The sequence below is a fragment of the Collinsella sp. LCP21S3_C7 genome (assembly GCF_052118485.1).
In the GTDB taxonomy this organism is placed as follows: domain Bacteria; phylum Actinomycetota; class Coriobacteriia; order Coriobacteriales; family Coriobacteriaceae; genus Collinsella.
The window spans coordinates 1-54,120 of sequence record NZ_JBQKHC010000015.1 but is presented as its reverse complement, the minus strand read 5'-3'; the positions used below and the strand labels follow the sequence as shown (position 1 = coordinate 54,120).

General features: G+C 58.9%; 47 protein-coding genes. 21 read left to right on the top strand and 26 right to left on the bottom strand.

Annotated features, from left to right (window positions below):
- Positions 1-34: 34 nt before the first annotated feature.
- The gene (locus ACTQ1E_RS06670; protein WP_441048561.1) at positions 35-112 is read left to right on the top strand and encodes an agmatine deiminase family protein; all 78 of its coding nucleotides are present in this window, start codon (positions 35-37) and stop codon (positions 110-112) included.
- A gap of 456 nt (positions 113-568) precedes the next feature.
- Here the strand turns inward: ACTQ1E_RS06670 and ACTQ1E_RS06665 are convergent, their stop codons facing one another.
- The 5 genes from ACTQ1E_RS06665 to ACTQ1E_RS06645 all read right to left on the bottom strand — a co-directional run bounded on the left by ACTQ1E_RS06665 (position 569) and on the right by ACTQ1E_RS06645 (position 12,030).
- Entirely contained in the window at positions 569-988 is a 420-nt protein-coding gene (locus tag ACTQ1E_RS06665; RefSeq protein WP_427796066.1) for a YjdF family protein, read from the bottom strand.
- Positions 989-1,964: 976 nt separating this feature from the next.
- Positions 1,965-4,205, bottom strand: coding sequence for a DNA gyrase subunit A (locus ACTQ1E_RS06660; protein ID WP_441565434.1), 2,241 nt, complete (start codon positions 4,203-4,205; stop codon positions 1,965-1,967).
- A 45-nt stretch (positions 4,206-4,250) separates the two neighbouring features.
- Positions 4,251-6,248 carry a DNA gyrase/topoisomerase IV subunit B gene (locus ACTQ1E_RS06655; protein ID WP_441565432.1) on the bottom strand — a complete coding sequence of 666 codons (1,998 nt, stop codon included), beginning with the start codon at positions 6,246-6,248 and terminating at the stop codon, positions 4,251-4,253.
- A gap of 254 nt (positions 6,249-6,502) precedes the next feature.
- The gene (locus ACTQ1E_RS06650; RefSeq protein ID WP_441565430.1) at positions 6,503-10,870 is read right to left on the bottom strand and encodes a hypothetical protein; all 4,368 of its coding nucleotides are present in this window, start codon (positions 10,868-10,870) and stop codon (positions 6,503-6,505) included.
- A 155-nt stretch (positions 10,871-11,025) separates the two neighbouring features.
- Positions 11,026-12,030, bottom strand: coding sequence for a helix-turn-helix transcriptional regulator (locus tag ACTQ1E_RS06645; RefSeq protein WP_154516919.1), 1,005 nt, complete (start codon positions 12,028-12,030; stop codon positions 11,026-11,028).
- Between the two features lie 297 nt (positions 12,031-12,327).
- On the opposite strand from ACTQ1E_RS06645, the gene guaA reads away from it, so the two are divergent.
- From guaA to ACTQ1E_RS06630, 3 genes are all read left to right on the top strand, one after another.
- Positions 12,328-13,308: a glutamine-hydrolyzing GMP synthase gene (guaA, locus tag ACTQ1E_RS06640; RefSeq protein ID WP_427794284.1), complete on the top strand. Its 981-nt coding sequence runs from the start codon at positions 12,328-12,330 to the stop codon at positions 13,306-13,308.
- A 279-nt stretch (positions 13,309-13,587) separates the two neighbouring features.
- Complete coding sequence (locus tag ACTQ1E_RS06635; RefSeq protein WP_441056330.1) at positions 13,588-14,172, top strand: DUF5714 domain-containing protein; 585 nt, start codon at positions 13,588-13,590, stop codon at positions 14,170-14,172.
- Between the two features lie 242 nt (positions 14,173-14,414).
- Positions 14,415-17,669, top strand: a complete 3,255-nt coding sequence (locus ACTQ1E_RS06630) for an ABC transporter ATP-binding protein/permease (protein ID WP_441565427.1) — start codon at positions 14,415-14,417, stop codon at positions 17,667-17,669.
- Positions 17,670-18,107: 438 nt separating this feature from the next.
- Here ACTQ1E_RS06630 and ACTQ1E_RS06625 read toward each other — a convergent pair whose 3' ends face one another.
- Positions 18,108-18,767, bottom strand: a complete 660-nt coding sequence (locus ACTQ1E_RS06625) for a hypothetical protein (protein ID WP_441565425.1) — start codon at positions 18,765-18,767, stop codon at positions 18,108-18,110.
- A gap of 348 nt (positions 18,768-19,115) precedes the next feature.
- Between ACTQ1E_RS06625 and ACTQ1E_RS06620 the strand changes: the two genes are divergently transcribed.
- Positions 19,116-20,069 (top strand): tRNA dihydrouridine synthase, encoded by a 954-nt coding sequence (locus ACTQ1E_RS06620; protein ID WP_441538520.1) that lies wholly within the window; start codon positions 19,116-19,118, stop codon positions 20,067-20,069.
- A 144-nt stretch (positions 20,070-20,213) separates the two neighbouring features.
- Here the strand turns inward: ACTQ1E_RS06620 and ACTQ1E_RS06615 are convergent, their stop codons facing one another.
- The 5 genes from ACTQ1E_RS06615 to ACTQ1E_RS06595 all read right to left on the bottom strand — a co-directional run bounded on the left by ACTQ1E_RS06615 (position 20,214) and on the right by ACTQ1E_RS06595 (position 23,517).
- Complete coding sequence (locus ACTQ1E_RS06615; protein WP_154516940.1) at positions 20,214-20,480, bottom strand: ribbon-helix-helix protein, CopG family; 267 nt, start codon at positions 20,478-20,480, stop codon at positions 20,214-20,216.
- Between the two features lie 8 nt (positions 20,481-20,488).
- On the bottom strand, positions 20,489-20,755 hold the full coding sequence (locus ACTQ1E_RS06610; protein WP_441565423.1) for a hypothetical protein: 267 nt from the start codon (positions 20,753-20,755) through the stop codon (positions 20,489-20,491).
- Between the two features lie 57 nt (positions 20,756-20,812).
- Positions 20,813-22,099 (bottom strand): hypothetical protein, encoded by a 1,287-nt coding sequence (locus ACTQ1E_RS06605; protein WP_441016494.1) that lies wholly within the window; start codon positions 22,097-22,099, stop codon positions 20,813-20,815.
- 293 nt (positions 22,100-22,392) lie between these two features.
- The gene (locus ACTQ1E_RS06600) at positions 22,393-22,638 is read right to left on the bottom strand and encodes a glutaredoxin family protein (protein ID WP_441565421.1); all 246 of its coding nucleotides are present in this window, start codon (positions 22,636-22,638) and stop codon (positions 22,393-22,395) included.
- Positions 22,639-22,689: 51 nt separating this feature from the next.
- On the bottom strand, positions 22,690-23,517 hold the full coding sequence (locus tag ACTQ1E_RS06595) for a TipAS antibiotic-recognition domain-containing protein (protein WP_441565419.1): 828 nt from the start codon (positions 23,515-23,517) through the stop codon (positions 22,690-22,692).
- A gap of 141 nt (positions 23,518-23,658) precedes the next feature.
- On the opposite strand from ACTQ1E_RS06595, the gene ACTQ1E_RS06590 reads away from it, so the two are divergent.
- Both ACTQ1E_RS06590 and ACTQ1E_RS06585 read left to right on the top strand, forming a co-directional pair.
- Positions 23,659-24,396 (top strand): TrmO family methyltransferase domain-containing protein, encoded by a 738-nt coding sequence (locus tag ACTQ1E_RS06590; RefSeq protein ID WP_441565417.1) that lies wholly within the window; start codon positions 23,659-23,661, stop codon positions 24,394-24,396.
- A 112-nt stretch (positions 24,397-24,508) separates the two neighbouring features.
- The gene (locus ACTQ1E_RS06585) at positions 24,509-25,720 is read left to right on the top strand and encodes a MalY/PatB family protein (RefSeq protein ID WP_441565415.1); all 1,212 of its coding nucleotides are present in this window, start codon (positions 24,509-24,511) and stop codon (positions 25,718-25,720) included.
- A 96-nt stretch (positions 25,721-25,816) separates the two neighbouring features.
- Here ACTQ1E_RS06585 and ACTQ1E_RS06580 read toward each other — a convergent pair whose 3' ends face one another.
- On the bottom strand, positions 25,817-26,296 hold the full coding sequence (locus ACTQ1E_RS06580) for a pyridoxamine 5'-phosphate oxidase family protein (protein WP_154516961.1): 480 nt from the start codon (positions 26,294-26,296) through the stop codon (positions 25,817-25,819).
- Positions 26,297-26,551: 255 nt separating this feature from the next.
- Between ACTQ1E_RS06580 and ACTQ1E_RS06575 the strand changes: the two genes are divergently transcribed.
- The 3 genes from ACTQ1E_RS06575 to ACTQ1E_RS06565 all read left to right on the top strand — a co-directional run bounded on the left by ACTQ1E_RS06575 (position 26,552) and on the right by ACTQ1E_RS06565 (position 28,977).
- Positions 26,552-26,977 (top strand): potassium channel family protein, encoded by a 426-nt coding sequence (locus ACTQ1E_RS06575; protein ID WP_441565413.1) that lies wholly within the window; start codon positions 26,552-26,554, stop codon positions 26,975-26,977.
- A 36-nt stretch (positions 26,978-27,013) separates the two neighbouring features.
- Positions 27,014-27,547 (top strand): TIGR00730 family Rossman fold protein, encoded by a 534-nt coding sequence (locus tag ACTQ1E_RS06570; RefSeq protein WP_427719368.1) that lies wholly within the window; start codon positions 27,014-27,016, stop codon positions 27,545-27,547.
- 125 nt (positions 27,548-27,672) lie between these two features.
- Positions 27,673-28,977, top strand: a complete 1,305-nt coding sequence (locus ACTQ1E_RS06565) for a chloride channel protein (protein ID WP_441565411.1) — start codon at positions 27,673-27,675, stop codon at positions 28,975-28,977.
- 83 nt (positions 28,978-29,060) lie between these two features.
- Here the strand turns inward: ACTQ1E_RS06565 and ACTQ1E_RS06560 are convergent, their stop codons facing one another.
- From ACTQ1E_RS06560 to ACTQ1E_RS06540, 5 genes are all read right to left on the bottom strand, one after another.
- Entirely contained in the window at positions 29,061-29,798 is a 738-nt protein-coding gene (locus ACTQ1E_RS06560; protein WP_427747524.1) for an SAM-dependent methyltransferase, read from the bottom strand.
- 257 nt (positions 29,799-30,055) lie between these two features.
- Complete coding sequence (locus ACTQ1E_RS06555; RefSeq protein ID WP_441565409.1) at positions 30,056-30,931, bottom strand: EamA family transporter; 876 nt, start codon at positions 30,929-30,931, stop codon at positions 30,056-30,058.
- A 450-nt stretch (positions 30,932-31,381) separates the two neighbouring features.
- Positions 31,382-32,080, bottom strand: coding sequence for an ABC-2 transporter permease (locus ACTQ1E_RS06550; RefSeq protein WP_441565407.1), 699 nt, complete (start codon positions 32,078-32,080; stop codon positions 31,382-31,384).
- Positions 32,077-32,958 (bottom strand): ABC transporter ATP-binding protein, encoded by an 882-nt coding sequence (locus tag ACTQ1E_RS06545; RefSeq protein WP_441565405.1) that lies wholly within the window; start codon positions 32,956-32,958, stop codon positions 32,077-32,079. Before ACTQ1E_RS06545 ends, ACTQ1E_RS06550 begins: the two co-directional genes overlap by 4 nt.
- 23 nt (positions 32,959-32,981) lie before the next feature.
- On the bottom strand, positions 32,982-33,362 hold the full coding sequence (locus ACTQ1E_RS06540) for a GntR family transcriptional regulator (protein ID WP_370450620.1): 381 nt from the start codon (positions 33,360-33,362) through the stop codon (positions 32,982-32,984).
- A 471-nt stretch (positions 33,363-33,833) separates the two neighbouring features.
- Here ACTQ1E_RS06540 and ACTQ1E_RS06535 point away from each other — a divergent pair, with 471 nt between their 5' ends.
- The 3 genes from ACTQ1E_RS06535 to ACTQ1E_RS06525 all read left to right on the top strand — a co-directional run bounded on the left by ACTQ1E_RS06535 (position 33,834) and on the right by ACTQ1E_RS06525 (position 37,016).
- Positions 33,834-35,447, top strand: coding sequence for a peptide chain release factor 3 (locus ACTQ1E_RS06535; protein WP_441565403.1), 1,614 nt, complete (start codon positions 33,834-33,836; stop codon positions 35,445-35,447).
- Positions 35,448-35,603: 156 nt separating this feature from the next.
- Entirely contained in the window at positions 35,604-36,326 is a 723-nt protein-coding gene (locus ACTQ1E_RS06530) for a VUT family protein (RefSeq protein WP_441547913.1), read from the top strand.
- A gap of 9 nt (positions 36,327-36,335) precedes the next feature.
- Positions 36,336-37,016, top strand: coding sequence for an SDR family NAD(P)-dependent oxidoreductase (locus ACTQ1E_RS06525; RefSeq protein ID WP_441565401.1), 681 nt, complete (start codon positions 36,336-36,338; stop codon positions 37,014-37,016).
- Between the two features lie 50 nt (positions 37,017-37,066).
- Here the strand turns inward: ACTQ1E_RS06525 and ACTQ1E_RS06520 are convergent, their stop codons facing one another.
- Positions 37,067-37,792 (bottom strand): uracil-DNA glycosylase, encoded by a 726-nt coding sequence (locus ACTQ1E_RS06520; protein WP_154516983.1) that lies wholly within the window; start codon positions 37,790-37,792, stop codon positions 37,067-37,069.
- 11 nt (positions 37,793-37,803) lie between these two features.
- On the opposite strand from ACTQ1E_RS06520, the gene ACTQ1E_RS06515 reads away from it, so the two are divergent.
- On the top strand, positions 37,804-38,097 hold the full coding sequence (locus ACTQ1E_RS06515) for a LysR family transcriptional regulator substrate-binding protein (protein ID WP_441537611.1): 294 nt from the start codon (positions 37,804-37,806) through the stop codon (positions 38,095-38,097).
- Positions 38,098-38,124: 27 nt separating this feature from the next.
- Here the strand turns inward: ACTQ1E_RS06515 and ACTQ1E_RS06510 are convergent, their stop codons facing one another.
- Positions 38,125-39,507, bottom strand: a complete 1,383-nt coding sequence (locus ACTQ1E_RS06510; protein ID WP_441547910.1) for an MATE family efflux transporter — start codon at positions 39,505-39,507, stop codon at positions 38,125-38,127.
- Positions 39,508-39,685: 178 nt separating this feature from the next.
- Between ACTQ1E_RS06510 and ACTQ1E_RS06505 the strand changes: the two genes are divergently transcribed.
- Positions 39,686-40,501 (top strand): putative RNA methyltransferase, encoded by an 816-nt coding sequence (locus ACTQ1E_RS06505; RefSeq protein ID WP_441565399.1) that lies wholly within the window; start codon positions 39,686-39,688, stop codon positions 40,499-40,501.
- 129 nt (positions 40,502-40,630) lie between these two features.
- Here the strand turns inward: ACTQ1E_RS06505 and ACTQ1E_RS06500 are convergent, their stop codons facing one another.
- Positions 40,631-41,032, bottom strand: a complete 402-nt coding sequence (locus ACTQ1E_RS06500) for a hypothetical protein (RefSeq protein WP_154516995.1) — start codon at positions 41,030-41,032, stop codon at positions 40,631-40,633.
- 440 nt (positions 41,033-41,472) lie between these two features.
- Here ACTQ1E_RS06500 and ACTQ1E_RS06495 point away from each other — a divergent pair, with 440 nt between their 5' ends.
- A complete protein-coding gene (locus ACTQ1E_RS06495; protein ID WP_427794261.1) occupies positions 41,473-42,177 on the top strand; it encodes a class I SAM-dependent methyltransferase in 705 nt (234 codons plus the stop codon).
- A 48-nt stretch (positions 42,178-42,225) separates the two neighbouring features.
- On the opposite strand, the gene ACTQ1E_RS06490 is transcribed toward ACTQ1E_RS06495, so the two are convergent.
- Complete coding sequence (locus ACTQ1E_RS06490; RefSeq protein ID WP_427747514.1) at positions 42,226-42,522, bottom strand: hypothetical protein; 297 nt, start codon at positions 42,520-42,522, stop codon at positions 42,226-42,228.
- Between the two features lie 77 nt (positions 42,523-42,599).
- On the opposite strand from ACTQ1E_RS06490, the gene ACTQ1E_RS06485 reads away from it, so the two are divergent.
- Positions 42,600-43,088: an N-acetyltransferase gene (locus tag ACTQ1E_RS06485; RefSeq protein ID WP_154517003.1), complete on the top strand. Its 489-nt coding sequence runs from the start codon at positions 42,600-42,602 to the stop codon at positions 43,086-43,088.
- Positions 43,089-43,206: 118 nt separating this feature from the next.
- Here the strand turns inward: ACTQ1E_RS06485 and mscL are convergent, their stop codons facing one another.
- Positions 43,207-43,632 (bottom strand): large conductance mechanosensitive channel protein MscL, encoded by a 426-nt coding sequence (mscL, locus tag ACTQ1E_RS06480; RefSeq protein WP_154517006.1) that lies wholly within the window; start codon positions 43,630-43,632, stop codon positions 43,207-43,209.
- 245 nt (positions 43,633-43,877) lie between these two features.
- Between mscL and ACTQ1E_RS06475 the strand changes: the two genes are divergently transcribed.
- The 3 genes from ACTQ1E_RS06475 (at position 43,878) to ACTQ1E_RS06465 (ending at position 49,599) form a co-directional block, all read left to right on the top strand.
- Entirely contained in the window at positions 43,878-45,881 is a 2,004-nt protein-coding gene (locus ACTQ1E_RS06475; RefSeq protein ID WP_441565397.1) for a GTP-binding protein, read from the top strand.
- A 93-nt stretch (positions 45,882-45,974) separates the two neighbouring features.
- Positions 45,975-47,093, top strand: a complete 1,119-nt coding sequence (locus tag ACTQ1E_RS06470; RefSeq protein WP_441565395.1) for an AAA family ATPase — start codon at positions 45,975-45,977, stop codon at positions 47,091-47,093.
- A 10-nt stretch (positions 47,094-47,103) separates the two neighbouring features.
- The gene (locus ACTQ1E_RS06465) at positions 47,104-49,599 is read left to right on the top strand and encodes an excinuclease ABC subunit UvrA (RefSeq protein WP_441565393.1); all 2,496 of its coding nucleotides are present in this window, start codon (positions 47,104-47,106) and stop codon (positions 49,597-49,599) included.
- Between the two features lie 111 nt (positions 49,600-49,710).
- Here ACTQ1E_RS06465 and ACTQ1E_RS06460 read toward each other — a convergent pair whose 3' ends face one another.
- The 4 genes from ACTQ1E_RS06460 to ACTQ1E_RS06445 all read right to left on the bottom strand — a co-directional run bounded on the left by ACTQ1E_RS06460 (position 49,711) and on the right by ACTQ1E_RS06445 (position 52,775).
- A complete protein-coding gene (locus ACTQ1E_RS06460; protein ID WP_427719338.1) occupies positions 49,711-50,310 on the bottom strand; it encodes a tRNA (cytidine(34)-2'-O)-methyltransferase in 600 nt (199 codons plus the stop codon).
- Positions 50,311-50,408: 98 nt separating this feature from the next.
- Positions 50,409-51,539, bottom strand: coding sequence for a GTP-binding protein (locus ACTQ1E_RS06455; RefSeq protein ID WP_441016553.1), 1,131 nt, complete (start codon positions 51,537-51,539; stop codon positions 50,409-50,411).
- Positions 51,540-51,625: 86 nt separating this feature from the next.
- Positions 51,626-51,967, bottom strand: coding sequence for an arsenate reductase family protein (locus tag ACTQ1E_RS06450; RefSeq protein WP_055252194.1), 342 nt, complete (start codon positions 51,965-51,967; stop codon positions 51,626-51,628).
- 184 nt (positions 51,968-52,151) lie between these two features.
- Positions 52,152-52,775 carry a flavodoxin family protein gene (locus tag ACTQ1E_RS06445; protein ID WP_427728306.1) on the bottom strand — a complete coding sequence of 208 codons (624 nt, stop codon included), beginning with the start codon at positions 52,773-52,775 and terminating at the stop codon, positions 52,152-52,154.
- 258 nt (positions 52,776-53,033) lie between these two features.
- Here ACTQ1E_RS06445 and ACTQ1E_RS06440 point away from each other — a divergent pair, with 258 nt between their 5' ends.
- Positions 53,034-53,903, top strand: a complete 870-nt coding sequence (locus ACTQ1E_RS06440; protein WP_441016556.1) for a patatin-like phospholipase family protein — start codon at positions 53,034-53,036, stop codon at positions 53,901-53,903.
- Positions 53,904-54,120: the final 217 nt, after the last annotated feature.

Genomic DNA, 54,120 nt, shown 5'->3' with positions numbered 1-54,120 from the left:
CGACGAGGTCTGGGGCGAGGGCGTCTACAAGTGCGTGGGCGTCAAGTCCGACCAGGTCGTCTACGGCGGCGGCAACATCCACTGCATCACGCAGCAGGAGCCGTCCGCCTAATAGCCCGGCTTGCCGGGGCGCGGCGCCCCTCCTTCACGGGAGTCCGCCGCACCCCGGAGGCCCGGCCGGCCGGGCGAACGGGGCCGACTGGCCGGCCGGCCGGGCTTTCCCCGGGCGCTCCGCTGCCTCCACACCGGAGCGCCCCTCCCCTTCGATTGGATACCCGCCTGGCCTGGGACCTATCGCGGGTTAGGCCTATTGTTCGCTTGGATATCCCAGGTCAGGCGCGTATCCAATTGCCGAAAGTTCCCGGTCGCGAGCGCGGCCGTCTTGATCGGAGTATCTATGTACCAGCGTATTTAATTACTGCGCTGGAATAGAACGCGTGTTTGATAAATTAATTTAGCATCAGACAGCGGGCGCAGTTTCAGTCGAATCTGTGCCCGCTGCTGTATGTGTGAGCAGTGTGAATAGGGGACGTAGCCCTGTTCACGCCTGGACCGATGTCGGCACCGGTTAATGCCCACGATGCTTCTGCTTACGCTTCAACTTCCGCTGCTCGAAGCGCGCCTCCGCCTCATCCGCGCGACGCTGACTTCTTGCTTGAGCCGACTCCCGCTTCATCGCTTCCCGCTGTGCCGCGAGCGCCTGTTGTGCCTTGGTGCTCACCGCGGGCCGTTTAAGGGCTTTTGCTGCCTCGCGAGCGCGCCGCTTGGGGTTCTTCGCGGGCTTGCTTGTCTCAGTGGCCTTGTCGCCGAAGAACGAGAGCTTCTCCCATTTGCCGACAACGAATTGCAGGATCTCCTCATCGGACGGCTCTGCGCCGAAGACGATGCGGGCGACGCCGTATCTGCCGTCCTCGACATGCTCCGCCAGCCCGACCCAGAATTGGCCGTCATGATATACGGTCAGGGTGGACGACACGCTGATCTGCATGGTTGGTTCCTCCTTTATGTAGATGACCATGCAGAGAAGGGACAACCAAGGAGGCAGGTTACTGATGCGGACCCCCGCACGCCCACGACTACCCGACGGGGACTGTGTTTTTATCTCTGGTAGTTGGATTGTAGCACGCGCAGACGCGCCCTTCATCGCTGGCGACATGACATGGCTGGGGCTTACCACCCGACGCGCCCTTGCGCATATCGTCTTCTCATTTTCGAAACTTTAAAAGACCTTGAGTTTCGAAACCGCGAAGGAGAGTTTAAGCAAGAGACGACGTTAGCTCTGAGTCGACGCACGAGAAGGGGCTCTCGTCGCTTCTGTCCATCAGGGATGCATTCACGAAGGTCTTCATCGCCCGCACGAGGCGCGGGCCTTATACCCGGGAGGGCGTTCTCGTGCTGGATCTCGCGAGGTGACTGCTCGGCGAGCAGGAGTTCTGAGCGTCATACGGGGATATCGCTCGATAGGGCACGCAGGGCCGTTTGTGCTCGCACGGGAAACGTCGTCGCCGTATGGGCGGCCAGTCGCATCCGATTAGTCTTTTGTTAAACAGACCTTTCGAGTGCGCACGAAGTGATTGCGCCAACAACAAAGCCCCAACCTGCTCGCTAACTCATGGGCAAGCCACCTGAGACTACTCATTTCCCCTACTAGCAATGAAGGCCTGCGACCTGCAGTTTTGCAAACTGCTTGAAAGGCGCCTGCGTTGATTCGCTTCCTATTGCAGCTGGCGGCTCGCACACGAAAAGGCACTTGAGTTTCAAAGCGGGCGTTTTCGTCGATATCGAACCTCTAAAGGCTGTCCGCCGTGCCCTTTGGAATGAATGATGGGCTTATGTCTGTTCCACTTTATGCGACATTTTGTCTATAGGGATGATACTGCTGTAATGCATGGGGCCCGGAGCGCGGCATTTACTGCGCTCCGGGCCCCACTGTTCTGAGGGTTTATGGCGGCTCTGCCGTCGTCCTAGTCAAACAAACTCGGCATGTCGTTTTCTTTCATGAGGGCACCGGCGGAGGGGAGGCTCTGCGCGGTGAACTTCTCGGCCGAGACGCCGGCGCCAAGGATCTCCACGGTTGTGCCGACGGTGGTGACCGAGCGACCCTTCTTGGCGGTAAAGGCCTGGACGCCCTGCGTGTTGGTGGTCGTCTTGGTCTTGAGCAGCGACGTGTTGAAGTTCATCAGGCGGTAGTCGCTCGAGACCAGCGCGATGTCGCGGTCTTCCTTGAGCACCTGTGCATACAGCAGTTTGCTGCCACCGTAGATGGCGTTCTTGAGGCGCTTGCGGTTGGTCTTGGTAACGTATCCGGCAAGTGCGACGCGCACCACACGACCGTTCTCAAAGATAAACAGCACGTCGGCCTTGTAGTCCTCGGGGTCGATGACCCAGATGACACTCTCGTCGGGTTCCATCTCGAGGTCGGTGGGCAAGTACGAGCCCAGCTGGGCCGACTTGGTGTCCTCAAACGCCGCAACCTTGCACTTGTATACCTGGCTCTTGTTGGTAAAGACCAGCAGCTCGTGGGTGTTGGAGGACGGGAACTCGATAAAGGGTTTGTCGCCGTCTTTGTACTTGAGCGTGGCCGCCTTCTTGAGCACGCGGTCGGTCATCTTTTTGAGATAGCCCTCGCGCGAGAGCATGATGGTAACCGGATATTCCTCGACCTCGGGCTCCAGGCTTACCTCGATAACCTCATGGGGCTCAATCCTGCCCGTGCGGCGCGGCATCACGTACTTCTTGTTGACCGCAGCCAGCTCGTCGCTGATGACCTTCTTGATGTTCTCTTCGCTGGAGAGGATTTCCTCAAGCTCGGCAATCTCACCCTCGAGCTTAGCGATGTCCTTGGTACGGTTGAGGATGTACTCCTTGTTGATGTTGCGGAGCTTAAGCTCGGCAACAAACTCGGCCTGGGTCTCGTCGATGTCGAAACCCTTCATAAGGTTGGGCACGACCTCAGCCTCGAGCTTGGTGCCACGGATGATGGCGATGGCCTTGTCGATGTCGAGCAGAATCGCCTCGAGGCCGTGCAGCAGGTGCAGGCGCTCGGACTTTTTGCCCAAGTCAAAGTTAATGCGGCGACGCGTGGACTCAATACGCCACTTGACCCACTCGTGCAGGATCTGGCGTACGCCCATAACGCGGGGATAGCCGTCGACCAGCACGTTAAAGTTGCATGAGAACGAATCCTGCAGCGTAGTCGAGCGATAAAGCTTCGCCATGAGCTTGTCGGGGTCAACACCGCGCTTAAGATCGATGGCGATACGCAGGCCCGAGAGGTCGGTCTCGTCACGGATGTCAGCGATCTCCTTGACCTTGCCCTCTTTGGAGAGCTTGACGATGCGATCGATGATGACATCGGTCTTGGTGGTGTAGGGGATCTCGTAGACCTCGATGATGCGCTCTTCGGGAATCCAGCGCCAGCGGGAGCGGATCTGGAAGCTGCCAAGGCCGGTCTCGATAATCTTTTCCATCTCCTCGCGGCGGTAGATAATCTCACCGCCGGTCGAGAAGTCGGGCATGGGCATGTACTCGAGCAGATCGCAGTTGGGATCCTGCAGATAGTGCATGGTGGCGGTGCAGACCTCGTTGAGGTTGAAGCCGCAGATGTCAGACGCCATGGCGACGCCGATGCCCTTGTTGGCCGAGACAAGGATGTTGGGGAACGTGGTGGGCAGCAAACGCGGCTCCTTCATGGCGCCGTCGTAGCTGTCGACAAAGTCGACCGGGTCCTTGTCGATGTCTTTGAAGATCTCGGCACTGATGGGGGAGAGCTTGGCCTCGGTGTAACGCGAGGCGGCGTAGCTCAGGTCACCCGAATAGTACTTGCCAAAGTTGCCCTTCGACTCCACGAAGGGGGCGAGCAGCGCCTCGTTGCCGGTGGCCAAGCGCACCATCGTCTCGTAGATTGCGGCGTCGCCGTGCGGGTTGAGCTTCATGGTTTGGCCCACGATGTTGGCGCTCTTCTGGCGCTCACCTTTGAGCAAGCCCATCTTGTACATGGTGTAGAGCAGCTTGCGGTGCGAGGGCTTAAAACCGTCGATCTCGGGGAACGCACGCGAAACGTTGACGCTCATGGCGTAGGGCATGTAGTTGACCTCGAGCGTCTGCGTGATCGGCTGATTGGTGACCTCGGAGTGCAGGCCGATGACGTTCTCGGCGTTGACCTGCTTTTTCTTTGGCTGGTTCTTCGTCTTCTTCTTTGCCACGATTTCCTCTTGAACTTCTTATGGGCCGTCGTTATCGATTTGCTGCTACTGCAGGTCCAGCTGGTCCAGGTATTCCTTGCCGTGCTCCGAGATATGGCGCTTGCGGCCCGCCTCGTCGCTGCCCAGCAGAAGGTTGAACATGGTCTCCATCTTGGCGACGTCTTCGGACTCCACCTTGATCAGACGACGCGTCTCGGGGTTCATGGTGGTGAGCCACATCATGTCCGGGTCGTTCTCACCAAGACCCTTGGAGCGGTTGATGGAGCACTTCTGGTCGCCGATCTCCTTAAGAATGCCGTTCTTCTCGAGCTCGGTGTAGGCAAAGTAGGTCTTTTCTTTGCAGTTGATCTCGTAGAGCGGCGACTCGGCGATATACACGTAGCCTTCGTCGATAAGCGTGGGCACCAGGCGATAGAGCATGGTGAGCACGAGCGTGCGGATGTGATAACCGTCGACGTCGGCGTCCGTACAGATGATGACCTTGTTCCAGTTAAGGTTGTCCAGGTCGAAGGCGCCGAGGTTCTTGATGCGCTTGTCTTTGATCTCCACGCCGCAGCCCAGCACGCGCATGAGGTCCATGATGATGTCGGACTTAAAGATGCGCGGATAGTCCTCCTTTAGGCAGTTGAGGATCTTGCCGCGGACGGGCATAACGCCCTGGAACTCGGCATCGCGCGAGGTGCGAATGGCGCCTGCTGCCGAGTCGCCCTCTACGATGTAGATCTCGCGGCGGCTCTTGTCCTTGGAACGGCAGTCGATGAACTTCTGCACCCGGTTGGCCATGTCGGTCTTCTGCTGCAGGTTGGTCTTGATGCTCTGTCGCGTCTTCTCGGCATTCTCGCGCGAGCGCTTGTTGATGAGCACCTGCTCCATAATCTTGTTGGCGGCATCTTTGTTCTCGATCAAGTAGGTCGAGAGGCGCTCCTTAAAGAATGCCGTCATGGCCTGCTGGATAAAGCGGTTGTTGATGGCCTTCTTAGTCTGGTTTTCGTAGGACGTTTGGGTGGAGAAGCAGTTGGTCACCAGCACCAGGCAGTCCTGGACGTCCTGCCACTTAATGCCGCTCTCGTTTTTGTTGTATTTGCCCTGTTGCTTAATGTAGGCATCGATGGCGCTGGTGAGGGCGCTGCGGGCCGCCTTCTCCGGCGAGCCGCCGTTCTCGAGCCAGGAGGAGTTGTGGTAGTACTCCTGCATCGTGAAAGTGCGCGAGAAGCACATGCAAGCAGTGATTTTTACGTTGTAATCGGGTAGATCCTCGCGATCGCGACCGCGACGGTCGGCCTCGATAAAGAAGGGCTCGGTAAGGTAGTCGGTACCGACCTTCTCGAGCACGTAGTCCTCGATGCCCTTGGGATAGCAGAAGTCCTCTTCGGAAAACTCGCCGTCGTCGCCCTCGATGCGCAGCCGGAAGGTCACGTTGGCGTTGACCACGGCCTGGCGGCGCATGGTCTCGCGATACCAATCGTGGGGGATGCTGATGGAGGTAAAGACCTCAAGATCGGGGCGCCACTTGATGGTGGTGCCGGTGCGGTTCTCGTCGCTGGGCTCAATCTCGAGTGCCTTCTTTTTGGCGCCGACGACCTTGCCCTTCTTAAAGTGCAGGGAGTACTTGTTGCCGTCGCGCCAAACCGTGACGTCCATGTATTCGGAGGCGTACTGGGTTGCGCACGAGCCCAGGCCGTTGGTGCCGAGCGAGAAGTCGTAGTCGCCGCCCTGGTTGTTGTTGTACTTACCGCCGGCGTAAAGCTCGCAAAAGACGAGCTCCCAGTTAAAGCGCTTCTCGGAGGGGTTCCAGTCAAGCGGGCAGCCGCGGCCGTTGTCCTCTACCTGAATGGAGCCATCGCGAAAGGCGGTAAGGGTGATGAGCTTGCCGTAGCCCTGGCGCGCCTCGTCAACGGCGTTGGACAGGATCTCGAAGGCGGCATGCGCGCAGCCGTCGAGCCCGTCCGAGCCAAAGATGACGGCAGGGCGCAGGCGTACGCGCTCCTCGTCCTTGAGCTGACGAATACTGTCGTTGCCATAGTTTGCGGTGTTTTTTGCCATGCTCGCTCTCTCGATGCTCCTTTGCTGCGTTTTAGTCATATAGATAGTCAAGGTAGCATAGCCCAACCCTTGGGCGATTCCAACCAACACGAAATCCATCGAACAATCGTTCGGAGTTCGATAAGGTTTCGTTTACTCGCACAAAACCGAGTCGGTATTGTGCGAGTAAGTTTGAATAGCGAACCGAAGTTGTAATGTCCGCATAGCGATGACGAATGAGCCGAGTCGGCGTCTCTCACAAAAGTAACTAGGAGCTAGCGGGGCCTATCCGAATTGACCTCATTGGCGGTATCGGCTTCGAGCGCCGTGCGGCGGGCACTGTAGGCGACGAGGCCGGCGCCTGCCGCGGCGAGTGCTTCAGCGGCTGCCGTAAGGGGAGCGCATGTATCGCCCGTGCCCGCAAGCGCGCCCGCTTTTCCGGGGCGCTTGCTATTGTTGTGGTCCTTGCCGCTGCTGGAGCTGCTTCCGCCGGAGCCGCCTCCCTTGTCAGTACCGCCGCCACTCGAGCCGCCACCGTCGTCCGCCGTCATCGGTGCATCGTGAAGCCCCGTCGTATCCGCGCTGTCGCATACGCCGACCTGAACTTCGGAGCGTTCGCATGCCGCGTCGGGCACATGAAGCTCGTGCAGTACGGCACCCAGCGCCGAGTTTGCACCCGGCCGAATTTCCTCGAGCGTTACGGGATCGAGCGCCACCAGATTATGCGCCTTCGCATACAGCGTTACGCGTTTGCCCACTTCGTCGCTCCAACTCTCGGGGATGGCGAAGCTCATGCGGAATTGTGCCGTGCAACCCGGTGCCAGCACGGCGTTGCCGTTGTCGGCTACCAGCGGGTGCGTTGCAAAACGTGCGCCCAGCGTCTCGAGCGCGTACTTCACGTGTGCCATGTCTTTGGCCGAAGCATCCTCGGCAAGCTCTGGATCGTAGATCGAAACCATGCGTGCGTTCAGTCCGAATCCGATGGATGCGCTGGAGAACGGCTGGCTGGAGCCCTCTCGGTACAGATCGATCGTGCCGGCGGTCAGCAAGGTGTTGCCGTCGTTTCGCACCGTGACCATGAAGGATTCGCCTGCTGCTCCGGGTACCACCGCGCCCGAGGCAGCGACCGCGCCCGTCGGAGTGGCACACGCCACCAAGGGCACTTCGATGCCGTGCAGCTCTGCCTCGCTCTTCTCCGCGCTCACAATGTGCGTGGCGAGTGCGGAGAGCATGCCTCCCGACGTCAAAAATGTCGTTATCTGATCGACGGGATGGTCCAGCTCGCACATCACGAACGGCTCCGTGAACAGATCGCCTGCCAAGGTGCTGGCGAAGATGCGGAAGTGCTTGCCCATCACTGCTACCGGGTTGCCTTCTTCGTCGTAGGTTTGTCCCACCTTGCCATCGGTGTTCTCTACATAGAGCACGCACCTGCCGTTGTTGCTTACGCTAAACGATGCCGGGCCACAGCCTGCGGCACCCACGGGCTGCGTTGCAAATGCCGATGCGCCTCGCGTCCAAGTAATATGCTGCAGTTGCTCGTTGACGGTTGCCAAAAAGCCCGAATGTTGTGGCCATGGCACCGCATGAGGTACCGTGGCGTCTGGTGACATAACGTCCCAGCACGCAATGGACTGGCCGATCACGGCGTACGATGCGCAGCCGCAACCGTCTGCGGTCTCGTACGCAACGGACACCACCATTTTGCCGTTGATATTTTCGGGCCTGCCCAGCTCGATACTCGACGGTGCTTGCGGAAAGCGGAGGACCTGACGGAGCGTGAGACTGTCGCCCAAATCATCCGACCACAAGGTAAAGCATTCCAGCGCAACCTCGGCCTCGCTGCCGAGCGCCTTTTCTGCGGTGGTTCCGCGGCGGTGGAGGTAGGCACCCGACAGGCGCCCGTCGACGAGCGTCTTGCCCACCGTGATACGCGGGCACTGCAGACAATGGTAGCCATCCTCCTGAAGGCGGCCGCGCGAGATGCTGCGCCACGACGTATACGACACCACGCGAACTTCGCTATTACTTATGCGCAGGCGCACGACGGACAGTATGCCGGCTGTGCTTGCCGTATCGAAAAGGGTGTTGTCACCTGCGGGGCGCTCGCCCGAGACCAGCAGCACGTAGGCGTCCTGGTTTCCTCTTCCGTCCGTATATTCCACCACGTCGAAGTCGTAATCGAATATGCCGTCGCGCTCCACGTCGCCCTCGCCAAACCCAAGGGGAAAGTCCACGGGAGTGGGAGCGGACCACGTGCCGTTTGCCTTTGTGTGCACCACCAGGCGCGAGCGGCCATTGTCGCCATAGCGCACCGAGGCGATACGGAACAGGCATTCTACGCCGGCAATCATTGCCAGCTTCATGTGAGCTTCGCTGAGCACGCCAGCAAACAGCACGTTGTCGCTCGAGGGTTTTATGCCGCCACGCTCGTCCTCCGATACACCAGCAGAATTGGCGTTGGGGTCCGCAGCGGCGTCCTTCGCCTGCCCGATATAGGTGTACTTATACATCGGCGCGGCGTTTTCGTCGTTCTCTATCAGTGTATGGACGAAATGCTCGATCTGTCCCGTGTCGTCGCTTTCTGCATCCGCCTCGAGCTCAATGCGCGTGACCGCTTGATCCCAATCGCGCACGACAGGCGCGACGTTTACGGCAGTGGCCTTAACCTCGGCGCGTGCGAGCAGCTCGGCGTTGGTGACGATGGTGGCCGATGCGATAAATTGCGGCACGCCGCCTGCCTCGGCGTTGCCGGCCGTGCCGAAGCAGGCATCCAACGTGTAAGGCGTATCTCCACCCAATGCGAGCTCAGAGCGCTGGAGCACATACTGGTTGCCATTGTTCACCGACATATTCCACGAATCGAGGAGTGTGGGCCACGACCCCGACCAAGCCTTGGTGGTCCACTTGAACATTACGAACTGGAGTATCACATCGACATCGACGTCTGCACCTACGCGCAGTCGCGGAAGCTGGTGTCCATCTGCCTTCTCGTACCCAATGAACAGCGTGAGGGATGCGGCGCCGCGCACGGCAGACGAAGCGACGCCTGCAACGCCGGCGCCAAAGGTGACGGCAAGCCCGATCTGGATGGTGAACGAGCCCGAGGTGTTTGAATAGTCGAGCGAAATGTTTTTAAAAAACGCCGCGCCGCTGCCGTGCGTGTGGGCACCCACGGCGAGCGCCAGCTTCGCCAGCACCCAGGGGTTGACGTTTAGGAAAAACGGCACCGGTCCTAGGGTAAACTGCTCGGTCCAATTGAGGTCGGTTCTTACCTGGAAGAGGGCCTTAATATTGCCAAATGCGGGGTCGTTGTTGTCACCCCAGGTTTTGCCCACCCAGTCGTAGGCGAGCGATCCGTACAGCTGTGTGGCGATATCCATCGTAAAACGCGGCGTGCAGTGGTGACGAAGCAGCTTAGTGTTCCTTGGATCGGTGCCCGAACCGGCACTCATACTTTTGTACTGATTCCACTTCCCCTCCATCTCGTCGAGGTAGCGGTTTGCCTGCTTGGCGCCCGACTCGCGCGGTGACTTCTTCCAGTATTCCGGATCCGGATTGCCCGAATCGTTCATGTAGCCGACCGGTTTGTATCCTCCGCCAAACAGCACGTATCCGGCAAAAGAGAAATCGAACAAAATGGGGAACGAGGGCATCCAGCACGTGAACTTATTGCCGCCGATGCCGGGAAACGCCGCCGGGAAATCAAACGGAGTAATCTCTTGGTCCATGGTGGTGGGGACGATAGTGGTCGAGCCCGATTCTGCCTTTGCGGCCGGCGCGGTGACAACGGCCATGGGGGAGGAGAGTGTATAGGTCTTGCCCTGATAGTCGAGGACAAAGCGCAGCTTGCATCCTTCCTCCAGAAGGCCCGAAGCTGCATCGAGGAACGTGTCTTCGAGTGTGAACGTTGCCAGATTATCCGAACCCGATGCACTGGCCTTGACTTGGCCAATTTGCGTGACGGTTTCGGATGAGCTGCTCGTGGCGGGCATTACCTTGTTGATGCACAGCGTTGCCTGTCCACCCTGTGGCAGATGTGCCTGCACGGTAAAGGCGTGCGTGTCAGGTTGGTCGTTTCCGGCGTCGTCCTTCGGCAGTGCCATGAACGTGGCGTTGGCGTACTGGATGTCCCACTCGTCGAACGTAAGCTGGCGAAAGTACGGCTCACCGTCGGAAAGCGGGCGTGTGGGCGCGGTAATGGCGGTGCCGCCCTGGATGCGCGTGAGGGGGATCTCGACATCACGGTAGCCCGCCATGCTGATGGAGATGCCACCGTTAAAGTCGTACGCGTCGAGAAGCGTTGCCTCGTCCACGTAGCCTTCCGAAAGCGGCGCGACCTCAAAGATGGCCGTGCCCTCGTCGTCGGTAGTGGCGGAGAGCTGCTTGCCCGCGGCATAACGCGACGCGAGCGTGACCTGGGCTCCCTTGATGGGCATATTCTTGTTAGCGACGTCGACCACGACCACACCAAACATGGTGCGCGAGAGAACGAGCACCTTGAAGGGGTCTTCTTCGTCGGCATAGGCCTCGGTGGGGGCGAATGGCAGTATGAAGGCGTTTGCGCTGCTCGGCACGCGAGGCAGCATGATGCCTGCCAGCGAGGATGCTCCGGCGACAAGTAGCGAACGACGATCAAGCATTTTGGGCCCCCATCCCGCAAATATCGGAGGAAATAATCCTATTTTGCGAGAAGGTGCCCCGTGGCGGTAGTGCCGTTCAAGGGTCAAAATGTCCAAATTGATCGAGCGAAGCGCCGGGTTCCGGAACGCGTTCGATGCGCTTGGCAGCCCGGTCGCTAACGCAACATATGCGCGACCAGCTCGGCGCGAGTTCCGATACCAAGCTTGGCATACACTCCTGATAGGCGGTTTTTAACAGTGCCCGGCGATACTTCCATGTGGCGTGCGATTTCGGCGTTGGTCCATCCGCGGCAGGCGAGCATGGCCATGGTGAACTCCGTGGTCGTTAAATCGTCGGCCACGTCCTCGCCCGAATCGGGGTTGTGGATGCGCCGCCAGCCGTAGCTGAATCGATACGTAATCTCGATGATGCGTGCGAAATCGTCAGGGTATTGCGCTTTTAGGCACGCCTCGATGAGCCCCTGTAAAAGGCCGTGGTGCGCGCCAATGAGCTCGATAAGGCCGTCGGGGCGCGCAATGTCCCAAGCGGCTCCGAAATGTGCCTTTGCGGCGTCGATGTCCTTGAGGCTCATGCATGCCATGGAAGCCGCCAGGTGCAGGAACAGTTCCGAGATGGGATAGCTTCCCTGTTTCATGATCAGGGCATTTTCCACCATGCCCAGGCTGCGGCCGTATTCGCCGCGCAGATACAAGGCGTGCGCCATCACGTAGCTGGCGAACAGGCGCAGGCCTTCGGGCAAATGCGCCGCAAGCGGATAAAACTCTTCGGCGGAATACGGGGAAGGCAAGTGCAGCAGGACGCTCGCGGCCGAGGCGAACAGGATGTGCATGGCGTGGACGGCAGGCGATTCCTCGTCGGCCGGCGTATCGAGGATGCCAGTAAGGCACCGGCGGGCATCGGCGATACGGTTGAGCGACAGACTGGCGTATCCGCAGATAAAGCATGCGGAATAGCGCAGTGCGGGGTCGGTGGCGTCAAGATAAGGGCGCGCCGTCTTGGCAGCGAGGGTGGCCTGTCCGCGAAAGTACAGCGCTTCTGCCGTGGCAATGGCGCGCGAATCGGGGTCGGAAATGCCTGCAACCGCAGCGTCAATCTGCCCCGGCACAAAGGCGGTGCACATCAACGGCATGGGAACGCATGGGTAGCCATCGCAGTCCATCTTCCATCTCCCAACAGCTGGCAACAATAGCAGCAATTGTACTCCTGTTACTCGGGACTGGAATTTGCGGGTATGGCATACGATTGCGCAGAACGTATAAAGGAAGAGTCTATTGGCGATGCTGCCAAGGTGGCTACCGAAGCCTAGCTGAGCTCGACAATAGGAAAAATTGCCACCCCTGCAAAAAGCTTTGTCGCAGCGATGGGAAACACATCTTGTTCTGCATATAATGAGGTCATATGACGGTGCGTTTGCATACGTGTGACGCATTCCCATCGAACCGAAAAGGAGCTTTGCATGGATTCCAACAAGCGTCCCGACGACATGGTGCGTATCACCACTTCCGAACTTGCCCAGGTGTTCATCGATGAGCAGGTCGCTGCAATCCGCGAGCAGATCGGCGACAAGAAGGTCCTGCTGGCCCTTTCCGGTGGTGTCGACAGTTCGGTTGTCGCGGCCCTGCTCATCAAGGCCATCGGCAAGCAGCTTATCTGCGTGCACGTGAACCACGGCCTGATGCGTAAGGGCGAGAGCGAGCAAGTCGTCGACGTCTTCAAGAACCAGATGGACGCCAACCTGGTCTATGTGGACGCGACCGATCGCTTCTTGGATAAGCTCGTGGACGTCGAGGAGCCCGAGGCCAAGCGCAAAATCATCGGCGCCGAGTTCATTCGCGTGTTCGAGGAGGAGGCCCGCAAGGTTGGCGACGAGGTCAGCTTCCTCGCCCAGGGAACCATCTACCCCGACATCCTGGAGTCCCAGGATGGCGTGAAGGCCCACCACAACGTGGGTGGCCTGCCCGAGGACCTGCAGTTTGAGCTTTGCGAGCCCGTCAAGCTGCTGTACAAGGACGAGGTCCGCGTCGTGGGCCGCGAGCTCGGTCTGCCCGAGAACATGGTCGAGCGTCAGCCGTTCCCCGGCCCCGGCCTGGGCGTCCGCTGCCTTGGTGCCATCACCCGCGACCGTCTTGAGGCGCTGCGCGAAGCCGACGCCATCGTGCGCGAGGAGATCGACAAGGCAGGTCTGACCATCTGGCAGTACTTCGCCGTGGTGCCCGACTTCCGTGCCACCGGCGTGCGCGAGGGCAAGCGCGCCTACGACTGGCCCTGCATCATCCGCTGCATCAACACCGTCGACGTGATGACCGCCGAGGTACCTGAGCTCGACTGGGCACTGCTCAAGCGTATTACCGCTCGCGTCACAGCCGAGGTTCCCGGCATCTGCCGTGTGTGCTACGACCTCACGCCCAAGCCCGTCGGCACCGTTGAGTGGGAGTAAGCTTTTTGGGCTGCTTTGATCATAGTTCCATGAATGGGGAGGCCTCGCGCGATTGCGCGGGGCCTTCTTTTTCGAAAAGGGCTGCCGTCGTGGTGTTGCCACTTTCCATCGTGCTTGTCATCGCCTCTGGTGTTGCTCCTGAGCAGGGCTGGTTTGCGACGAGAACTAGCAGGGCTTGTTGGTGGCACGAGCGAAGCAGGTTGTTTCGCATTGAGCGCTCCGGGCAGAAGAAGGCCATAATGGAGTGTGCGCACAATTTGTTTTAGAGGAGGATGCCGCATGGCAAAAGACGAACAAACAGGCTGGATTGTTGAGATGCTCATGGCCAGTGTGTCGGTGGCGCCCGCGGCTCTTTTGGAAGAGGTTATGGCAGATGAGCGCTGCGTGGCTTTTGGCCCCATCCACCATTTTATTGTGGGCGCGGTGCTGCTTGCGTGCTGGCGCAACGCCGAAGCATCTGGGGAGCGAGATGCGATGCTCAAAGACGATCTTGCCGATTTGATGTCTCGTTCGGATTGCGTGCCGGGGGCAACGTGTGCCCGCTGGGGCATGTGCGGGGCAGCTGCGTCTGCGGGCATGGCATATGCAATCGTGCGCGGCAATGCGCCGCTGCGCAGTGAAGGCTGGCAGGAGGGGCAGTTAATGGTTTCGGAGCTGCTTGCCGCCATCGCGCGCTCGGGAAGCCCACGGTGCTGCAAGCGAGATGCGCGCGTGGCGATTCGTGAGGCCGTTTCGTTTTTTAACGCGCTCGGCGGACCACAGCTTAAAGCATGGGAGAAGACGCCGGCCTGCGATAGCTATGCGGCCAATACAGTGTGCATGGGCGAAAAGTGTCCGTATCATCCGTCCTTTATCATCCAATAGGGAATCGGGTGCCCCAATAAGGGTCGGGCAGATGTGACAAAGTGACAGTTCCTTTGTCACATTATCGACGGTATGCGCGGGATGGCGCGCCACGCGGCATGCCGTCCCGTTCGTTTTTTGGTGCGGTTTGTTACATTCCTCACTGGCGCCGGTAAAAAATGGGGATAGAGTAGGACAAACGCGTCGAATACGAACGGCGGGGGAGAGCGGGCAAGGTGCCTGCGCAGGAGAGGTTGCCGTCCATGCTGGAGCTCAAAGGAATTTGCAAAAGGTACGTTACGCAGTCGTTTACGCAGGTGGCGCTCGACAGCGTGAGCCTGTCTTTTCGGGATAACGAGTTCGTGGCCATTCTGGGGCCCTCGGGTTCGGGTAAGACCACGATGCTCAACGTTATCGGCGGACTCGACCACTTTGACTCGGGTGACCTGCTGATCGACGGTATTTCGACCAAGGACTTTCACGATCGCGATTGGGATGCCTATCGCAACAACCGCATCGGCTTTGTGTTCCAAAGCTATAACCTCATTCCGCATCAGACCATTTTGGAAAACGTGGAGCTGGCGCTTGCGCTCACGGGCGTGGGGCACGCCGAGCGCCGCCAACGTGCGCGCAAGGCGCTCGAGGCCGTTGGTCTGGGCGAGCACGTGAACAAGCGCCCGAGTCAGCTTTCGGGTGGACAGATGCAGCGCGTGGCCATCGCCCGCGCCCTGATTAATGATCCCGAGATTGTGTTGGCAGACGAGCCGACTGGCGCCTTGGATTCCACAACGTCCGTGCAGGTCATGGACTTGCTCAAGGACGTCGCGCGCGACCGTCTGGTTATCATGGTCACGCATAATCCCGATCTGGCGTACGAGTACGCCACGCGCATCGTCAACCTGGCGGACGGCAAGATTACCGACGATTCTGATCCTTTCGATGTCGCTGACGCCACGCGCCGCGAGGCCAAGCCTACGCGCAAAACCTCGATGAGCTTTGTGACGGCGCTGGGGCTTTCTGCCCGAAACCTTATGACCAAGAAGGGCCGTACGGCCATGACGGCCTTTGCGGGCTCGATTGGCATTATTGGCATCGCGGCGATTTTGGCGCTGTCCAATGGCGTAAACGGCTACATCAAAAAGGTCGAGGAGGATACGCTTTCGAGCTACCCGCTTACCATTTCCAAGCAGGATTACGACCTGTCGTCCATGATGGGCGAACAGGGGGCCACGGATGACGATACGTCCAAGAACGAGGGTTCGTCCGACGACGGTGCCGACGGCAAGGCTCAGGGAACCAAAAAGATTCCCGTGGTCACGGCCGTAAAGGACATGTTTGCAAGTGTTAAGTCCAACGATATGACGAGCTTTAAGGCATGGCTCGATGCCGGCGGCGACGGTATCGACAAAGAGGTCAATGCCATCCAGTACGGTTACGGCGTGACGCCGGTTGTCTATCGTGCCGGCAAGGGCGATGAGAAGCCTGTCCGGCTGGTGCCCAACGCTATGACCGAGGCCATGAGCGGTGGTGCGAGCTCGGCGGCAACGGTGAGCATGGACTCCATGGGGACCTCGGTCTTTAACGAGATGATCGACGATCAGAGTCTGCTCGACAGCCAGTACGATGTCGTCGCCGGCCATTGGCCTACGTCTGCTCACGAAGCCGTAATGGTGCTTTCGAGCCGTGGAACGGTGGGCGACTATACGCTTTACAGCATCGGTGCGCTGGATATCGATGAGCTCAACGACCTGGTGAACAGTGCCATGGCCGCCGACGGTAAAATTGAGACGCCTGAGAGCGGCGCCGACTTTACTTACGACGATGCGCTGTCCACGACGTTTAAGGTGTTGTCGCCGGCCGATGCTTATCGCAAAAACGAAGAGACCGGCATGTGGACTGACATGTCTGGCGACGCAGACTTTATGACGGCCAAGGTTGCCGACGGTATTGACGTGCACATTGTGGGCGTGGTGCGACCTAACGAGACGGCCAATGCGAGCGCGTTATCTCCGGGCATTGCCTATACGCATGCGTTGACTCGCCAGCTTATGGAGCGCGCCGCCGATTCGCAGATCGTGCAAGAGCAACTTGCCCACCCCGAGACGGATGTCTTTACGGGCAAAACTTTCGACGAACTGCAAGGCGAGGCCAAGCAAGGCGTGGATCTGGGCAGTATGTTCAGTGTGGACGAAGCGGCGCTCAAGAGCGCGTTCTCGTTCGATGCGTCTGCACTCTCGGGTGCTGCCGGTGGCATGGATTTTTCGGGCATCGATTTGTCGGGCCTGGATATTGACCTTTCGGGCGTTGGTAAAGACATCGACTTAAGCGACATCATGGCCAAAGCGCCGACCCCCGATTTTTCGGGCATCTTTGACGGTTTGGAGCTCACGCCCGAGCAAATGCAACAGGTGGGAACGCTTGCCAACCAACTATTTGAGGGCTTTTTGCAGTCTGATCAGTTTAGGGCGCTGTCACCCGAAGATCTCAAAGACGCGTCAAAGCTTGCTGCCGCATTCTCGGCGTATCTCGAGAACGATGTTGTGGCGCAGCAGTGCCTGGCACAGCTCAAGGCGCTCGGCGGCGATGCCCTGGTCGAGCGCCTGCAACAGGCGATGACCGACTATGTCCAAAATCAGTTGGCTCCGTATCTGCAGCAGGCTATGGATCAGGTGATGAAGGCGATCAGCGAGCAGGTGGCAACGACCGTGTCGACCCAGCTTAAGGCCGGTGCGGCAGGGCTCATGGACCAGATGGTGACGCAGATGTCTTCGAGTTTTGCCAACCTGGCGAGCGCCATGCGCGTGGATGCGAGCGCCTTTGCTCGTGCCATCCACTTCAACATGGACGCCGAGGACCTGAGCTCGCTCATGATGAGCTATGCCAAGGCGTCGAAGCTCACCTACGACAACAATCTGACCACGTTGGGCTACGCGGATGAAGCGGATCCCATCTCGGTCAAGATTTTCCCGCGTGACTTTGAGGCCAAGGAGCGCGTACTCGACCATATCGATGCGTACAACAAGCAGGTCAAAGCCGCCGGCCACGACGAGCAGGCAATCTCGTACACCGACTACATGGGCATCATCATGGGCTCGGTGACTGATATCGTGAATACCATCAGCTTGGTGCTCATCGCGTTCGTGAGCATCAGCCTGGTCGTGAGCTCCATCATGATCGGCATCATCACCTACATCAGCGTGCTGGAGCGCAAAAAGGAGATTGGCATCCTGCGCGCGATCGGCGCGTCGAAGCGCAACGTGGCCAACGTATTCAATGCCGAGACCTTTATCGAGGGCCTCATTGCCGGTGTCTTTGCCATTGTCGTTGTGGTGCTCGTGAGTTTTCCGGTTAATGCCTGGGCGCTTGCTGCCAAACAGGTACCCAATCTGATGAGCTTGCCCGTGCAGGATGCGCTGGCGCTCATTGCAATTTCGGTGCTGCTGACGGTCGTTGCCGGCCTGCTGCCGGCCCGCAGCGCATCCAAAAAAGACCCCGTGGAAGCCCTGCGCTCCGAATAATGTGACAAAGGGACTGTCCTTTTGTCACATTGAGTGACAAGTAAATCGAGGTCTAATACTTTTCCCGAGAAGTGAACGAGTCAAAATGGACCCCCGAAGCATCGACACTTATTGAAGGCGGTTTCCTGCGGTTTTGCCAGCCAAATCCTGCGGGTTTGGCGTCTAAAAATGTCGATGCTTCGGGGGTCCAAATATAGCCGTTCACTTCTCGGGAAAAGTATTAGACCTTGAGATATAGACGGCGTTTGCGAGCGTCAATTAGAGCGTAAGTTGCTAGTCCTCCTCTGCGGAGAGCATGAGGCTAATTTCCGGATGGGTGTACTTGTCGAACTCTTCTTTGGGCTCGGCGTTAAAGGTGTAGTACGACTTGATAGATTCGTCCTCCGTCTTGATGCTGATTTCTTCATATAGGGATCCGGCTAAAATGCCTGTTTAAATTCATCCGACAGGCTGCATGGCGTGAGGAGGCCCGGTGTGGCAACGGAAATGCCTAACCCGTTGAGCGGGGGCGCATAGTGTCGCGATATCCTGCTCGCTGCAGGCGAGGTTGTATGCAAGGCTTGCCTCGGGGTCGATCTGACTGGTGTAATCGACGTCCGTGAGCATGCCATCTGCATCGAAAGAAAGGTAGACATAGGCTGCTTGAGCGCCGAGGTCATTATCACGCAGATAGCCGATAATGCGGTAGCCGTAGTCGTGATACGACTCGTATGGGTCGTCTGCCGCGACGCGTTTGCACACGGGCTCCAAGGCATCTTGCGCGGCGAGCATGCCGGCGACCTCCGCGGAGCGGTCTTTGTTGGTTTGGGCTACCGCAAGTCTGCTCTGTAGCTCCTTCCACTGTTTGCCCTGCATTCCAAAGCGCGGCGCAAGAGCGCAATAGCAAAAGATGATGAGTTCGATTGCGGTGAGTGCAATGGCGGTATATATGCCCGCGGGTTGGAATTCCTTTTGGTGGAACGCGATATCGTTGATCATTTGGAGCGGCAACATCAACAGGCATGCTGCGAACGACATGACGAGTGCGGTCGCTGCGATTTTGGGGTATGTGCAGTACCGCTGGATGCGTTTCTTTTCTTGCTCGGTGAGCAGCTGCATGGGGGCTCGACTCTCATCGTTTTTCGAGGGCGATGCGCACGCGCTCTTGAGTATGTGAGTGGAGGGTGTCTGTTGTTCAGACATGGCGGTCAGCAGCGTGCTGTTGGTGATCGATTGATCGCGAACGTCCTCTTTTGGACAAGGAAAAAGTGGCGAGTGAGGGAGCTGCTGTGGGGCGGCCCTGCTTGCTGTTTGCGGGCGCCATTCACCTTCGTTGCACAGGGATGGTCGGAGGGCTGGCTGACATCAAGTAGCCGCCTCCGCCTTGTGGGCCGCCTCGGGGACAAGGCATAATGCATGTGACAAAGGGGCGGTTCCTTTGCCGCATTGATTTGAGAGTAGATGTTGATGATTCTATCGTTGGCCCCCATGGAGGGGATTACCGGGCATGTGTTCCGTCGCGTGCATGCGGAGTGCTTCGGTGCGCTCGACTGCTATTACACGCCGTTTTTGCCGCCGCCGCGGATGGGCAACCGCTTTGGCGGCAAGGCGTTTAAGGAAATCGATCCGGCTAACAACCAAGGGCTTAACGTGGTGCCCCAGCTCATGTCCAAGAACGCGGATGAGTTTGTGTGGGCGGCGCGCGTGCTCGCCGACATGGGCTACCGCGAGGTTAATCTCAACCTTGGCTGCCCCTCGGGTACGGTCGTTGCCAAGGGTAAAGGATCGGGCTTCTTGCGCAACCTCGATGGGCTCGAGGTGTTCTTGCTTGATGTGTGCGAGCGATCGCCCTTGCCGGTGTCGGTAAAAACCAGGCTGGGGCTGGAGAGCGACGACGAATACGAGCGCGTGCTCGACCTGTACTGTCGCATGCCGCTGGCAGAGTTGATCGTGCATCCGCGCGTACAGAAGGATCGCTATACGGGCTCGCCGCGCAAAGGGTTTTATGGCGAGACGTTGGAGCGGGCACCGTTTCCGGTGGCATACAACGGCGATATTTTTGATCTTGAGGACATGGAGGCGCTGGTGGAGGCCTATCCCGGTACACGCCATGTGATGCTGGGGCGTGGCTTGCTTGCGAACCCCGCGCTGGCTCGCATGGTCAAGGGCGGCCCTGCTGCCACGGCAGCCGAACTGCAGCGCTTCCACGACACGCTGTTTGCGGCATATGCAGAAGAGATTGGCGGCAACGCGGTCTTTCGCATGAAGGAGTGGTGGTTCTACGCTAAATGCGCCTTCGCCGATCCTGCTACCGTTCACAAACTCGTACGCAAGACTAAAAAGGTCGACGAATACCGTGCCGCCGTCGAGCGCGTCTTTCGCGAGCAGCCACTTGCGCCCATAGCCCGCTTCCACGGTTAGCTAGTCATTGGGGACGTTCTTTAACGGCTAGTCATTTAAGAACGTCCCCAATGACTATGTTGCAAAAGCTGTACGTCAGCATCCAAAGATATCGAAAAATGTCGACTTTGGATGCTGGCGTACATGTTTGGATTCGGTGGGGGACTAGGCAATCATTGCGTCAAGGGTAATGAGTTCTCTGAGTCGCTCTGTGCGTGTTTGCCCATGGCGCTTTGCCTTCTCGTCAAACGCTTCAAGAACCGATTCACCCACACGTGCCGATAAAACAACGCTTGGCTCATCAGAGATCGACGGCCTTCCCAGCTTGATGGTGCGACCCTTCGGCCACTCATCTTTTTCGTATGCCTCCGCGGCTTTCTCCAACTCTCCGGGGGCAAATCCGATCATCTTTTCGAGTTGCTTAGCGTCCATAGCGCCTCCTATCGATCGATCCCGATTTCCCTGAGCACCTTGCGCGTAGGAGGGACAAGGGCGTGGTAAATGATATAGCCATCTCGATTGGAGCAATATCGAGCGATGAGCTCCATGAGACGGCTTCTTCCATCAAGTCCAACGAGAACGTAATCGATACCTCCGTTTTCAAGATCACGCCTGAAGCATGCAAAAGCGGAGTTCCAGGCGCAGGTGATATCCGTCTCCGTCAGCCCGTGTTTGAGGGCGTGGGGGTGGATTGCGATGAGCTCCATAAGGGCCTCTCTTTTTGTATACAGTTTTGTAAACAAAAATGCAAGCAGTTAATAGGCTTAAGCGACTTGTTTTGATTGGACTTTTCGATGTAAAGCCGACATCGGAGGCTCCACTACTCCTTCGCTTTTTAGTTCGGTATGTGAACGTCCGTTGAACTCCCAGAGGGGAGCGTTTTCATAGATTATCGAGAGGAGCTTGGAGACTTCGGCTGTTTTCTTGCGTTCGTAAAACTCGGGCCGTACGACAATCAATAAGAAAGCTGCGTCTTCGGTAATTTGCTGTGCTGTCGGCATACCGTTGAGTCCAACGGAACGCAAAAGCTTTGTCATGATGAAATCGAACTCATCTTCTCTTGCATGGAGATCGGATGCCTTAATCTCAGGGTCTCTCAGGACGTACTGCTTGAGTCGTTCGACAGATCGACTGCACTTTATATGCCCGCAGATGACTTCGTCATAACTGAGCCTTTTGATTGGGAGACGTTCGTGACCGGCGAAGATGGCTGCCACTCTGATGCCAACGCGCCGTTCGCGCAGCGCGCGCATCTCACCGGTGTATTCGCTGCGTCGTTCATATTTTCGATAGGAGTATCCGTAGTCATCGTAGTAATAAGGGGCTTCATCGACAGCGTCATCGAGCTCAGGCGCTATGAGATAGAGTTTTCCATCTCTGGATATGACGCAGGGATTGTCGATTTGCCCCGATTCGTTCCTGATTTGCCAAATAGTTTCATTTATCTCAAATCTCGAGACTGGATTGGGGGCACAGGAGTTGTAGAGCTCAATAAGTTCATCGAGTGAAATGATTCCACAGGCATCTGTGTAGGCGCGGGCGAAGCGCCGTACTTCTTGATTTGATTCAAGCACACGGCGCTCCCAAGCATCCAAAACGTCCTGCGGACTTCGATAGCGGGCATGACGATCGATGCGCGATGCGCTCCAACGGTTATCAGCGGCAACGTTCATCAGATCCAAGCGCAGATCTTTGTCGGCGATGCGAGCGAGCGACTGATAGTGTTCTAGATCAAGCTCCGGTCGAAAACTCATGTCTTCCGGAACAGTTCGTGCGAGCTTTATGCAACGCTTGAGATAGGTCGGGCCCAGGCTTGGGCTAAAGTGCTGCTTGAGGTGGCAAGCGATGGGCGAGAGTAGGCCATTTAGATTGGAAATGGGGTATCCGGCAATCTCTTGCTCGAGACGGCGCCCGATGAGCAGAGCCCCTTCCGAAGAGGCCTCATGGTCGGTGCCTTTCTGGCCGAGGTGTTTGGCCTCGACAATCCTGCTGATATCCGAGCAGGTGTTTGAAATAATGTCGGGTGAAAGGGTTGGTATCTTTTTTGCCATAGCGATGCGCTCCTGTGTGACTCACGGAAAAGAAACAGTCTGATTGTGAGTGCCGTTCTTTGATGGCGACGGCGAACAGGAGCGCAGCCTGTCTGAGATGGGCGAGTGCGGTAACCACCGATCTTACTTACCGAGCTCGCTCCAGCGTGTCATTGGGGACCTCCGCAGGAGCTCTCGACCAGTCTCATGCCTTGGGATGAGTATAACACAGAGAGCAAACATATGTTCTATATATTTGAGAAACCGAAGCCCTACCCACTCATTTAAGAACGTCCCCAATGAGTACTCGCACGCTAGAGCAGGTTCTCCTGTACCCATGCGATGATGTCGCTCGATTCGTAGAGCGGCTTGCCGTCGATGAACAGACAGGGAACCTGGCGTTTTCCGCCGACGGCGATGAGCGTCTGCTCGGCATCGGGGTCGGTCGAGATATTGCGCTCGGGAACGGTCACGCTGTTATCCGCCAAAAAGCGCTTGACCTTCATGCAATACGGGCAGCCGGTCATAACGTACAGCGTGAGCTCATGATTAGTAGCCATAGGTCTCCAATCGGTTGAGGTTTTGATTGAAATACCCAAAGCCGCCGCGGTCTATGCATGAGCTGACGACGACTCGATGGCCTGTACCAGAAACGCCGTGGCTCCGGTGCCGCAGGGCTTGTCGTAGTAGTCGATAAAGCGCTGGTCAGCAAGATAGCCGTGGGCGAGGCCCAGGTATGCTTCGTCTTGGGGCTTGTGCCCCCAGTTAAGGCCAATCCATCGACGGTGCATCGCGACAAGTTTGCGGGCCTCGTTGCTTTCCGGATTGCCGTCGCCCATGGCAATCGAAAGCTGACCCAGAATAGCGCGTTCAAGTTCCTTCATGTCGTTCCATGTCTCGGGGTCCATGTCCAGCAGTGCTTCGTTTGCTGCGTCGATCGCCTCGTCGCCATAGCGCGCCCGCGCCTCGGCACCGTAGCGCTCCTCGTTTTCTTGCACGGAGCGCCAGCGCTCCAGTTGCGGCAGGACGGCGCCCATGAGCGAGACGGCTTCGTCGAGCGACATGCCGGTGTTTTGCGCCAGCCGCGGGGCACAATCCTCGATCATCGCCTCCATGGTGGTGTCGTAGGTGTACTGGCCGTGGTCGTAGCACCACTTGCAGTAATGGTCGGTCGTGGCGCCCACAGCATCGGTGCCGCAGTCGTCGGGTGTGAGTATCATGCCGCAGCTCTGGCAATAGTGCTCGGGCATTTCGAGCAGGTGGGACAGCGGTTCTCCGGTTACGGCGGCAATGAGCTTCATCATGTCGATGCCCGGGGTGACTTCACCGCGTTCCCAACGGCTGACGGCTTGGCGTGTGACGAAGAGCTTGGCGGCGAGCTGCTCTTGGGTAAGGTGATGGGCGCGGCGAATGGCAATGAGCTTTTCTGCAAAGGCCATAGCGACTCCTTTCTGCTGGTTGATGGCTTAAGCATACGCGGCGGCCAGCTTCCTTCCAAGCAACCGTTGGTTGCACGACGGGAGACCGCGGCGAAGAATTGCGCGCTACACCCCACACCTCCATGCCGTACAATGACCGGCATGGAACCTATCGCACACATACATACCGACCTGCCGCAGAAGTTCGGCATTCCGCGCAACAGCTTTTTGGCGCCCCACCTGCAGGGACGCATCGTCTTTGAGCCGGAATTTGCCTCCAACGCAGCAGTTGAGGGTCTGGACTCCTTCTCTCACCTATGGCTGCTGTGGCGCTTCGAAAACGGAACGCCCGGCGGCACGGCTAAGGATATAGCTGCCGATGCCAAGACGCAGGACAGGTTCGGCACCAACGTCAAGTGGTCGAAGACTGTGCGCCCGCCGCGTCTGGGCGGAGCCGAACGCGTGGGCGTGTTTGCCACACGCAGCCCGTTTCGCCCCAATCCCATCGGCCTTACCTGCGTCAAGCTCAGCCGCGTTGAGCGCACCGACGACGGCCCCATCATCCATGTACTGGGGGCCGACCTGCGTGACGGCACGCCCATCTACGACATTAAGCCCTACATCCCGTTTGCGGACTGCCACCCGGATGCGACCGGCGGCTGGATTGAGGGTGCTCCGTGGCAAGAGCTCGATGTTGAGTTCCCGCAAGCGCTTCAAGACATGGTCCCGCCCGCAAAGCTCCCCGGCCTGGTCGAGGTTCTTCGCCAAGATCCGCGCCGCGCGGGCAGCAAGCACGAGCCAAACCGCGTTTACCACTTGGCTTACGCCGGACTCGACATATCGTTTACGGTTGACGGGGCCAGGTTGACGGTAACCGCCATCAACGACGCGCGAGACTAGCCAGCCATTCGTCCGCACCCATCAAATTAAGCGCCAAACCCCATGCCAAAATCGCCTACGCTGGTGGACAATAACGCTTACCGAATCATTCCGCTCTGCACGGGGGCTCAGCATGAAATACGACTTCACTTCAATCATCGACCGCCATGGCATGGACTCCATCGCCGTTGACTCTTGGGGTGAGATCCCCGGTATGGCTCCGAACGCACCCGACGAGGGCTTCGACCGCATTCCCATGTGGGTGGCGGACATGAACTTCGCCACGGTGCCTACGGTCCAGGAGCACATCATTCAGCGCGCCCAGCACCCCATGTTTGGTTACTTCAATCCGCGTTCCGAGTACTTCGACCGCATCATCGAATGGCAGAGCCGCCGTAATGGCGTCGAGGGCCTGGCGCCTGAGCATATCGGCTACGAAAACGGCGTGCTGGGCGGTGTCGTGTCGACGCTGCGCGCGTATGTCCAGCCGGGCGATGCGGTGTTGGTCCACAGCCCCACCTACATCGGCTTCACCAAGTCCATCGAGGCTGCGGGCTATCGCATTGTCCACAGCCCGCTTCAGCTCGACGACCAGAGCGTGTGGCGCATGGACTTTGAGGACATGGAGCGCAAACTCGCCCAAAACCACATCCATGCCGCAGTGTTCTGCTCGCCGCACAATCCCTGCGGCCGCGTATGGGAGCGCGACGAGATCGAGCGCGCCATGGACATTTATCGCAAGCACGATTGCGTGGTGATCTCGGACGAGATTTGGTCCGATATCATTCTGCCGGGACACAAGCACATCCCGACGCAGTCGGTGAGCGAGGATGCCCGCATGCGCACGGTTGCCCTCTATGCGCCGAGCAAGACGTTTAACCTGGCGGGTCTGGTCGGCAGCTACCACATTGTCTACAACGAGACGCTGCGCGACCGCATGTGCGCTGTGTCTAACAAGACCCATTACAACGAGATGAATGTCCTTTCGATGCATGCGCTTATCGGTGCCTACCAACCGCAGGGCTACGAGTGGTTGGACGAACTCAACCAGGTGCTTGCCGACAATATCGAGTACTTCTGCGATTACGTGGACGAGCATTTTGAGGGCGTGTCCTATTCGCGTCCGCAGGGCACGTACATGGTGTTTCTGGACTGCACCGAGTGGTGCCGCGAGCATGGCCGTGATATTCAGTGGTTGCTCGACGAGGGGGCACGCGTGGGCGTGGGGTATCAGGATGGACGTCCGTTCCATGGCCCCTGCCACATTCGCGTGAATCTGGCGCTGCCGCTTTCGCGCGTAAGGGAAGCGTGCGACCGCCTAGACCGTTACGTTTTTGGGGTATAGGGGTCGCACGATTCGGGTACTGCGGCTTGCGCCCGTGTCGTCAACGTGCGTGGGCGCATAGGGCGCAGAGGGTTGCGAGCACGTTTTCCACGTTTGCTACTTTTCTTGAATTTGCTTGCCGCAAAGGTGTTCAACCGTAATTTCATACAGCTGGACGCCCCTGATACTTTGCTTGATCTCCTCTTCGACCTCTTCGGCAGAAGGATAGTACTTGAGGGCGAACTGTCGGACTTTGTCTTCGACAAACGCCGGGTCATCGTTCACGAGGCGGCAACGGCCAAAAACCACAGTGCTTTGAACATAGGGTGCCCAGTCGTCGTCTTTGTACCAATCGTTGCCATAGACGGTAAAGCAGACTTTGTCGCTGCGTTTGAGTGCGTCGACCTTATGCCCCGCCTTGGCTCCATGAAAGTAAATTTTGTCGTGCTCGGGGTCAAAGTAGTAGTTAACGGGAATGGCGTAAGGATAGCCGTCGTCTCCGTTGACGGCAAAAATGCCGCGTTTGCAATTAACAAGCAGCTCTCGTGCCTCTTGATCGGTGATAGCACGCTTCTTTCTACGAAGAGGTCTAAACATCGTGGGTTTCCTTTCTTTCCGCGTGCTGCGTGCACGGCGGTGGGTGGTATGTCTATATCAAGATACTAGTTCAGGCTGCGAGGCCGACGGGAACATCCTATTTGTCGCAGATTGAAACGCACTTTTTTGTTGTGGAAGGATTGTCCCTCACAACTCGTCGTCTAGGGGCATTCTCGATGGCTGGTTCCGTTTGCGGGGGAGGCGTGGGACAATACCGACCAAAAGCGATTGCTTGTCCTGAAAAAGGGGGTCTCGATGAAAAAGCTGAGGACGCTGGCCGATGTGTTGCGTCAAGCCGGTTTCGTGCGCATCACGGGCCTTTTTCTCGTCTTTTATCTTCTGTGTTCAATGGCTGTTTGGCTCTCTGAGCCAACAACTCTTACGTTTGGCGATGGCCTTTGGTTTAGCTTTGAGACCGTATCGACGATCGGCTTTGGCGACATTCCGGCCGAAACGCCGGTCGCCCGTGTCATCACGATCGTCCTGAGCGTTATCAGCATTTTTTACATTGCCATGCTCACGGGCGTGGCGGTGAGCTACTGCAATATGCTTATCAAGATGCATCAAAAGGACACTATGGCGCGCTTTATGGATGATCTTGAGCATTTGGAAGAGCTTGATCGTGACGAGCTCGCCGATCTGTCGCGCCGCGTGCGCGAATATCGCCGGCGCCAGCGCTAAAACGGGCGCCGCGCGTCACGATGAGGGGGACTGAATTTGAATATCACCGTGTATCTGGGTGCCAGTATCGGCAATGACCCGGCGTTTCTGCCTGCGGTGCAGGAGCTGGGCAACTGGATTGGCGCCAACGGGCACGCGCTCGTGTACGGCGGATCCAAATCGGGCCTGATGGGCGCGCTCGCCGATAGCGTGCTTAATGCCGGCGGGCACGTGACGGGTGTGGAGCCGAGCTTTTTTATCGAGGCCGAGTTTCAACATGACGGTATCGACGACCTCATCGTGACGAGCGATATGGCGGAGCGTAAGGCAAAGATGATCGAGCTCGGCGATGCGTTCATTGCCTTTCCCGGTGGGACGGGCACGCTCGAGGAGATTGCCGAGGTTATGTCCGCGGTGTCGTTGGGGCACCTGAGTGCTCCGTGCATCCTGTATAACCTGGACGGTTACTACAACGACCTCAAGGCGCTGCTCGGACACATGATTGATAAGGGTTTATCAAGCCCACGGCGCCAGCAAGGCATTTACTTTGCCGAGGATCTGTACGAAATCGCATCAATTATCAACGGATAAGCCTTGAGCCTGTCCCGCTGTGGCCCCCGGTGGCTCCGTTTGCAGCGCAGACGGTTGGCTCGTCTGGGCCACACTCGCTCTACAATAAAACGTATCTATGTCGACTTTGACCGCGGGAGGACCCGATGGATAAGCTCGCTAAACCCACAAACCGCGCGCTGTTTTTAGTTAGCGTTGCCGTGACCGGTGCGTTCGCAGGTGCCGCGGTCTGGCTGTTCTTTTTTGTGATGGAGCACGGCATCGACTATCTATGGACCGAGATTCCGCACGCACTGGGCGTCGCTTCGCCCGAGCTCGCCAGCGGCCCGTTTGGCTTTCTGCCGTACCCGTTTTTTGTCTGCCTGCTGGGCGGCCTGTTAATCGGTCTGTACGAAAAGATGACAGACACCAAGACCGATAACCTCAATCAGGTGATGGCTAAGGTCAAGCAAGATGGGCGCTACCCGTACGACAATCTGGGCAAGCTTTCGCTTGCGGCATTGCTGCCGCTGCTGTTTGGCGGAAGTATTGGACCGGAGGCCGGCCTGACCGGCGTTATCGCGGGCCTGTGCAGCTGGGTCGGCGACCGCATGCGTCGCTTTGGCGCCGAGTTTAGGGAGCTCACGCTGCTAGGTACCCAGGCTGCCCTGACGGCGCTCTTTACCGCGCCTGTCTTTGGCTTTGTGGCGCCGCTCGCCGGTAGCGCCGACGGCCAGGGCGAAGATGCCGACGATGAGTCCGCGTCCGACGAGATCACCATCAAGCTGCCCAAGGCGCAAAAGACCGTGGTCTATGGCATTGCGATTGCCGGCGGTCTGGGCACTTACCTGTTGCTTGGCCAGCTCGTGGGCGGCGGCATGGGCATGCCCAGGTTCGAGTCCGCCGAGGTGGGCAACCTGGAGCTTGCCTGGCTCATTCCGCTGGCGTTGCTCGGCACCGTTTGCGGTTGGCTGTACTTTGCCTCCGAGCACGCGAGCGAGGCGCTGTCCCATGCAATAGGGGAGCGTCCTGTCGTCAAGGCCATGATGGCCGGTCTGGCGCTCGCCATCTGTGGCACGCTCTTGCCCTACACCATGTTTGCCGGCGAGACCCAGGCCGATGTGCTCATGGAAACCTATCTGACCATTCCCGCCGGCGTGCTTATCGCGACCGGTCTTGTCAAGGCTATGCTGACCCCCGCCCTCATCAATATGGGCTGGCGTGGCGGTCACTTCTTCCCGGTTATCTTCTCGGGCGTAAGCCTGGGCTATGGCCTTGCCATCCTCACCGGCGCCGATCCGGTCTTTTGCGTCGCCGTCTGCACGGCATCGACGATGGGCGCCGTCATGCGCCAACCCGTTATGGTCGTGGGCCTGCTGCTCATGTGCTTCCCGCTCAAGGGCATCGTCTGCATGATCATCGCCGCAGCCATCGCCGCCGGCATTCCGCTGCCCAAGCCGCTGCGCAAGTAGCATATTGCGCTTTGCGTTTGTTCAGAACTCGTTTTGAAGAAGCCGCGCGAGGCCATTTGTTTACGGCCTTGCGCGGCTAATGTTTAGAGCTTCCTCAGCACAATGGCGATGGTGTTGAGGTATTCGAGCGCGCCGGCTTCAACGGCAGCGCGGTCGCCTGCTGCGTACTCGTTGTCGCAGGCGAGCCAGTCTTTCCATGCTTCGTCCGTGCAGAGCATAGGCTGCATCGAGACAATCTCGACGCCAGGGGTCGGCTCGATCATGGCGCGCCACCAGGCTATGTCGTGCATATAGTCGAGCTGCTCGGGTGTCCAGGATTTGAGCAGGCAAACGGGCAGGTTGTCGTGGCAGTCGCGAACCATGCCGGGGATGCTTAAGTAGAGCATCCCGCCTTGCTTTACGTAGGGGAGTAGGCGCTCACCCAGATAGTGTGGGTCACGGCCGTAGTAGTTGTACGAGTCGATACTTACGACCGCATCAAAATAGTCGTGCTCAAACGGCAGCCCCTGCGAGGCGTCTGCCTTAACAGGGTGAATCGTGTCGCGCGAGATACCGAGCGAATCGAAGAACGCACGGTTTTCGACGGGGTCGCTCCACAGATCGACGGCGTAGGTGTCAAACCCGTATTCGCGGGCGAGTAGGGCGCTGGTGATACCGGTGCCCGATCCAAGGTCGCAGACGCGGACGCCGCAGGGGATATGCACATCGCGAAGCAGCTCTTCGCAGAGCTTGAGGGGATTGGGGCCCATAATCTTAGAGCGTACGAGTGTCGCGCCGAAGCTAGTTGCTTTTGGGAAGGATTGAGATTCCTGGGTTTGCATTGTTCTTTCCTATCAGGTGCAAAAATGGCAGATGACGGAGGCGGAACGGCGCAACAAACCACGGCCGTTGGACGGCCGTTTTCGTGGTTCTATGCGATTGACCGTTCCCTAAAGAACAATGACCAAAAAGACATCCCCTTGGATGATCGAGACTGAGCCGAGGCCCGTGACGTTTATATTGTAAAACGTCACGGGCGTGCCGGGATATGCCGTTTGTCACGGATTTGCGAGCGTCTAGATCTCGCTTGGCATCGGCGCTATTTCCAAATCGCGAGCGCGGCGGTGCCCAGGACGATGAAGGCGAGACCGATGGCGCTGCGCCATGAGAGTTTTTCGTTGAATGCCAGGCGCGCAAATAGTACCGATACGACAATCGATAGTTTGTCGATCTGCACCACGACGCTCACCTGGCCTGTGGCGATGGCGTAGTAGCACAGCAGCCACGATGCGCCAGTCGCAATGCCCGATGCCGCGAGAAATACGAGTTCGTAGCGGTCTACGTGCACGGCTTGGCCCATCTTGCCTTTAGCTGCCACGATTGCCCATGCCATAACCAGTACCACACAGGTACGGATTGCCGTGGCCAGGTTGGACTCGACGCCTTCGATGCCAACCTTGGCAAGGATGGACGTGAACGCCGCGAACACGGCGGCGCCGAGGGCGTAAGCGAGCCAGGTCCGGTCTTGCTGCCGCTCGGGTCCGGCAGACTGCTTCTTCTCGATCATTAAAAACGTGCCGAGGGTGATGACAGCGGTTCCCACGAGCTTAACCGCAAGGTTGCTCGTCTCGCCAAAAAGCACGATGGCGATCAGTGCGGCGAGTACGGTGCTCATCTTGTCGACCGGTACGACCTTATTGACGTCTCCGATGCCCAACGCCTTAAAGTAACAGATCCACGAAGCACCGGTAGCGAGTCCCGAGAGGACGAGAAAGAGCCAAGATCTGGGCTCGATGCTGCCGATGGTTCCAATGGATCCAGAAATGCCCGCCATTGCCCAGGCGAAAACGAGCACCACGCAGGTGCGAATGGCCGTCGCGACATCGGAGTCGGTATGCTTGATGCCGCATTTGGCCAGGACTGATGTGACGCCGGCAAAGAAAGCCGACACAAATGCTGCTGCGACCCACGACACGGGTGAAATGCCTCCCCAAAGAACGACCGCGCCAGATTTACGGCGCTCGTCCGATGATACCGTCCCGCCATGAAGCTTTGATATCGCTGTGGTGAGACAGGGGACATAGTTCGAGAGGGCATTTGGTTAAGGCTCGAATCGAAGGTGAATGGTTTTCCGCGAAGTGAACGAGTAAATCTGGACCCCTGGAACATGTACACTTTTTTCGAACAAAACTGCAGGATTCTTAGACAAAAACCGCAGGAATTGAGTCCTTAAAAATGTCGATGCTACAGGGCACTGTTTTTACTCGTTCACTTCTCGGAAAAGTATTCACCTTCGATATGCTGACGGTGTCTTTTTGGTTGCCAAGAACTAGACGGCCTGCCGTGAAGGGCGGTGGTGACGCTATGCCGCCTCGTTTCATTGAAAAAATAAGCGGGGTACCACCTAAGCTTTTTTAGCCGTCGATTACAGATCGCGTACTCGATAAACCTTGGTGCTGACAGCGCAGCTGATTACACATAGTGCGAGCGCCAGTACTGCAGTTCCTGCGCACAGACAGCCAAGAACGGCGGGATCGGGATTCGCCCCGGCAATCGACATGAGCCAGTTGCTGATGGGGTTGGAGGAGCTTAGCGTGGCCATGGCAAGGCATCCGAGCAGGGCAAACAGGCCAACGGATAGGCGCAGCGCCTCCATGTGTCCAAATCGAAAGAACAGCGGCTGCGCCAAAAACACCATCATGAGGGAGATAAGCATCGATGCTGCCGAGGCGATTGCGATTTCAAAGACCGTCTGTCCCGTCGAAGGAATGCCCGCGCTGTTGAAGAGCGGGATGGCGACGATACTCAAAAGCGTGGCGGCGCACGTCATGACGGCCGAGAAGACAACGATGCTCAGGTAGCGTGCGCAGATGATGTCTTTGCGCGAGAGGGGCAGCGTTGCCCGATAGCGCTCCCATCCGTTTTGATTGTCGAAGCCTGCCAGCGAGCTCATGACCATGATAGGCGACATGGCGCTGAGCGCGCAGGCGCCGGCACTCATGCCGGAGTCGCCACCTGACGTGTTGGCGAGGGTCAGCACAACGAATATGAACAGGCCGACGCCTGCTATGCTTGGGACAAGCGTGCGAACGATGGCGAGCTCGGACATAAAGGCGCGTTTCATTTCGAAGCCCCTTTCAGCATGAGGCGTAGATAATCGTCAATGGTTGCCCGATCGCAGGGAATCTCGGGGAAGGCCTCGAGCGTTTCGCGACGGTTGGGCACGAGCACGTCCACGCTATAAGCGTGGTGGGCGGCACGGGCGCCTTCGACGCAAGCCAAAAGCTCGGCGGCCTGCGCTTGGGTACAGTGGGCGATGCCGGCGCGGTCGGTAATGTCCTCGCGCGGCAGGTCAAACACAATCGAGCCGTTATCGATGCAAATGATGCGGTCGGCAGCGCGATCGAGGTCGGACGTAATGTGGCTCGAGAGCAGCACGCTGCGCTGGCCGTCGGCGACAAAGGCAAGCAGCTCATCGAGCAGCTCCTCGCGTGCCATGGGATCAAGACCCGCGGTGGCTTCGTCCAAAACGAGCAGCTTGGCCTTGTGACTGAGCGCACAGGCAAGCTGCAGCTTCATGCCCATGCCGCGGGAGAGGTCCTTGACCTTTGCCTTGGGATCAAGGCCAAATCGGTCGATGAGGCTGGCGAAGGTGTCGTGGCTCCAGGTGGGGTACGCCGGGCTTACGAGTGCCTCAACTTCGGTCACCTTGAGTGTGGAAGGGAAGGGGCATGTGTCCAGCACGAGGCCGACACGAGTGCGCAGACAACGCTGCGCTTCACCGGGCGCGTCGGCGCCGCAGTGCTGCCCAAACAGGTGCACCTCGCCGGCATCGAGCTTTATAAGCCCGAGCGCGGCGCGAATGGTCGTTGTCTTGCCGGCGCCGTTTGCGCCCACAAAGCCAACAATCTGGCCGGGCTCCACGGCGAGCGTGACATCGCGTAGTGAAAAGCGGTCGCTTACAGCGCGTGAGATGCCTTTGAGTTCAAGCAAGTTTTGCATGGTATAGCCTTTCTTGCAGATGGCTACTGCATGGTTTCGGGGGCTACCAGGTCGAGCATTTCGTGCAGTTTGTCGCGCGTGACGCCCAAGGCTTCGGCTTGGCTCGCCGCTTTCGCAAGCAGGTCTTCGATATGGCAGAGCTGGTTTTCGCGCAAGAGCTCCTGGTTGCCCTCGGCGACAAAACAGCCCTTGCCCTGCACGGTGCAGATAAACCCGAGTTGCTCTAGGTCGGCGTAGGCGCGCTTGGTGGTGATGACGCTCACACCCAGGTCGCTCGCGAGTGCACGGATGCTGGGGAGTTTGGCTCCCGCAGCGAGCGTGCCCGATAAGATCTGAGCTTTGACTTGCGAGGTTATCTGCTCGTAGATGGGCTTGTCGCTCGAATTGGATAGGATGATGTCCACAGCGGCTCCTTAGCTGTTGGGCTACACGTGTATATAACCGGTAAACACAGTATATATACACTATGCACAGTTACGCAAGAGGCAAATAAGGATTGTCCGCTCGTTCATTCATCTCAATCTGTAACATCTGGAACCGATTTGGACGGCTACCTGTTACAGATTGAGATTTTGCTGGTGGGCCCCACCTGGTTGTCTCAATCTGTAACAACTGGAGAAGTTTTTGGCTGCTAGATGTTACAGATCGAGATCTTTCTGGGACGCCCGCCTGTTTGTCTAAATCTGTAACAGGTAGAGGTTCAAAAACCGTCTAGATGTTACAGATCGAGACAAACTGCTGCGGAGTGCCGTCATCGACTGCTACACAGGCCCCAACTGATGAATTTGTCCTGACAGGCGCCCTAGAGTGAGATTTCGCGGCTACAATAGTGCGGTTACAACGACGTAATGCACTCAATGCAAGAAAGGATCCGCATGGCAAGCCTGTCGGATGAAATTTCGTCGCGCCGCACATTCGCGATCATCAGCCACCCGGATGCCGGTAAGACCACGCTTACCGAGAAGCTGCTGCTCTATACCGGCAGCATCCAGACCGCCGGCTCGGTCAAGGGCAAGAGCTCGGCCAAGCATGCCGTCTCGGACTGGATGGACATCGAGAAGGAGCGCGGCATTTCCGTCACTTCCTCGGTGCTGCAGTTCACTTACAACGGCGCCTGCGTCAACATCCTCGATACCCCCGGTCACCAGGACTTTTCGGAGGATACCTACCGTACCCTTATGGCCGCTGACGCCGCAGTCATGGTCATCGACGGCGCCAAGGGCGTCGAGGCCCAGACCAAGAAGCTCTTTAAGGTCTGTACGCTGCGCCACATTCCCATCTTCACCTTTGTGAACAAGCTCGACCACGAGGCTCGCGATCCGTTTGAGCTCATGGAAGAGATCGAGAATGTCCTGGGCATCAATACGTATCCCATGAACTGGCCGATCGGCAGCGGCCGCAATTTCCGCGGCGTGTTCGATCGTCAGACCCGTCGCGTCATTGCCTTTGAGGGTGACGGTCACGCCAACGCCACCAAGAAGGTCGCCGAGGTCGAGGCCGAGCTGGGCGATTCTTCCATGGATGAGCTCATCGGCGAGGAGAACCATAAGAACCTGATGGACGACATCGAGCTGCTCGATGGCGCCGGCGACGAGCTCGACTTGGATGCCGTGGCCTGCGGCAAGCTGAGCCCGGCGTTCTTTGGCTCGGCGCTTACCAACTTTGGCGTGGAACCCTTCCTTAAGGAGTTCCTGCGTCTGGCCCCGACGCCGCGTGCCTATACCGATACGCTTACCAGTGAACCGGTCGATCCCTGCCGCGACGACTTTAGCGGCTTTGTGTTTAAGATCCAGGCCAACATGGACAAGAACCACCGCGACCGCATCGCCTTTGTGCGCATTTGCTCGGGTAAGTTCGAGCGCGGCATGGATGCCTTCCACGTGCAGGGCAACCGCAAGCTTAAGCTTGCCACGGGCACGTCGATGATGGCCGACGACCGCGCCATCGTGGACGAGGCGTACGCGGGCGATATCGTGGGCCTGTTCGACCCGGGTATCTTTAGCGTCGGCGACACCGTGTGCTCCGGCAAGCGCCATGTGCAGTATCCGCAGATTCCGACGTTTGCCCCCGAGATGTTCGCTCGCATTACGCAGGTCGACACGCTCAAGCGCAAGCAGTTTGTCAAGGGCATGGAGGAGCTTGCCCAGGAGGGCGCCATCCAGATCTTCCGCGAGCTGGGTGCCGGCATGGAGAGCGTCATCGTGGGCGTGGTCGGCGTGCTACAGTTTGAGGTACTCGAGCGCCGCCTCAAGGCCGAGTACCGTGTTGAGGTTCGTCGCCAGCCGCTGCCCTATACGGACATTCGCTGGATCCAGAACGACCCCGACACCATCGATATCCCGGGCCTTTCGCTCACGCGCGACACGCTGCGCGTCGAGGACATGCGCGGTGGCAAGCTGTTGCTGTTTACGAGCCCGTGGAACGTGGATTGGGCAACCGACCACAACCCCGACCTTATCCTGTCGGAGTTTGGCAACGTAGCCTTTTAACGCATCGGCGCGGTGGCCCTGCGGGGCTGCCGCGCTGCCTGCTTGCCTGATGCCGCGTGAGCGGCTATCATGCCCACCGTCGCCTCAAGACCGGGGCGTCCGAGCAGTTCGGGTCCGATATCCTGCTCGTTAAACCTAAAACCAAAGGAGTACATAATGATCAAGAAGGTCATGGAGGACTACAAGGTCCTGTTGCGGAGCATTCCCGCGGCAACGGTTTCGCTGTTTTTCGTGAGCGTTATCATGATGAACCTGCTGGCCAACAAAGAGCTCATCAGCCTGCCGTATCTGGCACTCGATTGCGGCTTTGTGGTGAGCTGGGTCTCGTTTTTGTGCCAGGACATGATCTGCAAGCGCTTTGGCGCCAAGGCATCCATCAAAATCTCTATCCTCGCACTGGCGGTCAACCTTGCCGTGAGCCTGTGCTTTTGGGCGTGCTCGCTCACGCCCGGTATGTGGGGCGCCTACTACGACACGGGCATGATCGAGGTCAACACCGCCCTTAACGCCACTATCGGCGGCACCTGGTACGTGGTGCTGGGCTCTTCGCTGGCAATGCTCGCTTCTGCCGTGGTTAACTCCACGCTCAACCAGTCGCTCGGCCGTATGCTCAAAAAGAATAACTTTGCGAGCTTCGCCTTCCGCTCCTATGTGTCCACGGGTGTTGGCCAGTTTATCGACAACCTGGTCTTTGCCATTGTGGTGAGCCACACGTTCTTTGGTTGGACCTGGGTGCAGGTCCTTATGTGCTCGCTGACCGGCGCTGTTGCCGAGCTGCTGTGCGAGGTCTTCCTGAGCCCCGTGGGCTATAAGGTCGTGCGCGGCTGGGAGCGTGAGAATGTGGGCGCCGAGTACCTCAAGCGCCACGCAACCGCCTAAGGAGCAAGTATGCGGGTTTTGATCACGGGCGCTTCGGGCGGTATCGGAGCCGCGTGCGTGCAGCGCTTTTTGGACGAGGGCCACGAGGTCGTGGGCTTTGATCTGCTGCCGGCGGCGATCGAACACGAACGCTACCGCCATCTGGTCGTTGATGTACGCGAGCCTGACTCGTTTCCAGGCGACCTTGAACCCCAAGTGATCGTGAACGTTGCGGGTACGCAGGATTCGGTCGACGATATCGCCGCCAACCTGCGTGGCACCATCAACGTGACCGAGCGCTACGCTTTTGTGGGGGAGGGGCTTGTCGCCAAGCCGGCGCCCGCTATCAAATCCGTGGTCAATGTGGGGTCGGCGAGTGGGCATACGGGGTCGGAGTTTCCCGCCTATGCCGCCAGCAAGGGCGGCGTTATCGCCTACACCAAGAACCTTGCAAACCGCCTGGCACCGCAGGCCATCGCCAACAGTGTGGACCCGGGTGGCGTTATCACGCCGCTCAACCGTTGCGTGATGGAAGACGAGCACCTGTGGAACCAGATTATGGAGCTCACGCCGCTTAAACGCTGGGCTACCGCCCAAGAGATTGCCGAGTGGATCTACTTTGTGGGCGTGACCAACCGGTTTATGACCGGGCAGAGCCTGCTCATTGACGGTGGCGAGGCCGGCCGCACACAATTTATTTGGCCCGAATAGGAAACGCGCCCGATGGAAAGCCGTCGGGCGCGTTTTTGATGTATCGATTTTTAGCCGAGACAAGTCCAGTTGACGGGGGTCGAGCCGTGCTGTTCGAGTAGCCGATTGGCTGCCGAGAAGGGTCGCGACCCCATAAAAGCGGGGAGTTCTGCCGTGGCACGGTTGGCCGAAAGCGGCGAGGGGTGCGTGGAGGCAAGGCAGAACTTGCCGGTTGTTTTGCCCGCGTCGATTGCGGCGAGCTTGCCCTCAACCATCTGCTGGGCAAAGCGACCCCATGCCAAAAAGACTACCGGTTGGGGTAGCTGGCAGCAGCGTTCGATAACGTAGTCGGTGAGCGTACTCCAGCCCAGCTTGGCGTGTGAGTTCGCGGCATGCTCGCGCACGGTGAGCGTAGTGTTGAGGAGCAGGACGCCCTGTTGTGCCCATGGCGTCAGATCTCCCGTGGCGGGAATGGGACAACTCAGATCGGCTTTGAGTTCCTTATAGATGTTGCGCAGGCTTGGCGGCAACTTGGTTTGCGTCGCGGGGACCGAAAACGATAACCCCATGGCCTGGTTGGGTCCGTGATAGGGGTCTTGGCCCAAGATGACAACTTTGACCTGGTCGGCCGGCGTGTAGGCGAGGGCATTGAGGATGTCGTCTTGTGCCGGGTAGATGGTCTGCTCGGCACGCAAAAGGGCGATGCGCTCGAGCAGCTGGTTCGTAGTGTCACGTACCGGCTGCGGCGCATCGTCCAACCAAGTTGCTATGTTGCGGTCACGAGTTGCGGTGTCCATGGAGCTCCTTTATGGCAAATGCTATGTTGGCATCTATTGTAAAGGCGCACCGGTTGCCTTTATGCCGCGGCTGTATGAGGGGCGAGTCCACCGCCGTCTACACCATTATGGCGATGGTGGAGGAGGGCCTGGGCGTGAGCATGCTGTATCGCCGTACCGTTGAGGGCATGCAGGCCGATATTCGCGTACGTCCCATCGTGCACGCTCCCTCACGCGACGTAGTGGCGGCCTGGCGCAGCTGGGACACCATGCCTATCGCCACGAGGCGCTTTATCGACTATATGAGCTCGCATATTGTCAATTAATGACTGGCGTGGCGTTGAGTGCGGTGTTTAGCAGGCTGTCGCTTTGGCTTGGGTGGCGCGATAGGTGCGTGCCGGGTGGCAGAGTAGTACCGCCACGACCATAAAGAACGCCGTGGTGCCCAGGCTGATGGGGTAGACCATCATGATGTTCGCAAAGGTGCGGAAGTGCGGGAACACGCAGAATACCCAATAGAAGCGGATGCCGCAGACGCAGATCATGGTGATAAGGGCGGGTATGAGCGAGATACCAAAGCCGCGCAGGTAGCCGGACATGTTCTCGTAGAACATGCTAAAGGCATACGCAGGGAAGATCGAGCACACGCGGATATAGCCGATCGAGACGATGTTGGGATCGCTGTTAAAGAGCGACAAGATCTCGCGCCCCAGGCCGACAATAACAATAATCGTGGTGAGCGCGACGATACCGCCTTCGACCAGGCAGACCTTGAGCGTTTTGGTGCAGCGGTCGATCTGGCGGGCACCGTGGTTTTGCCCCACAAAGGTGGTGCAAGCCTGGCTAAAGCTGTTGAGCAGGTTGTAGCACACGTACTCCAGGCTCATGGCGGCGCTCGAGGCCGCCATGACCTCGGTGCCCAGGCTGTTGATGGCGGACTGGATGATGATGTTGGCGACGGCAAAGACGGCGCTTTGGATGCCGGCGGGCAGGCCGATCTTGACGATGCGCTTGAGGGCGACGGGGTCGATAGCAAGGTCGCGCGGGGTGACGCGGACGACGGAGTCGGTCTTGAGCAGGCGGATAAAGAGTGTAGCGGCGCTGACGGTGTAGGCGATGACGGTGGCGATGGCGACACCCGCGACGCCCCAGTGGAGTACGGGGACAAAGATGAGGTCCAGGCCAATGTTGAGGACGGTGGACACGGCAAGCGCTTGCAGCGGCATGCGGGTGATGCCGACGGAGCGGAAGATCGCGGCCTCAAAGTTGTAGAGCAAGATTGAGGGCATGCTGAGCAAAAAGACGCGTAGATAGAGCGAAGCGAGCGGCATGGTCTCGGCGGGAACGTTGAGCGCGGCGAGCATGGGCTCGGCAAAGATCTCGCCCAGAGCGATGACGACAAAGCCCACGAGCGCCATTAAAATCGAGGTATGGACGGCGCGTTTGACCATATTCTGATCGTTGCGGCCGATAGCGTTGGCGATGACCACGTTGGAGCCAAGCGACATGCCAATAAACAGGTTGAGCATAAGGCTGGTAAGCGGAACATTGGAGCCGACTGCCGCCATGGCGAGGGTTCCCTGGTCGCCCGAGAAGTTACCGATAATGACCGTGGCGATGAGGTTTGACAGCTGCTCCAAGATGCTCGTGGCGGCCACGGGCAAGGCGAACAGTGGGATATTGCGCCACAGCGAGCCGGTGGTCATGTCGATGTGCTTAGATGCGGTATCAGCCATACGCTCTCAATCTCTAACGTGCTATTTCGTGCTTATTTGCGCAGACGATGATACTCCTAATCACCTAGTCATTGGGGGCGTTCTTAAACGACTAGTCATTCAAGAACGTCCCCAATGACTAGGTGGGGAAGGCGTGCGACAATGGTGTACGTTGTGTTGTTCGCGCTAAGGAGTTGCCATGTTGTTGTGTCCCGTTTGCCATGAGCCGTTGGTGGACGACGAGCGCGGTGCTGCATGCGCGGGCGGACACCGGTTTGACCGTGCGCGCGAGGGTTATCTATATCTGCTACGTTCGTCCAAGAGCGGCGACTCCATGGGCGATCCCAAGTCGCAGGCACGCAGCCGTCGTGACTTTTTGAACCGTGGCTACTATGCGCCGCTGCGCGATGCAATGGTCGAGCTGGTGCGCAAACGGGTTTCTGGGCGTGCTGCGTCTACAGGCGGTCCCATGACGCTGCTCGATATTTGCTGCGTTGAGGGTTACTACACCAGCGCGATGGGCGCGGTGCCGGGCGTGGACGCTTATGGCTTTGACCTGGGCAAAGAAATGGTACGCCTGGCCGCCAAGCGTGGCGATGCGACCTATTTTGTGGCCAACATGAAAGACATCCCAGTGGCCGATGGCGCCTTCGATATGGTGACCGAGCTCTTTGCTCCCTTTAACGAGCGCGAGTTTGCCCGCGTGTTGGCGCCGGAGGGTTCGCTCTACACCGTGGTGCCGGGTGCCCGTCATCTCTTTGGGCTCAAGGAGGTGCTCTACGACACGCCGTACCTCAACGACGAAAAGCTTCCGAAGACGATGGAGCTTAAACTGGTCGGCACACAGCGGGTGTCCGCGAATATTACGCTCCAGACCCAGGCCGACATCGAGGCGGTGTTCCAGATGACGCCGTACTACTACCGCACACGCCCTACCGACAAAGAGCGCCTGGCAAACCTGGACACCCTTAAAACCGACATCGACTTCATCATTGCCGAGTACCACCACAGCTAACCAATCTGCCAAAAAGGGACAGGTTTATTTTGGCAGGTTTTATCTGGGCAAATGTAAAGGGCCGACCGCGTTACTGCGCGATCGGCCCATGTTAGTTGCTTGGCTGCAGGGGTTATGAGAAGCGAGTGCCTACAGGCGGTCCTTGTTCTCGGCCTTAACGGCGTGCGCCTGCTGAACAAAGAACAGGTCGTAGACCACGATGACAAAGGCACCGATATTGACGGCGCTGCCGCCGAGTGCGGGAAGCGTGAGCACGGCCTGCGCAATCGTGGCGATTGCGGCAACGATGCCGAGCTTAAACGCGCTATCCACCTGCGAGGGCTTGTTGGCGCCCTTGATGCCCGCAACACCTGCGGAAAGATCGACAATGCCCTTGACGACAAGCACGACCGCGGCGAGCATGGCGTTCGACCCGTACGTGGAATCGAGGCTGCCCCTGGCGATACCGATACCGGCGATGACGAGGCTGGCGATGCCCAAAACAAAGTAGACGAGGGCAAGGATTTTGAGAGTCTTGCGAGCGGAGCTCATGGCTGGTCCTTTCGATACGAGTACGCCGATCTGGCGTAGCCCATGTGCTGCACATATGGTGAAGCACATTGTAGTTCAACGCAGCGATGCGTGCGCCTGAAAGCGCTTTGAGCCCGCGCAGCCCAATCCTACCTTTCAAAAAGGAAAGCTGGACGTAAGCCAAATCGATGGCAGCTCATGTGCGGCGCTGCGATGATGAGACCGTAACAAGGAGCTGTTCTTAAGGAGGAGCCATGATGTACGGAGCAGGGCGAGTGCATGAGCCGCGGTCGTTGGGAAGACGCATGGGCGATTCTGTGATCGCTGCCGTGTGCACGGGATTGATGGCGGTGCTTTGCATTGGGATGCTGTGGGCCATGTCGCATGTGGGACAATAGCGGACGGTTGGGTGCTGGCATAAACGGCGCTCACGTATTCATTTTGCTTGTTAAGGAGTACCCATGGGCGTCGTCGATCCCTTTTCTGTTGCTCGGGCCGCGGGGCTTGAGCTGATCGGGAAGTCCGCGGGCCTCACGCTCACCGACGGCACGATGGAGCTGCGTGCCGATTTTGTCCGCATGCTGCCACGGCTCAAACAGGGTCGTCTGCAGCAAGAGCTGTTGGTAAAGGCTGCGCGCGCAAAAGGCGTCGAGTGCCCATGGGCGATTGATGCCACGGCAGGCTTTGGCGAGGATTCGCTGCTGCTGGCGGCTGCGGGCTTTACCGTCGATCTGTATGAGCAGGATTGCGTGATCGCGGCGCTCCTCAAGGATGCCTTGGATCGCGCGGCAGATAATCCGGCGCTTGCGACTGCCGTGGCCCGCATGCGCTTACATGCGGGCGAGGACAGCATTGCCGGCCTTCACCATATAACTGAGTTGATCGGGCAGGGCGAGCTCACCGCTCCCGACGTGGTGTATCTGGACCCCATGTTTCCCGAGCGCACAAAGAGCGCGGCGGTTAAAAAGAAGTTCCAACTCTTGCATCATCTGGAACAGCCGTGTGCCGATGAGGAGACGCTGGTCGAAGCTGCGCTTGCGGTGCGCCCGCGCAAGGTCGTTATCAAGCGGCCGGTGAAGGGGCCGCTGCTTGCTGGCGTTAAGCCGAGCTATCAACTTGCGGGCAAGGCCGTTCGTTACGATGTTTTGGTGCCGCCGCGCCCGTAGCTTGCGTGCGATGGTTGGCGCTCCGTCAGTGCCGTGCCGATGCGGGGCCTATTTCCAAGGGTGCGACGTCAGGTGCCAGCCGCCGCAGTATTCGCATTTGTAGCAGGCCAAACCACGCCGCCCGCGGTTTTCGCAGTCGGCCATAACGGCCTCGGCCTCGGCGCGTGTGTCGTAACGGTTTTTGCGCTCGCACGACTTGTAGCGCCAGGCTTCATCGCGCTCGGCGTTCAGGGCGTCGCGGCGCTCGTCCTCGCGCGCAAACAGGTCGCTCATAGCGCCACCGGTGGCAGCGCCCAAAAACTCGCTTTTGGCCTTTGACCAGGCGGCTCGCTTTTTGCTTCCCATCTGCTTCTCGCCCCTCTTCAAACGCTGGTATCATAGCTCAATCAAAGTGATACCAATAAACGTGAGGTCGCCGCGTGATGATCAGAAAAACCCTCGATACCGACATTCCCGCCGTCATGGCTATCTATGACGCGGCCCGTGCCTTTATGCGCGCGCATGGCAACGCCACGCAGTGGCCCGAGGGCACGCCTTCTGCCGAGCAGCTGGCTGCCGATATCGCCGCCGGTGGTAGCTATGTGTTCGAAGTCGACGGCCGCGTGGTGGCGACGTTTGCCTTTTTACCGGGCCCGGACGAGTGCTATGACGTAATTGAGGACGGGCAATGGCGTAGCGACACTCCGTACGCCGTGCTGCACCGTGTGGCGTCCGACGGCACCGTGCACGGTATCGCGGCTGCGATGTTCGCCTTTGCCAAAGAGCGTGCCGACCATCTGCGTATCGATACGCATCGGGACAACCTGCCCATGCAGGGCGCGAGTATTAAAGCGGGGTTTGAGCGTGCCGGCGTCGTGTATGTGTCGGACGGCACGCCGCGTGTTGCGTTTGACTGGCTGCGCGAGGCATAAGAGCGGGGGCGCGTATCTACGCTCCAAGTAAGCGAAAATGGCCCCGGGTGGGGCCATTTTTGATCGCTGCGCTGTTTTGCAAGGTGGTAGATGCCGCTCGCTGTCGGCTCTAAGGCACCTACGCTCGGGGCAGCTCGCTTCCGCAGTGGCAACACTTGGTCGCGCCTTCGTGCACCTCTTCCAGGCAATACGGACAGACGGGCGCCGGTGCGGCTTCCTCGGCGGTGGCACCGGCGAGCCTGTCGCCGATTTCCTGCGCCTTGTTGAATGCCTTGACGATGGCAAAGACGATTGCCGCCACAATCAAAAAATTGATGCACGAGCCGATAAAGGCGCCAAAGTCGATATTAGTGCCCGGCACCACCAGCCCCGAGATCTCGGTAGCGCTACCGCCGGCAATCACGGAGATAAGCGGGTTGATGATGTTATCGGTAAGTGAGGTCACGATGGCGGTGAATGCGCCGCCGATAATCACGCCGACGGCCATGTCCATCACGTTGCCGCGATTGATGAATTCCTTGAACTCGTTGAGCAATGTCTTCATGGTGACTCCTCGCTGTTGTGGGGTTCGCGTTGTTGCCGCCCCGGATGAGCTCGGGCAGGCAAAAAGGGGAGGTGCCGGCTTTCGCAAGGCGCGAACCTACGAAAATCGCCGCACGGCAACGCGGGGCGATGAGCTCGGTCGGGGGATAGGGCCCGCTTCGCCCGCCGGCCCGTAAATTGTATCATCCAGTGTGGAATGAGAGCGCCCGTTTCCGCGTGCGACGGGCTTGCAATAAGAGGAGAGCCATGTCGAAGCAAGCGGTCGTTGGAATCTTGGCGCATGTCGATGCTGGCAAGACCACGCTGGCCGAGGCCATGCTGTTCAATGCGGGTCGCATTCGTAAGCGCGGCCGCGTGGACGATGGCGATTCGCATCTGGACACTAACGCGATCGAGCGCGAGCGCGGCATTACGATTTTCTCGTCGCAGGCCGTGCTCGACCACGGTGATACCCGCGTCATGCTCGTGGATGCACCGGGGCATGTCGATTTTTCTGCCGAGGCGGAGCGCACGCTGCGCGCACTCGACTACGCGATTTTAGTTGTGGGCGCCAACGACGGCGTGCAGGGGCACACCGAAACCCTGTGGCGCCTGCTTGCACGCTATGACATCCCGACGTTCATCTATATCAACAAAATCGATTTGGAGAATCCCGGCCGCGATGTTTTGCTGGCACAACTTGGGCGGCGTCTTTCCGAAGGCTGCCTGGATGCCAACGAACTGCTGGAGGGCGGCGCCGTTCAGGAGGACGCTGCAGCGTTGGACGAGGCGGCGCTCGAGGAGTTTCTTGAGGCAGGTGAGCTTTCCGTCGCAACGCTGTCGCGCATGGTTGCCGAGCGCAAGCTCTTTCCCTGCTTTGCCGGCTCGGCGCTCAAGGACCAGGGCGTGAGCGAGCTGCTGGATGGCATATGCGTGCTGATGCGCGAACAGATATGGCTTCCGGAGTTTGCCGCGCGCGTCTATCGTGTCAGCCGCGGGGATCGCGGCGAGCGCTTGGCATGGGTTAAAGTGACCGGCGGCACGCTGTGTGCAAAACAGATGATCAGCGGACGTTCCGGTGCCGAGGTATGGGAGCAGAAGGTCGATCAGGTGCGCATCTATAACGGCGAAAAGTATGAGCTTGCCCAAGAAGTTGCTGCTGGCGGTATTTGTGCCGTGACGGGTCTTGCGCACGTTCGCCCAGGGGACGCCTTGGGTGCGGAGCCCGTGTGTGATGCGCCCGTCATCGCTCCGGTCCTCACCTATACGGTGCTTCCGGGCGAACACGATGTCCATGCGGTGTTTAAAGCGCTGACTGAGTTGGCGGACGAAGACCCCATGCTCGGCGTAAGCTGGAATACTCATCTGGAGCAGATTCACCTGCAGCTGATGGGCGCCGTGCAACTCGAGGTCGTGCAGCGGGTGTTGGCCGATCGCTTTGGCCTTTCGATTTCGTTTGAGCCCGGCGGCATTCTCTATAAGGAGACCATTTCGCAGCCGGTCGAGGGCGTGGGCCACTTTGAGCCGCTGCGCCACTATGCCGAGGTGCATCTGAGCCTGGAGCCGTTGCCAGCGGGTTCGGGCGTGCAGTTTGGCACCGTGACTTCGACCGACGAGCTCGATCTTAACTGGCAGCGTCTGGCGCTCACCAACGCCATGGAGCGCGATCACCTGGGCGTGCTGACCGGCTCGCCCATCACCGATGTGCGCATTACGCTCACAGGCGGCCGTGCACATGCCAAACACACCGAGGGCGGCGACTTTCGCCAGGCCACGTACCGCGCGATTCGCCAGGGGCTCATGCAGGCGCGTGAGGCCGGCGCGGCGGTGCTGTTGGAGCCGTGGTATCGCTTTGAGCTCGAGGTGCCGGGGGAGTGTGTGGGCAGGGCGTTGTCAGACGCCACGCGTATGGGAGCCGAGTACGAGCCGCCGACGATGGCGGGCGAACGGGCAAAGCTTGTGGGTCGCGTGCCGGCATCCGAGGTGCAGGATTATGCGCTGGAGGTGGCCGCTTACACGAGCGGTCGCGGGCATCTGTACCTGGAGTTTGCCGGTTATGCGGCATGCCATGATGCCGAGCGCGTCATCGAGACTGTCGCCTATGAGCCCGAGGCCGATCTACCCAACACGCCCGACTCGGTCTTTTGCTCTCACGGCGCCGGCTACACGGTCAAGTGGTACGACGTCCCCGAGGCAGCCCACGTAAAGGTCGATCCCGCCACCTTCCGCCCCTGGCGAGCGGCGGACGTCGAGTTTTTCGGCCATAGGTGATAGAGGGTCAGTCTCTTTGTCGCATCCTGTTGGTATAACTCGGTATAAGTTGGTATAACTGTTACTAGGGTTTGCCAATCCGAGGAGGCCGACATGAATCCAAATCCCTTTAAGCCCACGGCTGGCAAGCGGCCTCCGATACTCATCGGCCGCGAGTCGGTCATCGAAGATTTCGAGGAAGGGCTCGATAACGGCGCCGGAGCTCCGGGCAGGCTCATGCTCATTACGGGAAACCGCGGCTGTGGCAAAACAGTTCTCTTGCGGGAGCTGCAGCGTTTAGCTAGCGAGCGCGGATGGGCGGTTGTCTCCGATTCCGCTTCGCTTGGCCTATGCGACCGCTTGGCCGACGCGCTTCGCTCGAATAAACCCGTTGTGACGTCAATGGAGTTTGGTCCGTCGTTTGGCCGAATGTCGGTCGAGGCGGCGCGGGCAAAAGGCGAGACGTTGCGCGGGTTAGTCAACGAACGCCTCAAGAAACTCGGGCCGGGAAAGGGCTTACTGTTTGCGATTGACGAGGCCCAATCGGCATCTATCGAGGAGCTGGCGGCGCTGGCCGTTCTCTATCAGCAGGTGCTCGGAGACCAGGATGCTACGGGCTTGCCCGATAGCGACCAGCGCGGTCTTGCGCTGGTTTTTGCCGGCTTGCCCAGCATGGTTGATGACTTGCTCGAAGAGCCGAGCGTAACGTTTTTGCGCCGCGCCCAGCAGCGTACGCTGGGGGCGATTTCTTTGCCCAAAGTGCGCGATTCATATATCCAGACGGTCAAAGGCACTGGTCTTTGCGTTGATGCGGAGACGGCGGACCTTGCGGCGCGCAAGAGCATGGGGCATCCCTATATGGTTCAGCTGGTGGGATATTACATGTGGAGGTCTGCTGTCCGGCGTGACTCGCGGGTCATTGAAGTGTGCGATGTCGAGGCTGGGCACACGGATGCCATCTCCGAGTTCTATGAAGCAGTCGACGCCCCTTTGTATTACGGGTTGCGCAGTCCGCAGCGCCTCTTTATCGAGGCCATGGCGGCTGATGGGGGCAAGCCGACGCGCATGGCTGACATCATTGAGCGCTGCGACCGCACCCAAAGCTGGGCGAGTAAATATCGCGCAAGCCTGATTCGCGAGCGCGTCATCGAGGCTGCCGGATACGGCCTCGTCCGGTTTACCGTGCCCATGCTGGGCGAGTACATTCGCGACCGCGTTTTATGGCATGAGTAGGGTGATAAAGGTGACGGAACAGAAGATGAGCCCGCAGGCTATAGAGGTACGTGGCGCGCGTGTGCACAACCTCAAGGACATCGATATCGATATTCCGCTGGGAAAGCTCGTGGGTATTGCTGGCGTATCGGGTTCGGGCAAGAGTTCGCTGGCACTGGGCGTTCTTTACGCCGAGGGCTCGCGTCGCTACCTGGAGGCGCTTAGCACCTATACCCGCCGCCGTCTGACGCAGGCCGAACATGCCCAAGTGGACGAGGTGCTGCACGTACCGGCGGCGCTCGCATTGCATCAACGCCCCAGCGTGCCGGGTGTGCGCTCGACCTTTGGTGCCATGACCGAGCTCAACAATAGCCTGCGTCTGCTCTTTAGCCGTTGCGCCCATCACGTGTGTCCGCACTGCGGGGCGCGCGTGGAGCCGAGCCTTAACGTGGCCGCGGGCCTGTCGCTCACGTGCCCCGAGTGCGGCCGTGAGTTCTACGCGCCGGGTGCCGAGGACCTTGCCTTTAACAGCGGCGGCGCGTGTCCCACCTGCGGCGGTACCGGTATCATGCGCGAGGTGGACGAGGCGAGCCTGGTACCCGACGAGTCCAAGACTATCAACGAAGGCGCGGTGCTTCCTTGGGGCACGCTCATGTGGGATCTGATGAAGCAGGTGGCAGGCGAGATGGGTGTGCGTACCGACGTGCCGTTTAACCAGCTCACGCCTCAAGAGCGCGACATTGTGTTTCACGGCCCGGCGGTTAAGAAACACATTCTCTACGTTCCCAAAAACGGCGAGGGCGCTACGCCGCTCGACTTCACCTATTACAATGCCGTCTATACCGTCGAGAACGCGCTCGCCAAGGTCAAAGACGATAAGGGCTTAAAACGTGTGGCGCGCTTTTTGCGCGAGGGGCCATGTCGTGACTGTGGCGGCACGCGCCTCTCCGAGGCTGCGCGCCAGCCCCAGGTGCGCGGTATCAATCTGGCGCAGGCCGCGGCCATGACGCTGGGCGAGGCGGTTGAGTGGGTGCACGGGGTGCCCGCATCCTTGCCGCCCGAGATGCGGCCCATGGCGATGGATATCTGCGATTCGTTTTTGAGCGCGGCCCGTCGCCTGGTCGATCTGGGTCTCGACTACCTTTCGCTCGATCGCGCCGGCGCCACGCTCTCCACGGGCGAGCGTCAGCGCGTGCAGCTCGCCCGCGTGGTGCGCAACCGATCGACGGGCGTGCTCTATGTGTTGGACGAGCCTTCGATTGGCTTGCATCCTGCCAATGTCGACGGCTTGGTGGGCGTGATGCGCGATCTGGTGGATGACGGCAACACCGTGGTTGTTGTCGACCACGATACGCGCGTACTGGCGGAAGCTGACTATCTGGTCGAGATGGGCCCCGTTGCCGGAGCTGGCGGCGGCAATGTAATTGCCGCTGGCACGGTGGACGAGGTCGAACAATCGCAGGGCAGCCGCATCGCCCCGTTTTTGCGCGCAGACCCCAAGCGTATGCGCCCGCAGGTGACTGACGACGAAATGTTCGACCAGGGCCACATCCGCATGGCAACCGATGCCATCCATACCGTCAAACCGCTCGAAGTCGATATACCGCGCGGTCGCCTTGTCGCGGTGACGGGCGTTTCGGGTTCGGGTAAGACGACGTTGGTGCTCGAGACACTCATCCCGGCGCTTAAGGCCCAGGCAGCTGGCGAGCGCCTGCCAAGCCATGTGCGCTGGGTCGACGCCGAGGGTATCGCACGCGCAAACCTGATTGACGCTACGCCTATCGGCGCCAACGTGCGCTCGACGGTTGCGACCTATGCCGACATCCATGATGAGCTGCGTCGCGCCTTCGCCCGTACGCCCGAGGCCAAGGCAGCCGGCTACAAGGCGGGTGCCTTTAGCTACAACACTGGCGCCTTGCGCTGCCCTACATGCGATGGCACGGGCTCGATATCGCTCGACGTGCAATTTTTGCCCGACGTCGAGATCATCTGCCCAGCATGTCGAGGCTCGCGTTACGCAGACACGGCTTCGCATATCCATCGCGAGGGCAAGGACGGGAGCAAGCTTACGTTGCCGCAGATCATGGACATGAGCGTGGACGAGGCTCTCGACGCCACGGTGGGGCTCAAGAAGGTTCAGGCGCGCTTGCTGACCTTGCACGACCTGGGCTTGGGCTATCTTACACTCGGTGAGCCCACGCCGGCGCTTTCGGGCGGCGAGGCGCAGCGTTTAAAGCTTGCGAGCGAGATGGGCCGCGTGCAGGACGATGCCGTATTCGTATTCGACGAGCCCACGATCGGCCTGCATCCGCTCGATGTTCAGGTGCTGCTGAACGTGTTTGACGGCCTCGTCGCCAAGGGCGCCACGGTTATCGTGATCGAGCACGATCTCGACCTTATCCGCAATGCCGATTATGTGATCGACATGGGGCCAGGCGGTGGCGATGCGGGCGGGCAAGTCGTCTGCGCCGGCACTCCGGCGGATATCGCTGCTTGCTCCAAGAGCATTACCGGCCGCTACCTATAGGCAAAGCGACAAAGGGGCAGCCCTTTGTCGCTTTGATGCCAAAACCAATTTCTCAAGGGTTAGAGGGTTTGAAAGTCTACCATTTCTGCCCCGTCCCCTAATGGCAGGTTTTTACATGCCGGCAAAGCCTGTCTGGCGCAGGGCTTCGTAGAGGACGATGGCGGCGCTGTTGGAGAGGTTGAGTGCGCTGATGCGGTAGTCGTCCGGATTGACGAAGTTGCCGCAGATATCCTGCCGAAGGATGGCCTCATGGCCGTCCTCGGTATGTCCGAGCGATTCCTCGTGGGCTTCCCAGGCCTCGGCGTTGTCGAGTGAGTCACAATCGCGCAGCATGGGGATGCGCTCGCAGCGCTCGGGCGCTGCGGCGAGCAGCCCTTCGGGAATCCCCGAGCTTTCGCTGCCAAAGACCAAATAGTCGCCGTCACGGTAAGTGCTTTGCGCATAGGTTCGGCGTGCCTTTTTGGTCAGCAGATGCAAGCGGTCGTCGGCGGGGGAAAGGTCATTGCGCGCAAGGAAATCCTCCCAGCTGGCATAGGTCGTCACGTCCAAGTTTTGCCAGTAGCCCAGGCCGGCGCGACGCACCGTTTTGTCGTCGAGCGAAAAGCCCAGTGGCTCCACCAGATGCAGGCGGGCGCCGGTGACCACGCAGGTACGGCCGATATTACCCGTATTGGCCGGAATCTCGGGCGCATACAGCACGATATTGAACATGAATCTCCTTGGCATAGAACGAAAAACCACCACGAAGGGGCAGTCGCCTTCGTGGTGGTTTGATGGTTACGTGGGCGGAAAACGCCCACTTGGATAGCCTAAGCGCGGTGCCAGTCGGTCAGGCAGGCATCAAGGGCGGCGATGAGCGCATCCTTGTCCATGTGACGGCCGATGATGCACAGGCTCGTCATGCGGTCGCCCGTCTCGTCGTCCCAAATCTGCATGATCTCGGGGTTCTCGTCGATGATCTTCTGCTTCTCGCCCTCGGGCGCCGAGTCAACGAACAAGCCGTTCTCCATCAGGCGCATCTGGCGGCCGGCCTGCTCGAACATGTAGCACATGTCCGGATCTCCGGTCTGCCACAGCGGACCCTTGACGCGAATGACCTCGTCGGGCCACTCCTGCTCAACAAAATCGGTGAACTTCTGCAGGTCAAACGGCTTACGGCGCGAGTACACAAAGGTCTCGATGTCGTACTCGAGCACCTCGGGGTCGTCGTGCTCCTCGGGATGCTCCATGGCCTCGATCCAGGCGGCGGAGTTGTAGGCGCGCATAAAGTCGAAGCGATCGGTATCGAGCAGCTCCTCCATGGGGACCTCGCCGTTTTGAGCCTCGACAATCACGGCGTCCTTCTGCAGACTGCGCACGATGGCCTTGAGCTCGGCGATCTGCTCAGGGCTCACGGTATCGGTCTTGTTGAGGATCAGCGTGGAGCAAAACTCGATCTGCTGGATGAGCAGGCTCTCGATGTCGTCCTCGTCGATATCCTCGGCCAGCAGGTCGCGACCGCCGTTGAACTCGTCGTACATGCGGGCGCAGTCGACCACGGCAACGATGTTGTCGAGCGCGAGCTTGGGTTCGCTGCCCACTTTGGCCTCGTCGCAGAAGCTCGAGATGGTGTAGGCGATGGGGATAGGCTCGCAAATACCGGAGGCCTCGATGATGATGTAGTCGAAATTGCCCGAATCGGCAATGCCCTGCAGCTGGTTGGCCAGGTCGTCCGAAAGCGTGCAGCAGATGCAGCCGTTGGTGAGCGGGATGAGGTCGTCGGTCTCGGAAAGGCCACCGTCGGCGATAAGGCTGGCGTCGACGTTGATCTCGCCGATATCGTTGACGATCACGGCGGCGCGGATACCGCCGTCGTTGGCGAGGATATGGTTGAGCAGCGTGGTCTTGCCGGCACCGAGGTATCCGGTAAGCATGATGATCTTCACGGGTTTGTTGGGCATGTGCCCTCCTTTGTTAGACATGGCTTACAGTAAAATCATATGCCAAACGCCTGCTCTTATACCCACGCGCCGGCAAATAACACAGGCTACTCCCAGGCTCCCCATACATCGGGGCAATAACCGACGGTGGCCTTTTTGCCGTTGCGCACGATGGGCTCGGCCAGTACCTGCTGATTCTCGAGCAGCTTATCAAAGCGCTGGCTGGGAGTGAGGTGCTGGATAAGTGCGAGTGTCTCCTCGTCCTTGGCTTTGGGGTTGAGCAGCTTGTCGATGCCGCCGACCGCCTGCATCACGCTCGTGAGCTCGCCTTTGCTCATCTCCTTTTCCTTAAGGTCAATAAACTGCACCTTAATGCGGCGCTCCTTAAAATAGCGCTGGGCCTTCTTGGTGTCGAAAGACTTTTTGGTGCCGAAGATTTGCACGTTCATAGCATGTTCCGCCGTTCTAACGAACGGCGGTCACCTCGACGCTGCAAAGCCATCTGATGGGCAATCTGCCTTTCAATCGTCGGGCGCGGGCAACAGCCCAGCGCCCTCCTCTTTCAAGGCACCTTGCCTCATCAGCTGGCTTTTCGCTGACATTGATAGAACATCGAGGTGACCACCGCTGGACTTATCGAATGAAGTTGGTGCGCTCGCGATCGGCTTCGGGCGCGCTGATGCCGGCGGCCTGTCCTGCTTCGATACATTGCAGGAGCCAGGCCATGTTCTTGCCGATGTTGCGCATGGTGGCAAGGCCCTCGGCATCCCCATCGGCGTCGCCGGGCACGCGACCAAAGACGTTGTTCCAGTACGTGGAGGCGACCACGGGCATCTGGTTAATGGTGAAGTACTTGTTGAGCACATCGAAGGTGGTCGACGTGCCACCGCGACGGGCGACAGCGACCGCGGCGCCGGGTTTGTGCGCAAAGGCGTGCCCGCCCGCATAGAAGGCGCGGTCGAGGGCCGAAAGGATGCGTCCGCTGGGGTGCGCATAGTAGACGGGTGAGCCAAAGACAAAGCCGTCTGCCTGCTCAGCGGCAGCGATGAGCTCGTTCACCACGTCGTCGTCAAAGGTGCAGCGACCCCCAAGCTTGCCACACTGGCCGCAACCGATACAATCACGAATGGGCTTGGCGCCCAGCTGAAACACCTCGGTATCAATGCCTTCGGCATTGAGCTGCTCGGCGACTTCGGCGAGTGCGCGGGCGGTATTGCCGTTTGCCTTGGGACTGCCATTGACCAAAAGAACCTTCATCACAAACTCCCTCTGCTATCGGTGAATTCTGCTGAGAATTATCTCACGTTGCGTGCGATGACGTTGGCATGGTGCGGGCGATGTTTATCCCGCAACGTTCTTAAGGGCGTTCATGCCTAAGGCCATCTAGGGGCATTGCGGTACGGCATGGGGAATGCATTGGGAAACGTTCGATAAATGCTTATAAACACGTTTTTGACGGCATACGTTGACAGATATACTTGTTGAGTTCAAAAGCATGGGAACGGAGATGGTTGCATGGCACAGCCGGAGACATCACACACAGTGGGGCTTGCGCTCGAGGGAGGCGGCTACCGCGGTATGTATACGGCGGGCGTGCTCGACGTTTGGATGGAGCACGGTTTGACCTGCGATCATATGGTGGGTGTCTCGGCGGGCGCGGCGTTTGGCTACAACTTTAAATCGCGCCAGATCGGCCGCGCCATTCGCTACAACAAAGCCTATTGTGCCGACAAGCGCTATGCGAGCGTGACCAGCTGGCTGCGAACCGGCGATATGTTCAATGCCGATTTTGCCTATCACGAGGTGCCTATCGAGCGCGATCCCATCGACTTGGAGGCGTATCGCGCCTGCCCCATGCGATTTACGTGCGTGTGTACCGATATCGAGACGGGCAAGGCCGTCTATCACGATCTGCCGTATGGCGACGAGCGCGATATCGAGTGGATTCGGGCATCGTCGGCGATTCCCGTGGCGACCAAGCCCGTCTGGATTGATGGACATCGATATCTGGATGGCGGTGTGGCCGATTCTATTCCCAGCGCATGGCTGTTTGCGCAGGGGTATGACCGTAACATCGTGGTGCTGACGCAGCCGGCGGGCTTTGTGAAACAACCCAATAGCTTGATGCCTATGCTGCGCCGCGTGTTTCGCCGCTATCCAGAGTTTGTCGCGGCGCTTGAGCACCGGCACGAGGTTTATAACGCCACGCTCGATGACCTGACGCGTCGCGAGGCCGGCGACGAGGTTTTTGTGGTGCGTCCGAGCGAATCGGTGAAGGTGCCATCGCTGTGTCGTGAGCCAGAGGAGCTCGAACGTATCTACCAGGTCGGTCGGCGTGATGCGGAGGCCACGTTGCCCGCACTAGAGGTGTATCTGGGAGGGTAGAGCCACGGTCGCTGACTCGGCGGAAAGTGCATCTCAGAATGAGCCTTCGAAATGGGGCATAGTTTCCCATGGAGACCGCTCGGGAAAGCGTGCCCCACTTTTCGGCCGGGACTGCGGACAAAAAGTTGGACCGTTGAGGTCCGGAACGGAGTCCGCATGGCATACAGTAGGAGAATGGTGGAGAGGGCCAGGGCGCTTCGCGGCGCCGGGCTCACCG

Excerpts from the sequence above, each read along its gene's own strand:
- ACTQ1E_RS06635 (WP_441056330.1), top strand. The coding sequence starts at position 13,588 with ATGGCAAAAGACGAACAAACAGGCTGGATTGTTGAGATGCTCATGGCC.
- ACTQ1E_RS06665 (WP_427796066.1), bottom strand. The coding sequence starts at position 988 with ATGCAGATCAGCGTGTCGTCCACCCTGACCGTATATCATGACGGCCAA.
- ACTQ1E_RS06620 (WP_441538520.1), top strand. The coding sequence starts at position 19,116 with ATGATTCTATCGTTGGCCCCCATGGAGGGGATTACCGGGCATGTGTTC.
- ACTQ1E_RS06455 (WP_441016553.1), bottom strand. The coding sequence starts at position 51,539 with ATGCCCAACAAACCCGTGAAGATCATCATGCTTACCGGATACCTCGGT.
- ACTQ1E_RS06505 (WP_441565399.1), top strand. The coding sequence starts at position 39,686 with ATGTTGTTGTGTCCCGTTTGCCATGAGCCGTTGGTGGACGACGAGCGC.
- ACTQ1E_RS06460 (WP_427719338.1), bottom strand. The coding sequence starts at position 50,310 with ATGTTCAATATCGTGCTGTATGCGCCCGAGATTCCGGCCAATACGGGT.
- ACTQ1E_RS06575 (WP_441565413.1), top strand. The coding sequence starts at position 26,552 with ATGAAAAAGCTGAGGACGCTGGCCGATGTGTTGCGTCAAGCCGGTTTC.
- ACTQ1E_RS06510 (WP_441547910.1), bottom strand. The coding sequence starts at position 39,507 with ATGGCTGATACCGCATCTAAGCACATCGACATGACCACCGGCTCGCTG.
- ACTQ1E_RS06610 (WP_441565423.1), bottom strand. The coding sequence starts at position 20,755 with ATGGAGCTCATCGCAATCCACCCCCACGCCCTCAAACACGGGCTGACG.
- ACTQ1E_RS06615 (WP_154516940.1), bottom strand. The coding sequence starts at position 20,480 with ATGGACGCTAAGCAACTCGAAAAGATGATCGGATTTGCCCCCGGAGAG.
- ACTQ1E_RS06605 (WP_441016494.1), bottom strand. The coding sequence starts at position 22,099 with ATGGCAAAAAAGATACCAACCCTTTCACCCGACATTATTTCAAACACC.
- ACTQ1E_RS06535 (WP_441565403.1), top strand. The coding sequence starts at position 33,834 with ATGGCAAGCCTGTCGGATGAAATTTCGTCGCGCCGCACATTCGCGATC.
- ACTQ1E_RS06545 (WP_441565405.1), bottom strand. The coding sequence starts at position 32,958 with ATGCAAAACTTGCTTGAACTCAAAGGCATCTCACGCGCTGTAAGCGAC.
- ACTQ1E_RS06630 (WP_441565427.1), top strand. The coding sequence starts at position 14,415 with ATGCTGGAGCTCAAAGGAATTTGCAAAAGGTACGTTACGCAGTCGTTT.
- ACTQ1E_RS06565 (WP_441565411.1), top strand. The coding sequence starts at position 27,673 with ATGGATAAGCTCGCTAAACCCACAAACCGCGCGCTGTTTTTAGTTAGC.
- ACTQ1E_RS06655 (WP_441565432.1), bottom strand. The coding sequence starts at position 6,248 with ATGGCAAAAAACACCGCAAACTATGGCAACGACAGTATTCGTCAGCTC.
- ACTQ1E_RS06450 (WP_055252194.1), bottom strand. The coding sequence starts at position 51,967 with ATGAACGTGCAAATCTTCGGCACCAAAAAGTCTTTCGACACCAAGAAG.
- ACTQ1E_RS06590 (WP_441565417.1), top strand. The coding sequence starts at position 23,659 with ATGGAACCTATCGCACACATACATACCGACCTGCCGCAGAAGTTCGGC.
- ACTQ1E_RS06500 (WP_154516995.1), bottom strand. The coding sequence starts at position 41,032 with ATGAGCTCCGCTCGCAAGACTCTCAAAATCCTTGCCCTCGTCTACTTT.
- ACTQ1E_RS06595 (WP_441565419.1), bottom strand. The coding sequence starts at position 23,517 with ATGGCCTTTGCAGAAAAGCTCATTGCCATTCGCCGCGCCCATCACCTT.
- ACTQ1E_RS06490 (WP_427747514.1), bottom strand. The coding sequence starts at position 42,522 with ATGGGAAGCAAAAAGCGAGCCGCCTGGTCAAAGGCCAAAAGCGAGTTT.
- ACTQ1E_RS06550 (WP_441565407.1), bottom strand. The coding sequence starts at position 32,080 with ATGAAACGCGCCTTTATGTCCGAGCTCGCCATCGTTCGCACGCTTGTC.
- ACTQ1E_RS06495 (WP_427794261.1), top strand. The coding sequence starts at position 41,473 with ATGGGCGTCGTCGATCCCTTTTCTGTTGCTCGGGCCGCGGGGCTTGAG.
- ACTQ1E_RS06560 (WP_427747524.1), bottom strand. The coding sequence starts at position 29,798 with ATGCAAACCCAGGAATCTCAATCCTTCCCAAAAGCAACTAGCTTCGGC.
- ACTQ1E_RS06520 (WP_154516983.1), bottom strand. The coding sequence starts at position 37,792 with ATGGACACCGCAACTCGTGACCGCAACATAGCAACTTGGTTGGACGAT.
- ACTQ1E_RS06445 (WP_427728306.1), bottom strand. The coding sequence starts at position 52,775 with ATGAAGGTTCTTTTGGTCAATGGCAGTCCCAAGGCAAACGGCAATACC.
- ACTQ1E_RS06645 (WP_154516919.1), bottom strand. The coding sequence starts at position 12,030 with ATGGACTGCGATGGCTACCCATGCGTTCCCATGCCGTTGATGTGCACC.
- ACTQ1E_RS06485 (WP_154517003.1), top strand. The coding sequence starts at position 42,600 with ATGATCAGAAAAACCCTCGATACCGACATTCCCGCCGTCATGGCTATC.
- guaA (WP_427794284.1), top strand. The coding sequence starts at position 12,328 with ATGGATTCCAACAAGCGTCCCGACGACATGGTGCGTATCACCACTTCC.
- ACTQ1E_RS06600 (WP_441565421.1), bottom strand. The coding sequence starts at position 22,638 with ATGGCTACTAATCATGAGCTCACGCTGTACGTTATGACCGGCTGCCCG.
- ACTQ1E_RS06580 (WP_154516961.1), bottom strand. The coding sequence starts at position 26,296 with ATGTTTAGACCTCTTCGTAGAAAGAAGCGTGCTATCACCGATCAAGAG.
- ACTQ1E_RS06650 (WP_441565430.1), bottom strand. The coding sequence starts at position 10,870 with ATGCTTGATCGTCGTTCGCTACTTGTCGCCGGAGCATCCTCGCTGGCA.
- ACTQ1E_RS06530 (WP_441547913.1), top strand. The coding sequence starts at position 35,604 with ATGATCAAGAAGGTCATGGAGGACTACAAGGTCCTGTTGCGGAGCATT.
- ACTQ1E_RS06475 (WP_441565397.1), top strand. The coding sequence starts at position 43,878 with ATGTCGAAGCAAGCGGTCGTTGGAATCTTGGCGCATGTCGATGCTGGC.
- mscL (WP_154517006.1), bottom strand. The coding sequence starts at position 43,632 with ATGAAGACATTGCTCAACGAGTTCAAGGAATTCATCAATCGCGGCAAC.
- ACTQ1E_RS06585 (WP_441565415.1), top strand. The coding sequence starts at position 24,509 with ATGAAATACGACTTCACTTCAATCATCGACCGCCATGGCATGGACTCC.
- ACTQ1E_RS06470 (WP_441565395.1), top strand. The coding sequence starts at position 45,975 with ATGAATCCAAATCCCTTTAAGCCCACGGCTGGCAAGCGGCCTCCGATA.
- ACTQ1E_RS06625 (WP_441565425.1), bottom strand. The coding sequence starts at position 18,767 with ATGCAGCTGCTCACCGAGCAAGAAAAGAAACGCATCCAGCGGTACTGC.
- ACTQ1E_RS06515 (WP_441537611.1), top strand. The coding sequence starts at position 37,804 with ATGGCAAATGCTATGTTGGCATCTATTGTAAAGGCGCACCGGTTGCCT.
- ACTQ1E_RS06440 (WP_441016556.1), top strand. The coding sequence starts at position 53,034 with ATGGCACAGCCGGAGACATCACACACAGTGGGGCTTGCGCTCGAGGGA.
- ACTQ1E_RS06525 (WP_441565401.1), top strand. The coding sequence starts at position 36,336 with ATGCGGGTTTTGATCACGGGCGCTTCGGGCGGTATCGGAGCCGCGTGC.